This window comes from Arthrobacter tecti, from assembly GCF_054511355.1.
This window is the reverse complement of sequence record NZ_JBTNCT010000015.1, coordinates 1-56,779: the sequence shown is the minus strand read 5'-3', so window position 1 is coordinate 56,779 and position 56,779 is coordinate 1. Positions and strand designations below refer to the sequence as shown.

The following is a 56,779-nucleotide window of genomic DNA, read 5'->3' as shown; positions in this document are numbered from 1 at the left end:
AGCCGTTGCCGCTGTCCACCCGAGAACCCGCGGCCGCGTTCGGTGACCTCATGGTCGAGCCCACCCTCCAGCCCGTCGAGGATGTCCAGCGCGCTGGACGCCTCAAGCGCTGCAAGGATCTCGGCGTCGGAATGGCGCCCGTGCGGATCGAGCTGACTACGAAGACTGCCGGTGAACAACTGTGGACTTGCCTCGCTCACCACAATCCGGGTCCGGACCTCATCCAACGGCACCTCGTGCAGCGCCGCTTCGCCCCATCGGACAACTGCCTCGCGCAGCACCGCGTCATCGAACCGGCCCAACCGGGTAGCCAGATCCGACGAAGCGCTCGGGTCAGCCGAAACCAGCGCGGTCAACCGGCCGGGCTGGACGGCCACGGAACTGGCTGAGTCCACGAGCACGGCGGCACCCGACGGGGCGCCGGCGGTCCCATCGTCGGAGACATTGGCGTCCACGGACAGGACGTTGATGATCTTCCGCGCACCCACATGGGCGCGGATCGAGTGCGAGACGCCGTCCGCTGCCGTGCGGATCGGCGTCATGAGGAAGATCGAGTAACCGAACAGGGCAACGAGCTGGCCCGGCTCAATATCGCCGTTGAGCACCAGCGTGGCGCCCACCCAAGTGAAAATCACGCTGAAGGAACCGGCGATGAAAACCTGTGACGCCTCCAGTGTTGCCAGCGAATGCGCTACGCGGATGCCGGCATCGCGGGTGTCCGTGGACCGCTCGCGGTAACGGTTGACGAAGATGTGCTCTCCTCCGATGCCGCGCAGGACACGCAGCCCAGCCACGGTGTCCGCGCCGACGGCGGTCATCTTGCCGGACGCGTCGCGTTGTTCACGCTGACGTGCCTGCAGCGGACGCACCACGAACAACAGCAGTGCACAGCTCGCCGGAACGCCGAGAAGCACCACCAGGGCAAGGATGGGTGAGCTCAGCGCTATCAGACCGCACACGACCAGCCAGGAAGCGAGGGCGCCGGCAAGCCGGGCCGCTATATAGAAAATTTCGCCCAGGCGCGTGGCATCTGATGCCGCAGTGGAGACAACCTCACCCGTGGAGAGCTTCTGCGGCAGCGCGTCGCCGGTCCGCGTGATTTTGAAGCCTACGAGGCGAATCGACTTGAACGCCGCCTGCATCCAGTTGCTGATCGCCGCGCGGTGTCCCAGCATGCCGGCGAAGGCCTGCGCCAGCGTTAACGCGACCAGCACTGAAACCCACATCAGCAGCGTGTCGGTGTTGCCCGCGATGATGCCATCGTCGATTGCACGGCCGAGCACAAAGGGCACCACTGCCTGCGCCACCATAAGGAGCGTTTCCAGTACGACGGCGGCTGCCAGCGTGCCCTTCTGGTTCGACGCGAGCCACAACAGGTAGCGGGTAGGGGTACGAAGGTCAGGAGGGCCTGGGTCGGGGTAAGGGTACGAGCGCACGAGAATCAATCGTAGTCTCAATTCACTCGAAGTGATAGATGTTTCCCAATCACTTTTCATTGTGGCAGCTCCTAACGTGATTTCCGTCTCGGTCTGCTCTCTGGGCAAGGCCGCAATTCGTTGGCGCAAGCGCTCAGGAAGTACCGTTAAAGGGTGTTGAAAACCGCGCTCAAGCCGCGATGGATCCTCGCGCTGATCTTCGCGATGACCATCGCTGCGGTTTTCGTCCTGTTGAGCCAGTGGCAATTCAGCCGGTCCCAGGACTCCGCACCGCCGCCGCGAAGCACCACGGAACAGGTCAAACCCCTGCAGGAAGTGTTTGAACCCGGTGTTCCCATGATGGCAACAGCAGCGGACCAAATGGTCAGCATGGAGGGCCGCTTCCTTGCGGGCACGCGTGTCCTCGTCCAGACCCGCCTGCAGAGCGAGCGGGAGGGCCTATGGGTGGTCTCGGCTTTCCAGGTCAACCAAACCAACGACGACGGCGAAGGCGAGCCCTCCGCCGTCATCCCCGTGGTTCACGGCTGGGTCCTGGATGCCGAATCGGCTGAAGCAGTCGCTGAAACTACCGGTCCAGCGACAGTCGAAGGCCGTCTGCTTCCTACTGAGGCTCCCGTGGCCCAGCGCCCCGTCCCCGGACAGGTCCCAACGCTGTCCGTTGCCGAGCTCATCAATATCTGGGACGTTTCCGCCTCCTACTCCGGCTTCGTGGTGTCCTCCGAAACCGCCATCGATGGGCAAGCCGTTGCGCCCGAATCACCGCTGCTGGCCGTAACGGTTGCTCCGCAACCGCAGGATACACCGGTCAACTGGCTCAACATCTTCTACGCCGTCGAATGGTTCGTCTTCGCCGGCTTCGCATTCTTCCTGTGGTGGCGCCTGGTGGCCGATGACCACCGTCGTCGGCTTGAGGACGAGCAGGACGAGCAGCACGAACAAGATCCACTTTCAACCCCGCCTGACCCCAACGAGGTAAAAACGTGACCACACCTGCACACCGCCCTGCGGTCAAGAAGCGCCGCTTTGGAGGCACGCACGCACAGATCCGTTCAGCCCTGGGCTTCTACAAGGTGCTGGCCTATGCCACCGGCGTCATGCTGCTGCTCGTGGTGGTGGAGATGGTGGCGAAATACGGGTTCCAGTCGGAGATCATCGCCGGCGGTTCGGCCGGGGCGCTGGGACTGGTGAACGAGGCGGCAGCTGATGCAGCGGGAGGCTTCAACCTGTCCACCGCGGTATTGATCGTTCACGGCTGGCTTTACGTCGTCTACCTGATCGCTGATTTCCGGCTATGGCAGTTCATGCGCTGGCCATTCTCGCGGTTCGTACTGATCGCGCTTGGCGGAGTGGTCCCGCTGCTCTCCTTCATCGTGGAGAAGCGTATCCACCGCAGGGTCGAGGAAGAGCTGGCCGCGCATCCCGAAGCAAGCAAAAGGTACTGAGCAATCGATGTGCAGCCCGAGCCCCGTTACCACTATTGTTGACGCGTGACTACCCCCGCTTCCCCTCCAGAACACCAGCCGGTTCTTGTCGTCGATTACGGCGCCCAGTATGCACAACTGATCGCACGCCGCGTTCGGGAAGCGGACGTGTATTCCGAAATCGTTCCGCACACCCTCAGCACCGAGCAGATGCTCGCCCGGAATCCCGTAGCGATCATCCTTTCAGGCGGGCCCTCCAGCGTTTACGCCGAAGGTGCCCCGCGCGTTGATCCGGAATTGTTCGACGCCGGTGTTCCCGTTCTGGGCATCTGCTACGGCTTTCAGGCGATGGCCTCCGCTCTTGGCGGTACTGTTGCGAAAACCGGTCTGCGGGAATACGGATCCACCGACGTCGCGGTCTCCGAGGGGGCCCGGTCCATCCTCGAAGGCACTCCGGATCACCAGAACGCGTGGATGAGTCATGGTGATTCGGTTCAGGAAGCGCCGGCCGGCTTTGACGTCCTGGCAAGCACTGCCGGCGCTCCGGTAGCGGCGTTCGCCCACGAAGGCAAGCAGCTCTATGGGGTGCAGTGGCACCCGGAGGTCAAGCATTCGGCCCATGGGCAGCGGGTGCTGGAGAACTTCCTTTTCAAGGGAGCGCGCCTGGATCCGAACTGGACCACCGGGGACATCGTCGAGGAACTCATCGAGCGTATCCGGGCGCAGGTGGGCGATTCCCGCGTGATCTGCGGATTGTCCGGTGGGGTTGATTCCGCCGTCGCTGCCGCCCTCGTCCAGCGTGCGGTGGGCGATCAGCTCACCTGCGTGTTCGTTGACCACGGACTGTTGCGCGAGGGTGAGGCAGAGCAGGTCGAGCGCGATTTTGTCGCAGCGACCGGCGTCAACCTCTACGTCGCCAACGAACAGAAGCGGTTCCTGGAGGCACTCGTTGGCGTCGAGGATCCCGAAGCCAAACGGAAAATCATCGGACGCGAGTTCATTCGGGCTTTCGAGGAAGCCGAGCGCGCCATCATCGCCGAGGCGGAGGCCCACGGCGAGAAGATCCGCTTCCTCGTCCAGGGAACCCTCTATCCCGACGTCGTCGAGTCCGGCGGTGGCGAGGGCGCAGCGAACATCAAGAGCCACCACAACGTCGGCGGACTACCCGAGGACCTGCAGTTCGAACTCGTTGAACCGCTGCGCACGCTGTTCAAGGACGAAGTCCGCGCAGTGGGTGCCCAGCTTGGCCTTCCCGCCGAGATCGTGGGGCGCCAGCCGTTCCCCGGACCTGGATTGGGCATCCGCATTGTTGGTTCCGTCAACCAGGAACGGCTGGACCTGCTGCGCCGCGCGGATGCCATCGCCCGCGCGGAACTCACGGCCGCAGGCCTCGACAACGAGGTGTGGCAGATGCCCGTAGTGCTCCTCGCGGACGTGCGGAGCGTTGGGGTTCAGGGCGACGGCCGCACTTACGGCCACCCCATCGTCCTGCGGCCGGTATCGAGCGAGGACGCCATGACCGCGGACTGGTCGCGTCTTCCATACGAACTGCTGGCCCGGATCTCCAACCGGATCACCAACGAGGTCGACGGCGTCAACCGCGTGGTCCTCGACGTCACCAGCAAGCCGCCGGGAACCATCGAATGGGAGTAGCGTCTCCGTTGTAGCGGCGGGGCAGAAGCTTCGGAATTTGAGGCCCTGTCCGCGTTGCTTGCAGGCGGTCGGGCATGCCGTCGGTTAGCTTGTAAGACATGCCTATCTGGTCAAGATCAGGTCGTGAGGCCGTAGGGAAGAGGACAACCGTGCCAGTGCAGGACGCCGGGGACTCCGCTGAGGATTTCCTGATCCCATGGCTGCGCAGGCTTGGACCGCACGCGGGCACCGATACGCTGCTCCACTTCACGCCCTCGCGCGCCAACAGTATCGATCTCACCCACGCACACCCTTCGGGTCTCGCCCAACTGCTTGCCGGGCGGCGTACCCGCCTGTCCACCCTGTTGCGGGATGCGGACCAGTACGCTGCGGCCATGAAGGCCGCGCGGCTGCTGCGGGCGAAGGTCTACGAGCTTGCCTCCGAGCGAGGTATCGACGTCGGCTATCTCGCCGCCGGCACCGCTTCGTGGCGCACCATGGCCGACGACGGCCGCACTGACTCGCTAACCGCCCCAGTCCTCCTCACGGCAGTGACGCTGACGGTTCATGCGTCCCAGGATGACTACGAACTCCAGCTCACCGAGCATGCGCGGCTGAACCCCGCTCTGGTCCGGACCCTGGACAAGGATCACGGCATTGAATGCGACGCCGATGCTATTGCGCGCCTGGCGTACAGCACCGCCCGGTTCGATCCGCACCCGGTGCTGGACAAACTTCGGATGCTCACTGACAACGTCCGTGGAATGACCATCGAGCACCACATCCTGGTCTCAACCTTCGCTGACCTTGCCGACGTGGGAGCGGATTCGGCTATCAGCGGTGAGCACCCGCTGCTCTCGGCGCTCATGGACGCCGCACGGGAGGGCATTGAAGCGCGCTCGGATGCGGAAGCTCCCATCCGCGAGACGCCGCTCGATGACAGGCACCCTTCCTCTGAGTTCCTCATCCTCGATGCGGATCCGGGCCAGCAGCGTGTCCTGGACGCCGTCACCGCCGGTGGTTCCGTTGTGGTTTCCTCGCCTCCTGGGACAGGACAGACCCAAACTGCGCTCAACGCCGCAGCGGCGCTCGCCGAGCAGGGCAAGAGCGTTCTCGTGGTCGCCGAACGCCGCGGAACACTGAATCAGTTCGTACAGGAACTCGACGCGGTCAACCTTGGCTCGCTCGTGCTCCAACTGAACGCCAACAGCGCGCCGGCGCAGCTGACCGATCAGCTGGTCAGGGCAATCGTGCGGAACGAGAAAGCGGTGAAACCGCAACTCGATTCGCTGCATGAGACGCTCGTGTCCCACCGCCACAAACTGCTTGACCACGTCCGTTCCCTGCACAACGTTCGATCGCGTTGGGGCTGCTCGCCGTACCAGGCGATGCAGTCCCTCGCGGAGCTCACCTCGCTCAACCCTGCACCTGCAACCACCGTCCGGCTGAAGCGCAGCGTCATGGATAGCATCCCCAACAGGGCGGAACTCACAGCGCGGCTTCGCCGGGCGGCAGAGCTCGGTGGTTTCAGCAGGGAAGCAACCCAGAGCCCCTGGTACGGCGCAAGGCTTCGCAACCGTAAGGAAACCGAACACGCTCACGGCCTCGCTGTGGACCTTGCGCGTGACATACCGCTGCTGCGGGACAAGGTGCGTGCTGTCGCCGAGCACTCTCACATCGAACTCGGTGCCACCTTCGAAGAATGGGGTGGACAGCTCGATCTCCTGGTCGCTGTGCGGGCAAGCCTCGACAAGTTCACTCCCGACATCTTTGACCGGCCGGTCACGGACCTTATTTCAGCGACTGCTTCCTCGTCCTGGCGTCGCGAGCGGACAATCGAGATGAGCTCGATGACACGCTCCCGGCTGCGCCGTGTCGCAAAGGAGTATGTCCGGCCGGGCGTGCACATTGCGGACCTGCATGAGTCGCTGGTCGAGGTGCAGGAGCAGCGCACCCTGTGGACGAAATACGCCACCACCGAACGGCACCCTTCCGTGCCCACCGGCCTCGCCGAGATAAACAGTTTCTACCGGAAGGTGGACGGCCAGCTCCGCGAAATCACGGGGATACTGGCAGGTACAGCGGGTGCACCGAAACTCGCGGAGATGCCCCTGGAGAAGCTGATAGACCATCTTGCTGCACTGGCACGCGACAAACAAAGTCTCGCAACCCTGCCCGAGCGCACCCTCCTCATCGATGAAATGCGCGAGAATGGGCTCGGAGAGCTGCTGGATGACCTCGCGGTGCGCGAGGTGGGGTCCCGACAGGTCGGTGGCGAACTGGAACTGGCGTGGTGGCAGTCCGCACTCGAGGCGATGATCAGCGGTGATGATTACCTCGCTATGTCCGACGGCGAAAGCCTGCGCAGGCTGGAAGCGGAGTACCGGCTGGCTGATAATGCCCACGTCGCTTCCGGCGCGGGCAGGATCCGGTGGGCGCTAGCTGAACGCTGGCGGGCCGCTCTGGAAACCATGCCCGCTGAAGCCGAGCAGCTGCGGGCTCTTTTGCGCGAAGGTGCCCCGGACCTTGAGGCACTGAGCGTCCGCGCCGATGAACTGGTGACCGCGCTCATGCCGGTGTGGGCAGCGAGCCCGCTGGTTCTTCCGCTGGTGCTCCCGGCGGGAAAGACCTTCGACGCCGTTATCGTGCTCGATGCGGAGTCGATCTCCCTGCAGTCCGTTGTGCCCGCGCTTGCCCGGTCGCGGCAGGTCATAGCCTTCGGCGACGACCAGCTTGACGGTCCCCGCAGCTTCACGGTCTCGGTCGAGGACGGGCGCCGTGCCACACCCGAGCACCTGCCTAGCGCCTTCACCGCACTCAGTGCTGTCCTGCCGTCTCTTCCCCTGCGCGAGGTTTACCGCGGCGTGGACAAAGCGTTGACTTCCTTTTTGAGCGAGCGGTTCTACGGCGGTTCGCTTACCCGGTTGCCGTCAGGATCTGAAGTGACAGGGGCGTCCCGCGCATTGACCGTGGAGTACCTTCCGGACGGCACAGGCATGCCGAGCGCCGATCACGACGGCGTCGAAAGCGTCGCGGCCGAGGTCACGAGGGCAGTTGACCTGGTTTTCGAGCACATTCGGTCCCGTCCCAGCTACTCGCTTGCCGTAGTGACGGCGAGCGCGCGGCATGCTCAGCGCGTCGGGGAAGCAGTGCGCTTTGCCATGGCGGATGCTCCCTGGGCTGCCGATTTTTTCAAACCCGGTAGGGAATCCTTCCGGGTTGTGCCGATCGATCGCGCCGCAGGTCTGACGCGCGACGCCGTCATTTTCTCGCTCGGATTCGGGCGCACCCCGCATGGCAGGGCCCTGCACAACTTCGGTCCCCTGTCTGCGTCGGGCGGTCGTGAAACATTCGTCACCGCGATGACCCGCGCGCGTTACCGCCTGCACGTGCTGACCTGCTTCCGTCCGGAGGATCTCGACCCTGAACGGCTCGGACATGGCGCCCTCGACTTCTATGAGTTGCTGCGCCGGGAACTCTCCGGCGGAGCCCAGCAGCCAGCGTCAACGCCAGTCGACTCCACGAACGAGGATCCGCTCGTGGCCGATCTCATTGAACGCCTCCGCAACCGGGGCGGCAACGTCTCAGCACATCCTGAGGGTGTCCTGGACATTGTGGCAACCGGCTCCCGACTGGGGGACAGCGGCGATGACGCGGATCAATATACTCCGCCGATGGCCATCGAGTCTGACGGTACGGAACGCTACCGGGCGCTGACAGTGCGTGAACGCAGCAGGTTGCGCCCCCAGCTTCTGGAACGGATGGGCTGGCGCTATATGCCGCTCTGGACAATTGAAGTCTTTACCGATCCGGAGGGTTGCGCAGATCTGGTCGGCCGGTATCTCGGCCTCACTGGCGGAAACGATCCCGCTGCAGGAAACGGAAACAGCATGAACACAGGAATCCCAAACGGAACTCCAGCCGAAGACGACGCCCGCGCTGCGGGAGACTCCGCTGCAGGAGACACCCGCGCCGCAGGCGAGTCTCCCGCAGCCGGGGGCGCCGTTGAGGGGGGAGGTCAAACGCAGGAGGAGTCGCTTGAGGACGAGCGCCAGGATTCCCCGGCCGCCCAGCCGAGTTCAGCAGCCTTGACATCTTCGGGAGCACACGGGGACGTCATCCCGCAGCGCGCCGCTGAAGACGACCCCCGCGTCTGGAACGACGAGGACGGTAACCACGACGAGTGGCTGAAGGAACAGAAACCGCCGCACTGGAGCTAGGTGAAGTAACGCTCGACTCACCGGTTGCGGGTCCGCGGGCGCTTAGCCGCCTCCGGTGAGCACAAGGTGTACCTGACCGCTGCTTGAAGCGCCCGCGAGTGTTGCGGCTTCGTCCGGGTTGGCCGCCACGACAACCAGGCCGTCTTGTTGACCGCCGGCGGGAGAGAACGGCCCGCCGGCCGGTTCCTCCGACGTCCAGAGAATGGCGAGGCCCTTCGCAATCACAGTGTTCTTGCCTGAGACTTCAAAGCCGTTTCCTGTACTGAGGACAACGTCCACGCGCTGTCCGGGCGAGAGCAACTGCACGGTCGAGGCATCGGCCGGCCGAAGCGGCACGGCGACAGTGCCCTTGGCCGTGCCCGCCAGCAGCCCCTCACCAACGAGGAAATTCTCGGCAATCACATCTCCGGCGTAGACGGGGGTTGCCAGCTGCTGACCCGCCACGAGCTCAGTCGACGAGTACGCGTGCTTCGGAACCGCCCCCTTCGGCAGGTCTACCAGTGCGAGCTGGTCAGCCGTGATCACGCTGCCCACCGGCAGATCCGCGGCCGCCGCTACCACGGGCGTGGTCTCCGCTTCAGCGGGCAGGTGCGCTTCGACCGCAACGCCCGCGGCCACGCACAGCAGGCCGGCGGCCAGCAACCGCCGCTTGCGGAAGAGGAAGAACCGCACCCGGGTCGAAAGCGGATTGGCTGGCCTGGTTGATGCGCTCATGCACACCACACTATTGACTGCCCGGCCCCGGAACTGGAACAGCCCGCGCTATGTGGAGAAGTCGCTCCAATAGTGCGGGCTGTGCAGGAAAAGTGGTGCGGCAGGCCGGTCCGAGCAGGAACTACGGTTGTAGCCCTTCAGGGCTCAGGCAGATGCGGCTGCGGCAGCTTTCGACGGGCTGGAGTTAGACGCGGACTCGGAGGCAGGCTTCGCAGTTGACGAGGATGAGTCGGATGAACCGGATCCCGAAGCCGACGATGACTTCGAAGATGAGCTGCTTCCCGCCTCAACGGAGGACGAAGTGGAGCGGGAATCCGTGCGGTAGAAGCCTGAACCCTTGAAAACTACACCGACGCTATTGAACTTCTTGCGGAGCAGCCCTTCGCACTCGGGGCAGACCGAAAGTGAGTCATCAGAGAAGGACTGCTGTACGTCAAAGGCGTGGCCGCAGTCCCTGCAGGCGTAAGCGTATGTAGGCATGGAAATCCTCCTGGGAAAACGCTGGTGGCGGTCCGTCGTAGGGCCCTGACACAATCAATGTTGGCACTCCGCCGGTCCGAGTGCCAATTCTACACTGACGGACGTACTTCCATCGAATAGGCCGACCTGCGGGCTCACGGGGTCGGCCGGTAACCCGACGGTGTGAAGGCGCCCCGAAGCGGCATGTCCAGCACTGTGGCGCCAAAACTGCCACTGGGAAGAATCTCCTCGTCGTACAGGTAACCGATCGCAGGTGTACCAGCGTGTTCGGCCTGAAGCTGCGCCAGGAAGCGGTCGTAGTAGCCTCCGCCCTGACCGAGTCGATTCCCGGCGACATCGATCGCCAGGCCGGGAACAAGCACCAGTTGGATGCTTCCCAGCTCGGTGAAGCGGAACCGGCGTCCCACAGGCTCCCAGAGCGGTGCGCGAGGGCTTTTGGCCAGCTCAACACCCTGCTCCCAGCGCACCCAGCTCAGTTGGTACCGCGGTTCACACACCGGCACGACGACGTCGTAACCTGCGTTCCGGAGGGCCGGCAGCAGTTCCGCGGTGCCGGGCTCCGGCGGTCCGGAGAGGTATGCGGCAACGGTGCCCGAACCATCCCCAGCCGGGGTTGCGGCGAGCCAGGTGAGCACGTGCCTGGACAGGGAAGCTGCAGCTGCGCGCTGGGCGTCTTCAGGTACCTGCGTGCGTCGTTCCCGCAGCGCACGCCTGAGTTCTTCCTTGCCGGTGAGACGAACTTCAGAGTCCATGAAACCGACTCTACCGCCGGGCGCGGCAGGTAGTCCTTGCGCGGAACACACGCGCGATTCTGTAGTGTTGTGCCATGACTGAGCGACCAAGAGTGAACAAGGCCGTCATTCCCGCAGCAGGCCTGGGTACCCGGTTCCTTCCTGCAACCAAGGCGATGCCGAAGGAAATGCTGCCCGTCGTGGACAAGCCGGCCATCCAGTACGTGGTGGAAGAAGCTGTCAACGCAGGGATCAATGACGTCCTGATGATCACCGGCCGGAACAAGCGTTCGTTGGAGGACCACTTCGACCGCGTGCCCTTCATCGAGCAGATCCTTGAGGACAAAGGCGACCATGAGAAGCTCGCCGCTGTCCGTGTAGCGTCCGAGCTCGGGGACATCCATTACCTGCGCCAGGGCGACCCCAAGGGCCTGGGCCATGCCGTGCTGCGTGCAAGGCTCCATGTCGGCGACGAGCCGTTCGCCGTTCTGCTCGGCGATGATCTCATCGATGAGCGTGATGAACTGCTTGAGACCATGATCGAGGTCCAGGCGAAGACCGGTGGCTCAGTGATTGCACTCATTGAGGTCGATCCCGCCCAGATCAGTGCCTACGGTTGTGCTGATATTTCCCCGATAGACGGGGCGGACTACGTCCGGGTGAATGAACTGGTTGAGAAGCCTGCAGCTGATGAGGCGCCCTCGAACCTTGCCGTGATCGGGCGGTATGTACTCCATCCGCGCGTGTTCGACGTGCTTGAGCAGACGGGTCCGGGCCGCGGCGGCGAAATCCAGCTGACCGATGCACTGCAGACCCTTGCGGCTGCCGAGGGTGAAGGGTCCGGGGTCTACGGTGTGGTTTTCCGCGGCCGTCGCTACGACACCGGGGACAAGCTCAGCTACCTCAAGGCAGTGGTCACCCTGTCATCTGAGCGTGAAGACCTCGGCCCCGACCTGCGGGCGTGGCTGCGGGAGTTCACCGGTTCCCTCGACGGCTAGCCACAAACATGTGGGGGCGGTTCGCCTGGCCGGTGACCCTGGAATCCGGAGACCTTTTCCTTCGCCCCATTCGCCACCGCGACAAGCGGGAATGGATGGAGTTGCGGCAGCGTAACCTGGATTGGCTCTCGCCGTGGGAAGCTTCGAACCCCGCACCGGGCGGCTACCTCCCCAACTATCACGAGATGGTGCGTGCGCTGAATTCGCAGGCTCGTGCTGCCATCGCCCTGCCGTTCGTCATTACTGAGCGGCAGGATGGCAGGCGGCCGATCGTGGGGCAGCTGACGGTTTCCGGAATCGTATGGGGGTCGGCGCTGACCGCAACGCTAGGCTACTGGGTGTCCCGGGACCGCGCCGGACGCGGTATCGCACCCACCGCCGTCGCGCTTGCCACCGACTATTGCTTCTGGGAACTGGGATTGCATCGGATGGAGATCAATATCAGGCCCGAGAACGCCGCGAGCCTCAGTGTGGTGCGTAAACTCGGATTCCGCGATGAAGGTATTCGAAAGGATTACCTGCACATTGCAGGTTCGTGGGCGGACCACCGCTCCTTCGCGTTGACTGCGGATGAGGCGCCGGGCGGCCTACTCCGCCGTTGGCATGCGTTCCAGCGCTGAGATTTCGCACCGGCTGCTCAACTTCCAGGATTCCAGAGGGGACACACCGCGTTGAATGAGGGTCCACCGCCCACTCTGCTCCTAACGTTTTGTAAGTGGACTTCTCTCTGAACAGCTCGGTGGTACTGGCGGCGATCGTCGGGCTCTGGCTTATCTGGGTTGCCCCGTATCTTCTGCGTCGTCGGGTGTCCCAGCCGGCCGTCGGGTCCATTACTACAGCACTTTCCAGCACCGCAGCCGGGGACGCCGGTTTCCAAAGGAGCGTCATGAACATGTCCAGCACAGAGGAATCCGCTTCCGTATCCCGCCGCGTAGGGCATGTCCTTCCAGGCGCCGGTCGTGGCACGGGCCCGGCGTTGCCGGAGTTCCGGGTGCGCTGGGGGCGGTTAGGTATTGCCCTTGCGGGTTGCGTGAGTGTTGTAACTGCTTTGATCACCTCCGTGCTTGCCGTGATGGCGGTGCTCCCCTCCGTTGTGCCGGTGTTGGCGCTGCTGCTCTTCATAGCCAGCGTGGTGGCGTTGCGCACGCTTGCCCTTCGCGACCGTCGTCGTCGTGCCGGTGCTGCACGTCCGGCAGCCGAACAGCCGGCCGCTTCCGCGGTATACCAGGATCCGGCCGTGCAGCGGCCCACCAAACTGTTCGATGGCGAGAGCGCGCCCGCCGACCCCAAGACAGCCGACGACGACGCCTCCGAACCGATTGCCAACCCCTTCACTGCCGCTGAGCTCCGTGCTGCGGCACTGGCCGTGGCAGCAGAAGCGGGGGACCCGGCGATCGGGCAGGGAGCGCCGTGGCAGCCCGTTGAGGTTCCCAAGCCCACCTACGTTGAAGCGCCCAAGGCTGAACGTGAGGATCCGGCTCCCCTTGATCTGCCGGAGGCGCCGAAGCCGCAGACTAAGACGCCCATCAAGAACGGTGCGGTGGCCCCGAAAGTCGAGACTCCTGCCGCTCCGCGTATGAATCTGGACGACATCCTGCAGCGCCGCCGCGCGTAGGAGCTTCGAATCACCCTCGCCATGAGCGAGTCCGACGAACTCGCGCTCCTCGAAGGGCGCGGTATCGGTTCTTCGATTGAGTCTGCCGCGGGGGTGCTCGGCATCACCGTGCAGGGATGGCGCCTGCTTAGGATTCACCACCGCCCGGACGCAGGAGTTACGGGAATCTTCGCTGTCCAATCCAGGCATGACGGCGGGGTCCGGGACGGATTCCTCTGCGTGACCACCGCGAAGGTGCCTGGGAACCCGCCTCGCTCTGTGAGGGTTGCCGGACCCCGTGGTGAGGAGCTCCTCGTCTGGAGCCATCCGCACGACCCACTCCTGCCGGGTTTGCCGTGGGCAAGTGACGCGCGGTCGGTGGGTCCGGCGCTGTTCGGTATCGATGCCGCCGACATCACCACCGTGAGCTACCGGCCGTTGCGCCGCGCGGTTTTGCGGGCGGAGGGAGCGGGAAGCAGTATGTTCCTCAAAGTGCTGCGGCGCGGGCAGGCAGCTGCGCTTGGCCGCCGCCATGAGCTCCTCTACGGCGCTGGTGTGCCCGTGCCACAACCTTTCGCTTCGCCCGGGAAGGACGTCCTCGTTACCCGGGCTGCAAACGGTGTGCCGCTTGCAGAACGGCTGATGGCGGACGGAGCGCAGGACCTGGATCCGCTCGCACTGGTCGAGCTGTTGGAACGGTTCCCTCCCGCCGCGCTGGAGCTTCCTACGAGGCAGCCCTGGGCAGCGCGTGTCCGGGACTACGCGAAGGGCGCTGCGGCCGTACTTCCGGCGGAGGCGGAGCGGATCACGGCGCTTGCGTCGCGTGTGGAACAGGTTGTGCGATCGGCACCGACTGGTCCGCTGGTGCCCACCCACGGCGACTTCTACGAGGGGAACCTCCTGGTCGCGGACGGCCGCGTTACAGGCCTGCTGGATGTCGACGGCCTTGGGCCGGGACACCTCGTTGATGACCTCGCCTGCTTCCTGGCTCATTTTGCCGTCCTTCCCTGCCTGGACGATCGCTACGTGCACGTTCCCGCAGCTGTCGCGCGATTCGCCGAAGACTTCGAGACGCGGGTTGACCGGGCAGCGCTGAATGCGCGCGCGGCGGGGGTTGCACTCACCCTTGTCGCCGGGGCCAAGCATGCAGCACCTGCGCGAGCGGGCGGGCACTGGCGTCAGGACGCGGAGCGGCGCCTGTTTGTTGCGGAAACCTTTCTGAACGCGGCCCGCAACTGACACTCGTTTGTGAGAGCACTCTCATGCACGGCTCCTCCGCCTCTCACGTTGGGCAGCCATGCTTGGAAACACCACAGCCAGTTCACCCGACCACCCGTACGGCGCGCGACGACGGCGCTCGTCCGCGGCGATCGTGGCATACAGACCAGTGGCCAGCCTGGGGCAGGATAGTCCGGCGGCCACTTCCGAAGGACCCGGGTGCGTTCCCCCAACCGCACCCGGGTCTGTCCACGTGAAGACCGAATCGGGCACAATGAGGCGGAGTGCCTCAGGTATCTTCTGACACCAGCCGGTAACCCATGCCACGTACCGTGGCGAAACGCTCAGCCCCCAGTTTGTTGCGCAGATACCGGACATAGACGTCCACCACATTGGAGCCGGGATCGAAGTCATAACCCCACACGCGTGAGAGCAGCTGCTCCCTGCTCAGCACCTGGCCGGGGTTACGCAGGAACGCTTCGGCAAGCGCGAATTCGCGTGCCGAAAGATCGATTTCCTTTCCGTTGACCAGTGCCCGCCGGGACCGCAGGTCGAGTTGAAGGTTGCTGTGGGAGAGTACCGAGTTGTCGGCGGAAGGCGTTTCCTGGCGCAGGCGAAGCCGGACCCGGGCGAGCAGCTCCTCAAACCTGAATGGTTTGGACATGTAGTCGTCAGCGCCTCCTTCAAGTCCGGCTACCGTGTCGTCCACGGAGCTCCGGGCAGAGAGGATGATCACGGGCGTCGCGTTCCTAGATTCGCGGATCCGGCGCAGCACGGTAAAGCCGTCCTGATCGGGCAGTCCAAGGTCGAGCACGATAAGTTCGAAGTCACCGGTCTGCGCGAGGTGGTAGCCGTCCCGGCCGTTGTCTGCGACGGTCGGCACATAGCCCGCGGAACGCAGGCCCTTGGCTACGAAGGAGCTGATCCGTTCCTCGTCCTCAATGATCAGAATCTGGCTCACTGCCGTCCTCTCGTCTCGTGCGTTCCCGGGGCAGTTGAGCGCAGGGGCGGAATGACCATCGTGAAGGTGGACCCCTGTTGAGGGGCGGACATCAGCTCAACCTGTCCGCCGTGCGCCTCGGTGATTGCACTTACGATCGTAAGTCCGAGGCCCGCACCTTCGGTTCGCTTGCTGCTTGCGCCGCGCTCGAAACGTTCGAAGATCCGCTTCTGGTCCTCACGCGCAATGCCCGTGCCCTCATCCCGCACCCACAGCCGGACGCCGTCGTCGTCCCTCCGCGAGCCAAGGGCGATAGTGGAGCCCTCCTCCGTGAACTTGACCGAGTTCGCAGCGAGCTGCAGCCAGGCCTGGGTGATCCGGCGCGGGTCGAGCATCGCGATGGCCTCGGCACGCCCGTCAACGATCCAGCGGCGCGATCCGAGCGAGCGGGCCTTGTCCATGACATCGTCCGTCAGGCGTCCCACGTTGATGGATTCAAGGCGCACGAAGTCGGGCCCCGATATTCCGGCGAGTGTTACGAGGTCGTCCACGAGCATGCGCATGCGGTCGAGCTCGTCCAGCGCGATGTCCCGGACCGCGCGCACGTCGCGGGGGTCTTCGGAGTCCTGGAGTTCAAGATGCCCCTGGACGATGGTGATGGGCGTGCGCAGTTCGTGGCCGACGTCGTCGAGCAACCGCCGCTGCGAGGTGAATGAGCCTTCGAGCCGGTCCAGCATGGCGTTGACAGTCCGGGTGAGGTCGGAAAGGTCGTCATTGCCGGTGACCTGGATGCGCTGTGAAAGGTCCGTGTCCGTGATGCGCTGGGCGGTGGTGCGAAGGCGGCGGATGGGATCAAGCAGCTTGCCGACAAGCAGGAAACCGACGACGCCGATCAGCACCAGTGTGCCGAAACTGATGAGCGCGTAGGTGCCGAACGTGCGGTTGAGCTGACCGTACTCGGCCTCGGCATCGAAACCCAGCACGAAAAAGGTCGGTTGGGTGTCCTCGGCAAGCTGCACGGGCGCCACCATCACACGGTAGGTGGTGGCGTCAGTATTCACTGAGTCGATGGTGACCTCGTTCCGCGGCGCGAGGTTGCTCACGTAGTTCAGGAGGTCCTCGTCATCCTCGAGCCGGACGTCGACCTCCTCATTGGCGAAGAAGATCACCTGACCGTCCCGGACGGCCATCATTCCTTCGTTGGGTTCGGTGAGAGTCCGCTGCATGACGAGGAATACCAGCTGGTCCGCTTCGACGAACGGCTCACGAGTATTTGGGTCGATGCCCGTGGCCAGCAGTGTCTCGAACTCCTGGAAGCTCCGGGTCAGGGAGTCGTCCATCTCGTTGTTGAGGTCATTGCGCTGGAGCGCGTAGGCGGTGACGCCGGCCAGCAGCAACCCCAACGCACTGAGGGCAAGCATCGCGGCAAGCACCCTGGTGCGCACGGTCGAATAGCCGCGCCAGGCCTTGGGGAACCTGCTCCGGAAACGGCTACGCCCGCGGGCTTCCGCCCCCGGCTCAGTGTCGACAGCGCGCGGAACCTTGACGAGGATCGTCGGTTGTGCGGCTGGAGGCGGCGGAGAGTTCGTCAGTCGCTCCGTCGGGGGTCCTGCCGGTGGGGCTTGTTCCGCCTCGGTCGGCGCTGAACCGGTCGCCGGATCGGAGGAAGGCGGCGGTGAGGATGGTGGTGTTGAGGGCGCCCCGGAGATTGCCGCGTCTGCTCCGGCGTTGGACCTATTCATCGTCGAAACCGCCGTCGTCGTCGTCATCGCCGCCACCGTCGTCGTCCCCGCCGTCATCATCGCCGTCGTCGCCGTCCTCTGTGGCGGGCGGAGGCACCGGAACCACGGCGGGCGGGTCGGTTGTTTCGGACGGAGTGGGCGTTGGGGTCGGCTCGGGCGTAGGGGAGGGCGGTTCGCTGGAAGGTGTAGGCGAAGGAGACGGGGAAGGAGTTTCGGAAGGTGTTGGCGTGGGTGTGCCCGGAGGCTCCGGGGTCTCTGTAGTGACGCCCACTGCCGGGCCCAACGGGATCAGCCCGGGGCTCCTCAGCGCTCCGAACAGTCCCAGACACACCGCGATGACGGCCCCGGCGCTGGCCGCTGCGATGAGCCAGGTATGCGCTTTCGACCGTTTCATGACTCAAGTATCCCCACTCATCATGAGATGGAGATGAGAAATCCGCGTGCTTCCTGCGGTTCTAATCCTCTTCTCATCACCTCGGCCTAGGGTGGAACAACAATCCATCCGAAGGGAGAGCGCGATGCCGCTCAATGATCTGAAGAAGCTTGCAGCAGTTCTTGCAGTCAGTGCAGTGTTCCTCGTGGGCTGCGATGACACGGCTCCAGGGGACGTTCCCCAGGACCAGGAACAGCAGCAGGAAGAGGGAAATAACGACGACGGCGCGGACGACGGCGCAGACGACAATGCTGATGACGGCGCGGATGACAACGCCGATGATGGCGCTGACGACAACGGCGGTGAAGGCGGGGGCGGCGACGAGGACGACGGCTAGTCGGCCGCGCCAACCTACGGGCGCGTGTCTGGCTTCTGTTGCGCCTTGTCAGCCAGCAGCCGGTCCAGGAGCGGTTCGGTCCGGTAGGGGATGTGCTCGTGCAGTGCCAGCACAGTCTCCGTGCGAATCACGCCCTTGATGCGCAGCACCGAGCGAAGGGCAGACTGCAGGTGATGGGTGTCCTTGGCCGCGACCCGGCACCACACATCGCCCCTGCCTGATATCTCGTGGACCTCAAGTACCTGGTCCAGCCTCCGCAGCGCGGTGATCACGCCGTCGAGCTCGCGGTGGGTCACTTCGATAGTGACGAAGGCGACGACGTCATAGCCAATTACCGCGAGGTCCAGTTCCCTCCCGCTGCGGCGCAGGATCCCTGTGCGGAACAACCTCTGGATACGGGCCTGCGCAGTGTTGCGGGCCATCCCGAGCGTCTCACTGAGCTGGCTGACCTGCGATCGCGGGTCACGCACCAGTTCCAGCAGGAGCCGTACGTCCGTGCGGTCGAGCATGGCCACCTCCTCGTTCAGCTCATCTCAGGGCAGTTCTGCCCATGATAATTGAGCACAATGTTCAGGGTATGCGTTCAGGACGCAACGGTCTAACCGTCTTCGATCACCATTGATAAGTGAAATGGTGGAAACGTTGGAACACGTAGAGGACCGGCATGAGCGTCATCAGTGAACTCCGCATGCGCCCGGCGCCGGTGCAAAGCCGACGCTGGAATGCGTCCGTCAGCGCCCGGCTGGTGCTCGCCGTCGTCGTCATCGCCACTCTCCTTGTCGGGGCGAACCTCGCCACGCCGCTTTATCCGCTGATCCGGTCCAATCTCGGGCTGAGTGCCTTTGACACCACTGCGGCGTTCGCGGCCTACGTCTTCGTGCTCGTGGCCGGACTGCTGCTGGTTGGCCACTGGTCCGATCACATCGGGCGAAGGGCGGCGCTCGTGCTTGCGGTTGGGACGGGCGTGGTCGGCGCCGTCGTGTTCGGTGCTGCGACCTCCCTGCCGATGCTGATTCTTGGCCGTTGCCTGCAGGGTGCGGCCGTGGCCTGCGCGACGGGGGCCAGTGCCGCAGCGTTGCGCGATCTGCTTCCGCATCGGCCCGAGTGGGCTTCCCGGTTCACCCTGGTGGCCTCGGCCGGCGGTGTTGCGGCGGGTCCGATGATCGGCGGGCTGCTCTCGCTGCTTCCTGAGCCCACGCGACTGCCGTTCGGCATTTATGCCATCTTCCTGCTGCTCCTGCTGATTCCCCTTGTGCTGCTTGATGCACGCCCCGCAATCAATGCGCCTGCGGGGCGTCCACTCTCGGCGCTGAAGCCGCGCCGGCCCACGGTGTCGCGGGAGGCGGCCCGGGCCTTCTGGATCGCCGCAGCCATCGGTTTCCTGAGTTTCTCCCTGTTCGGCTTTGCGCTGAGTCTTGCCCCCACCTACTTCGCGCAGATCGCGGACGACGCCGGTCGTCCCGTTATCGGGCTGCTTGCGGGACTGGTGCTCGCGGTTTCGGCAGTCAGCCAATTGTTTCCGCTGCGGGTGCGCCATTCTGCGCCGATCGGCCTGGCCGCCATGACCCTTGGGGCGGCTCTCATTCCTGTTGCCGGTGCGACGGGCAGCGTTCTTCTCCTCGTGGCGGCGTGCATAGTGGCGGGAGCCGGGCAGGGAACGGCGTTCCGGACCGTGTTCAATGAGGTTGCCCTGAAAGTGGAGGCCGCACAGCATGCACAGATCATCAGCACGGTGTATGTGATTACTTATCTCGGAAGCGCGGTGCCAGTGCTGGGCCTCGGGCTGGCGGTAGATGTTGTGGGCCTATCCGCTGCGGTGTCACTTTTCGCGGGCGTGATCGCCCTTGCGAGCGCCGGGATGGCCGTGCTGGTTTGGCGCGCGGGCCGAGCCTGAGGGCGCGCTTTTAGAAGCGGTCGTAGATGCAAAGAAGTCATTGCAAAGAAAGTGTTGCAAAGTAATCTTTGCAACTGTAATCTATGGGTTATGGACTCAAGTCAGCCCGCCGACCGTACTGTAGATGTCAGCGCTTTGAAGGCACTCACCCATCCGCTTCGGATTCAGCTCCTCAATGCGCTCTCGCAGTTCGGTCCACAGACGGCCAGCGTGCTGGCCGCCCGGCTGGGGGAGTCCAGCGGGTCCACCAGTTACCACCTGAGGCAGCTCGCCAAACATGAGCTTGTGCGCGAGGTGGAGGGTAAGGGATCCGCGCGCGAACGCTGGTGGGAGCGCCCGCCGGGGGCCCTCAGCCTGTATTCCAGCGAGATCGCCCATGACCCCGGTACCCGGGACGTCGCCGCGATCGTGAACCGGGAGTTCAGCCACAACAGGGCAGCCCTGTTGGAGGACTACATGGAACGTGGTCCGCACGTGCTGCCTGATGAGTGGCTTGAGGCCTCGGTGATCTCCACCCTTAACGCCCGCCTGACGGTCGAACAACTGGCCGAGCTCTCCGATGAACTGATACGCGTATCCCGCGAACTGTTCGAAAAGTACCGGCCCGGGGCAAACGACAATCCGGATGCCAAGGCCGTTCAGATTCACCTCAACACTTTCCCCATTATCCAGGGCCAGTTTCCTGAGCCCCCCGCACGAAAAGAGAAGACACCATGACTGCGCTTACCGGATACTCCAGCCCGGCCCGTCCTGCGGGCTTCGATGCCCTGCTCATCGTTGTAGGCCGTTGGCTGGTCAGCGCCGGCGAACAGCTTGCAGCAGGACATTCAACCGCCGCACGCCACGCAACTTACGAAGAGCATTCCCGCGATGTGGCCGCAACACGCCACTCGGGCCTCTGGCTCTGAGCGGCTGGTCAGGGCAGCAGTCCCGGATTTCCCTTTATGTGGTTGAAAACCAGGGTTGTCTCCGTGTGGCCCACCACGGGGTCGGTGGTCAGGTAGTCCAGTACCCAGTCCCGAAGTGCGTCCGTGTCAGCCACCGCCAGATGAAGCAGATAATCTACTGCGCCCGAGACGTGAAAGGTTGAAACCACCTCGGGAAGCGTTGTGATCCGCGAGGTGAACCGATCGATCTCCTCGCGGTTATGGCCCTTCAACTGAACGGAAATCAGAGCCTGCACCGCCCTGCCGACACCGGGCAGGTTCAGTTCGGCATGGAAGCCGCTCACGACACCCCGCTCGGAGAGTTGACGGGTTCGCAGCAGTGCAGTTGAGGGGGCAACGCCCACCCGTTCAGCAAGCTGCGCATTGGTGATCCTCGCGTCGGCCAGCAGTTCCTGCACGATCCGGCGATCGACTGCATCCAGCCCGTCCTGCTTACCTGGATCTGCCAACGCCGCTGCCTTCCTCCGTGTCTGTGCTGACTTCGCGTTCCTTCAGCCTACTCGTGCCCCGGAAGCTTCCGACGGCGTGGAGTCAGCCGGACTGCGGGAAGCGCGGGTGCCGGAATGCGCTCAGCGCCGTGGCCGTCCACAGTCCCGAATCTCGGGTGTCCGTCTTCCCATTCCTGACGGGCCTGTGCGATTTCATCGTGACTGCGGCCCACGAAATTCCACCACATCAGCAGGTCCTCTGCGAACGGCTCCCCGCCGAGCAGGATCCAGCGTGTGTCCGGGAGCGCATTGAGCCGCAAGGTGGATCGCCCGGTGCCGAGGTAGGCGAGAGGGCCGGGCCCGATGCTTCGGCCCTCAACCTCAAGGGTCCCTTCGAGGACAAGTACACCGTGCTCGAAGGTCTCCTCGACGTCCAGTTGGACCATCCCGCCGTCGTCGGAAAGAAAGTCAGCGCCAACAAGCGGCGAATGCACCGACGCGGGACTGGCCGCTCCTCCCAGCTGCCCAACCATCACTGTGCCTTCGAAGCCGGGTCCCGCGATTCGGGGCAGGTCGACATGCCGCTCGAACGACGGCGGTGCAGATGCCGCCTGCCCGGGCAGTGCTACCCAGAGTTGAAGCCCCGACAGGATTTCGTCCGGCGGACTGAACTCGGAGTGCGAGATGCCGCTGCCTGCGGTCATGATGTTCAGTTCGCCGGGTCGCACAACGACGTCGGAACCCAGACTGTCGCGGTGCCGTACCTGACCGGTCAACGGCCAGGTCACCGTCTGCAGACCGATGTGCGGGTGGGGGAGCACACGCATCGCGGTGCGGTCCGGCCCGAACGAGTCAAGAAAGCACCATGCGCCAATCGTGGGAAGTGAGCGTTGCGGGAGGGTCCTGCGGACGTTCATAGCGCGGACGCCACCGAGCGGAACCTCACGCTCCGGCAGCAGTTCAAGGACAGGCATCTGGCGTGCCGCGGTTTCGCACGCAGACGGAACTGGGCGTGTCTCAAGATTGCTCATGGGCCTCCTGCCTGATGGGTGAGTTCAGGATACGCCCGCTCATTAGACTGCTGGAATGGCATATGAGTGGGATACCCGGGTTGGTGCGTACGCCGTCGTCATTGAAGAAGGCCGCCTTCTGCTCGCGCATTGGAACGAGCACGGCAGGACCGGCTGGACGCTGCCCGGGGGAGGACTCGAATTAGGCGAGGACGCTCCAACCGCGGCGGTACGTGAGGTGCTGGAGGAGACCGGATACACGGTCCAACTGGATGAACTTCTTGGCGTCGACAGCCTGCACATCCCGGCCGAGGACCGTGCATCAGGAGATGACCGCCCGCTCCATGCACTGCGCATCATCTACCGGGCTCACGCAGTATCGGGCGCGCTTGTGCACGAGGTTGCCGGATCCACCGACGAAGCCGCGTGGGTTGAGCTGGACGGGGTGCCGAATCTCCACCGCGTGAGCCTGGTCGACGCGGCCCTGGCGCTCACTTACCAAAGTCCCGACCGCGCGCTACCATAGGGAATCCGCCCGATTCCAATGGGCGCAAACCGAAGCACAGGAGGTGAAGTCATGAACAAGGTCATTGTCGCTGCCGTTTCTCCAGCCACACACCCCATGAACTTCGCCTTCCACCGGATGCGCTAGGCAACACGTCCGCCGTCCGCGCGGAAGGCCCCATCAGAGGATCTTTCGTTGCATACCCTTATCGATTACGGTTTCACCGATCGCATTCGCGGTCTCTTTTCCTTTCATTTTCCAGCCACTGAAGCATCCGCGCCCGTACCTGCCCGGGTGATCCGGGCCGATCGGGGGCGGGTCCTGCTCGCTACCGACTCCGGGCCGGTGCACGCCTTGAGTGACGGCGCTGAAGTCACCGGCGACTGGGTGGCCCTTACCAATGACGACGACGGCGCCGCGCCGCCCGCCATCGTCGGCCTCCTTCCACGCAGCTCCACGCTGCAGCGAAAGAAAGCGCACGAACCGCTGGCCGATGTGCAGGTGCTTGGCGCCAATATCGACCTTGTGGGCGTGGTGGTTCCCATCGATCGCCCGCTCTCCACTAACCGGCTCGAGCGGACGCTGGTTGCTGCGTGGGACTCCGGGGCGGTGCCGATCGTCATCCTGACCAAGGCCGACCTGAGCAACCGCTTCGACGAAGTGGTTGCCCAGACCGTGGAACGTGCCCGCGGCGTCGAGGTCTTCACAACCTCGGCTGAGTCCGGCGACGGTCTTGACGCCCTGCAGGCTCGGGTCGGTACCGGCAACACGCTGGCGCTGCTTGGGCCCTCGGGTGCCGGCAAGTCAACGCTGATCAACGCGCTGGTCGGATCGACGGTGCAGGACACCGGCGATGTACGGTCAGGCGACGGGAAGGGCCGGCACACCACCACGTCGCGGGAGCTCATACCGTTCGGGAACGGTTCGGTTCTGATGGACACACCCGGCGTTCGCGGCTTCGCGCTCTGGGACGCCGAGGCGGGCCTCGAGGCGGTCTTCGGGGATATCGAAGAGCTGTTTCCGCTGTGCAGGTTCAGGGACTGTGCGCACGACCGTGAGCCGGGATGCGCCGTTCAGGAGGCAATCGTTTCCGGGAACCTGGAGGAGCGGCGTTGGTTGAGCTACCAGAAGATGGAGCGGGAGCTGGCCAGTCTTCACCGTCGGCAGAGCGTCGCTGAACAGCGCCGCCATGCCAAAACTCTTCACCGCACTGTGAAGGAAGTGGCGATGGCGAAGGACTATCGGAACCGCTTCAGGGAGAGCTGAATCTTGCCTGTGGTGCCCGATCCCTGGGCACCACAGGGGGGAACCGGTTCCCTCTTAACGATTCGTGACTAATGTGCCGTGATAAGCCATACATCCGCTTGTTTGCCGCGATTCTCGGGGGTCAGACAGTTAGACTCAACAACACCAAGCCCTGAGCGCGAGCGCTTCGGTATCGTTCCGGCGCACAATAATCGCGAGGGACCGGCCGCGATCCGGCTCCTATCGACGAAAGGCCACGTCCATGACCGATGAAGCACAAGGCACTGCGGCGAACCGCGGCCGGTCCGGCGCGATGATCCGCTTCCAGAGCGTGACCAAGCAGTACGCCGGGGGCGCCGCCGCCGTCGAGAACCTCAGCATGGACATCGACCGCGGTGCCATCACGGTGTTCGTGGGCCCATCGGGCTGCGGAAAGACTACGTCGTTGCGCATGATCAATCGGATGGTGGAGCCAACGTCGGGATCCATCGTGGTGGACGGGCAGGACGTCGGGCGGCAGAAGGCAGCCGAACTTCGCCGCTCCATGGGCTACGTGATGCAGTCCTCAGGCCTGTTGCCGCACCGCTCGGTGATCGACAACATCGCCACCGTTCCCCGCCTGAACGGAGTGCCTAAGGCGGATGCGCGCAGGCGCGCGGCGGAACTGCTCGACGTCGTCGGCCTCGCCTCCGCACTGGGCAAGCGGTACCCCAGCCAGCTCTCGGGCGGCCAGCAGCAGCGGGTGGGCGTCGCGAGGGCGCTCGCAGCCGATCCGCCGATCCTGCTCATGGATGAGCCGTTCAGTGCCGTCGACCCAGTGGTGCGGCACGAGCTTCAGGAGGAGCTGCTGCGCCTCCAGAGGGACCTCGCGAAGACCATTGTGTTTGTTACCCATGACATTGACGAGGCCACCGTGCTCGGCGACAAGGTGGCCGTCTTCGCCACCGGCGGCCGGCTGGCCCAGTACGCGGCACCCGAGGAGATCCTGCGCGCTCCTGTGGATGACTTCGTGGCAGGTTTCGTTGGGCGGGACCGCGGCTTCCGCCGCCTCTCCTTCCAGGAGGGGGACAACGTACCCGTCCACACGGTCGAGACCGTGCAGGTGAGCCGGCTCGCTGATCCCAATGTGGACGTCGGATCCTCGTGGACCCTGGCGGTCGACGACGACGGCCGCCCGCAGGGCTGGGTACCCCGCGCGACCCGGCAGAACATCCGCTCGCTGGCTGATGTGGTGCCAGGCGGTTCGCTCTATCGCAAGGGCGACTCCCTGCGCCGCGCTCTGGATGCGGCGCTGTCGGCGCCGTCGGGCCTTGGCGTCACGGTCAACGACGACGGCCGGGTACTCGGCGTCGTCCGTTCGGCGGAGGTCCTCGAGCTCATCGAGGAGGCGCGCCTGGACCGGGGCCGCGCCGACCACGACACGGCGGTGTGACATGGAGTGGTTCCTGGATAACTTCCCCTACATCGCGGAACTGACCGGACTTCACCTGGTGCAGGCAATCCTGCCGCTGGCGTTCGGGGTGGCCGTTGCTATACCGGTGGCGCAACTTGCGCGCCTCAGCAAGCCCCTCGCCGGAGCCATCCTCACGACATCGGCCCTGCTCTACACGATTCCGTCGCTGGCCATGTTCGTACTGCTGCCGCTCATCCTCGGTACACAGGTGCTGGACCCGGTCAACGTGATTGTCGCGCTCACCATCTACGCAGTCGCGCTGCTGGTCCGCTCAACGCTGGATGCCCTGAATTCCATCGACGACGGCGTGCGGCAGGCGGCGGTGGCCATGGGGTTCACGCCCGTGCGCCGCTTCCTGACCGTTGACCTGCCGCTCTCGATCCCCGTCCTGTTCGCCGGACTGCGCGTCATCTCGGTAACCAACATTTCGCTTGTGAGCGTGGGTGCGCTCATCGGTATCCCCAGCCTCGGCACACTGTTCACCGACGGGCTGAACCGCAATTTCCCAACCGAGATAGTCATCGGCATCATCGTGACGCTGCTGCTCGCGCTGGTCATGGACCTTATGCTCGTGGTCCTTGAACGCGTGCTCACGCCCTGGACGCGCCGTGCGAAGGTCTCCGGCGATCCAATGCAGGTGACAGCAGATGCAAATCTGGGGTCCGACGCTTCACGAGCGGGCGGGGTGTACTGATGGACTACTCGAGTTCCAACCTCCTCGTGCAGATGTACGAGTGGCTCACCTTCCCCGCGAACTGGAACGGTGCCGGAGGAATCCCGATTCGCATCGTGGAGCACCTTGGCTACACGGCACTGACCATCCTGATCGCGGCAGCGATCGCGGTGCCGATCGGGCTCGTGGTGGGACACACCGGGAAGGGACGCGTCGTCATCGTCTCGGGTGTTGGAATTCTGCGCGCCCTGCCCACGCTCGGCGTCCTGATCCTGTTCGTGCTGCTCGCTGGCCTCGGCCTGATGCCACCGATCTGGGCACTGGTGCTGCTCGCGATTCCGCCGATTCTTGCGGGCGTCTATTCGGGGATCGCTTCGGTGAATCCCGCGACGGTCGACGCGGCGCGCAGCATGGGCATGACCGAACTGCAGATCCTGTCCCGCGTGGAACTGCCCAATGGACTGCAGGTCATTCTCGGCGGCTTCCGGGCGGCGGTGCTGCAGGTGGTGGCGACCGCCGCCGTCGTCGCCTTCATCAACCTCGGCGGGCTGGGTGTCTTCCTGATCGAAGGTACCCAATTGCGTGACAACGGACGCCTTTTCGGCGGCGCCGTGGTTATCGCCGTCGTTGCGGTGGCTGTGGACGGCCTGATGGCCCTGCTCCAACGATTCGCCGTATCTCCCGGCCTGCGCACACCGCGCAGCCCGGCAGGACCAACAAAGACAGGTGGGCAGGACGCCCACGTCAGTGCACAAGGAGGAAAAACATGAGTAATCCAACATTCGGGCGCCCCGTTCGGCGTCGCCTGCTGGGTCTGGCCGCCGGGCTGACTGCGGCGCTGGCCATGACAGCCTGCGGAGCGAACTCGGACCCTCAGGGAGGCGGCGGGAACGACGGCGGCGGCGAAGGCAGCGGTGAGCCGCTGGTCATCGGGTCGGCTGACTTCCCCGAGAGCCAGATCATCGCCGAGATCTATGCGGGCGCCCTCAACGGTGCCGGGATCGAAGCCAGCACCCAGCTGAACATCGGTTCGCGCGAGATCTACTACCAGGCACTTGTGGACGGGTCGGTCGACATCATTCCCGACTACAGCGGCAACCTGCTGCTGTTCCTGGACGCCGAGGCAACCGCGGAATCCGCGGAAGACATCATGGCGGCACTGCCCGACGCCCTCGCGGCCGAGACCCCGGACGTTAATCTGGGCGTACTGGAAGCCGCGGAGGCCGAGAACAAGGACGCCATGGTGGTCACTGCGGCCACCGCGGAAGAGTACGGGCTGACTTCCATCGAGGACATGGCCGAGGTGTGTGACCAACTGGTGATCGGTGCCCCTAGCACCTTCTCCGAGCGGGCCTACGGCCTGCCTGGACTTGAGGAAAACTACGGCTGCGTGCCCCAATCCTTCGAGGCAATCAACGACGGCGGCGGTCCGGTGACACTGGAAGCACTGCTGAACGACACCATCCAGGTGGCCGACATCTACACCACCACGCCATCGATCGCGGATAACGACCTGGTGGTGCTGGAAGATCCGGCGAACAACTTCATTGCCCAGCAGGTGGTTCCACTGGTCAACCTGGATACCGTGGGCGAAGAAGCGCGCGCTGCGCTGAACGAGGTATCCAGCGTTCTCACTACCGAGGACCTGATCGACCTCAACCGCGAGGTGAGCGGCGACGAAAAGCGCAACCCCGCAGATGCCGCCGCCGACTGGCTCGAGGAAAAGGGCCTGGCAGGGGAGTAGCAAACACCAGCCCGGGTCTGCCTATCCGCTCGTGATCACCATGCTCTTGATCACAATGCGGCTGGGCGGGCCCGGGCTGTGGCATCCTTTATTGATGGCCGAATTCAAGCAATCCGATAAGCTCCAGAACGTCCTCTATGACATCAGGGGGCCGCTGCTTGAGCACGCGAAGTACATGGAAGCGGAAGGCCACCGCATCCTCAAGCTGAATATCGGGAATCCCGCTCCGTTCGGATTCGAAGCACCCGACGCCATCCTCGTCGACATGATCCGGCACCTGCCCAACGCCCAGGGATACAGCGATTCCCGCGGCATCTTTTCTGCCCGCACCGCAGTGGTTCAGTACTACCAGGGCCGCGGAATCCAGAATATTGACGTTGACGATGTCTACCTTGGCAACGGCGTCAGCGAACTCATTACCCTCTCACTGCAGGCGCTGCTGAACAACGGGGAGGAAATCCTCGTCCCCACTCCGGATTATCCGCTGTGGACGGCTTCGGTGAGCCTCGCAGGCGGAACCGCCGTCCACTACCTCTGCGATGAGAGCAACTCCTGGTGGCCGGATGTAGAGGACCTGGAATCCAAGATCACCCCGCAGACCCGCGGCATTGTCCTCATCAACCCGAACAACCCGACCGGGGCCGTCTACCCCCGCGCGGTCATCGAGCAGATCGTCGAGCTTGCGCGTCGCCACGACCTGATTATCTTTTCTGACGAGATCTACGAGAAGATCCTGTACGACGACGCCGTCCACGTGAATGCCGCGTCCGTCACCGGCGATGATGTCCTGTGCCTGACTTACAGCGGACTGTCCAAGGCCTACCGGATTGCGGGGTTCCGGAGTGGCTGGATGGCTATCTCGGGTCCGAAGCATCGGGCCGCCGACTACATTGAGGGCATCAATCTACTGGCCAACATGCGTCTATGCGCCAACGTTCCGGCACAGCATGCCATCCAGACGGCGCTGGGCGGTTACCAGAGCATCAACGACCTCATCCTGCCGGGTGGCCGGCTGCGCCAGCAGCGTGACAAGGCGTATGAATTGCTGAACGCGATCCCGGGGGTCTCATGCGAGTTGGCCCAAGGTGCGCTATACCTCTTCCCGCGGCTCGATCCGGAGGTTTATCCGATCAAGGACGATGAGAAGTTCGCCCTGGATTTGCTGAAGCAGCAGAAGATCCTGATTTCGCACGGAACCGCGTTCAACTGGATCAATCCGGATCACTTCCGAATGGTTACGTTGCCGAGCGTTGAGGACATTGAGGATGCGATCGGACGTCTCGCGGAGTTCCTGAGTACGTACAAACCCTGATCAAGTAGTTTCCATACGCGCGCCGCGCCAGGAGGTTCCTATGCAGGTTGTTCCAGATTTCAGTATCTCCCCGAGCCAGGCGCTGCTTGCCGGGCCGGACGTCCGCCTGGATCAGCTGGACCCGGCATCGAAACCGGGGTTCGACGGCGGCAAGCAGGCTGGACGGGCGCGGCTCGCGGCGGGCCGCGAGGTTCTGTCAGAGCTTCAGGAGAAGCTGTTCGCAGAGAGCCGGTTTGGGAGTGAGATTTCGGTCCTGCTGATTCTGCAGGCAATGGACACGGCAGGTAAGGGCGGCATTGTCCGTCACGTGGTCGGTGCCGTTGATCCTCAGGGCGTTCACCATCATGCCTTCAAGGCACCGACCGCGGCGGAGAAGCGTCATCACTTTCTGTGGCGGATCAGGAAAGAACTTCCTGGTCCCGGCATGATCGGAGTTTTCGACCGCTCGCACTATGAGGACGTGTTGATTTCCCGGGTGCGTAAACTGGCGGCGGCCCCGGTCATCGAGGAGCGATACGGGGAGATCCGGGAGTTCGAGGCCGGCTTGGTGAGCTCGGGAACGCACGTTATCAAGGTGATGCTGCACCTGAGTAAGGAAGAGCAGAAGAAGCGGCTCGCCAAGCGGCTGGAACGTAAGGACAAGCACTGGAAGTACAGCCCTGGCGACCTGGAGGAGCGCGCGCTCTGGGATGAGTACCAGCGTGCCTACCAGACGGCGATCGAGCGCACCAGTAGCCCCGACGCTCCCTGGTTCGTAGTGCCTGCCGACCGGAAGTGGTACGCGCGGATCGCGGTTCAACAACTGCTGATCGACGTGCTGACCGGCATGCAACTCAGCTGGCCAAAGGCAAGCTTCGATGTGGCTGCCGAGAAGGCAAAGCTTGCGGCGAGCTGAAGGCTAGGTGTGTATCAAACCTGGATGAAGGCCTGCACCTATAAGCCTTCGTCTGGTGCAGCTCGTACCGAACTGCAGGCCGACACCTGGTTGTATCCCCCTACGCGTGGGCTTGGGAGCCGCCTTGCCCTTCCGGCTGACTCCTGGCTGCGGCGAGGCGCTTTCGGGCTCCCTCCAGCCATTGTTCGCAATGGTCCGCAAGTTCCTCGCCGCGCTCCCATAGCGCGAGCGACTGCTCGAGGCTGACGCCTCCGGCTTCGAGCTGGCTGACAACCTTGACCAACTGTTCGCGAGCATCCTCGTAGCTCAGCTCGGAGACGGGCGGCAGGCCGGCGCCTGCAGGAGGTGAAGGATCGATCGTCATTCTGGTTCCTTACTCTCTGTTTGCGGCACCGAGCCTCGTTTCTTGGTCGGGCGTTTCTTGCTGTTGACCTCAGGAGCCGGCATGCCGGCCTGCCCAGAAGCAGCGTCGTCGCCCACGGTGCGGGCAGCCAATCTGCCGCTGGCAACCCTGATAGCCAACATGGAGTTTGGAAACACGGTTTCCGCCTCCCGGACTACGCTGCCGTCTTCTGTCTGAACCACGGCATAGCCGCGGTCGAGCGTGTTTTGGGGCGATAGAGAACGTACCTGTGCCCGGAGGTGAAGCACGCGGTCTGCTTCCCTCGCGACCGCGCTGTCCATCGACGTTGTGATCCGCTTGCGGATCCGCAGCAGGTCATCGTGACGCACGCTGACCATGCCGGCGGGCTGTGCGAGCACCGGACGGGAACGCAGATGAGTGAGGCGTTCTGACTCGCGGGATACAAGCTGCGTGACGCAACGAGACAACTGGGCGCGGGCTTGCCTGATGCGTTCGAGTTCCTCGGTAACCTCCGGCACCACGCGCTTCGCGGCGTCGGTGGGCGTTGAGGCTCGAAGGTCCGCTACGTCGTCCAAAAGCGGATGATCTGCTTCGTGGCCGATCGCGCTGACAATGGGAGTGGTGGCCGAACTGACGGCGCGCACGAGGTCCTCATTGCTGAAGGGCAGCAGGTCCTCCAGAGACCCTCCGCCGCGCGCAATGATGATGACATCCACTCCAGGCATCCGATCCAGTTCAGACAGGGCAGAGCGCATTTGGGAAACAGCGCTCACGCCCTGGACAGCAACTTCCCGGATCTCGAATTCGACCGCGGGCCAGCGAAGGCGTGCATTGCGCAGCACGTCCTTCTTGGCATCGGAATCACGGCCTGTGATGAGCCCGATGCGGTGCGGCAGCAGCGGGAGCGGCTTCTTGCGGCGGGAAGCGAACAGGCCTTCGGCAGCGAGCGATTGCCGCAGCCGCTCGATCCTGGCGAGCAAGTCCCCCAACCCAACCGGACGGATGTCCCAGGCCTGCATGGACAGCCGCCCTGACTTCACCCAGAAGTCTGCCTTCAGACGTGCGACCACCCGTGAACCGCGCTCAAGCGGTATTGAGAGCCGGTCCATCACAGTCCCCCACACGGTAAGGGAAAGGGAAATCTCGGCGTCGATGTCGCGCAGGGTGACAAAGCACATGGTCCCGCGTTTGTTGAGCTCAATGACCTGACCCTCCACCCAAGCGGCTGGAGCACGTTCGATGTGCGCCTTCAGCTTTTCGGAGAGCACATGCAGGGGCCAGGGGCGGTCCGCCGATGTCTCAGCGGCGGTTTCGGGAAGGGATGATGGATCCGCCGCCCCGGCCGGAGCGGCCGCGATCGCGGTGCCCAGCGACGCGCCGTCGTCGTTCATTGTCTGTCTGTCCTCCCGTACCACCTGCACTCCTTGCGGGCGGTGTCTGTAGTTAATGTTTATCAGGTGCTCCAGACAACAGTGGCACCTGAACTGTTGTTGTGCAGGAGTAGAGCGGATCGCATGTCATGAAGCGGGCATAATCTGAAGAATGCGCTACGGGTGGAATGGGAGCTGATGAGAACAGTAGGATCGGCATTTTTTGTGCTCTTTACGGTGGTATTCGGTGTTCTCGCCCTGCCGAGCGCCTGGATTGCCACGCATGTGGTGTCGGAGGAGGGATTCGTACAGTTGGCGTCTGAACTCAGTGAAGACCCTGAATTCACGCAAGCACTGGCTGATGCGCTCTCCGTGGAAGCGACTGCCGGCGTGGACCTGCCATCCGGTATTGCGGAAACCGTCCAGCCGATTGTCGCTGGGATAGCTGAGCGGATCACGGAACTGCCCGGCTTCGAGCAGGCGTGGGATGAGACTCTCACGCGTTCACACTTGTTGACCTTCGCCGACCCAAGGGAACTCCCGCCGGAGGCGGACGCGAGCTCCTCGTTCACTCTGGACGTTGCACCGTTGGTTGCCCTGGTCACAACCGAGATCGGGAATCAGTTCGGAGTGGATGTGCCGGCGCCTGAACAGACACTGGTGAACATCGGTCAAGCAAACCATCGAGCCCTCCTGGAGCGCGTCGAAACTGCCGCTTCACTATGGCCCGCTCTTACGGCGGCGGCAGCGATCGGAGCGGTGTTGAGTCTTCTGATCGCCCGACGGCGAAGCACCACCCTTGCAGTACTCGGGCTGGGAGCCGTGCTGGGTGGAGCGCTCCTGTGGTTTGCCGCGGGTTTTGCTCCACAGATCGTTGATCAAACCGCTGACGCGAACGCGGTCGCGGACGTTTTCAAGGATGCGCTGACCGTTCGTGCGGCTGACAGTTTCCAGGCTTGGTGTCTTGCCGCGATTGCGGTCGGATTGCTGGTGTCGGTGGCTGGGCTTGCCGCACGCCTTCTGAGCGGGTCGCAACGGGGACGGGTGCCCTCGGACCGGGTCGCTGCTCGGCGCTGAGCGGGTCACTTGGCTCTGAGCGGACAGAGTGCAGCTCACGGGCGGGAGCGCAGCGTGGGCCGTTAGCATGGAGATATGTCCACCACAGCAGTGCCGGTTCCCATGCCCATGGTGCCCAGAAAGCGCCGAACACCGGAAGAAGTGCACGCCGCAGCCCCGGTTGCCGGCTCGCGAAAGGTGCTGCTGGCCGCTCCTCGAGGCTATTGTGCCGGAGTGGACCGAGCTGTCATTGCTGTTGAGAAGGCACTCGACCACTACGGTCCACCCGTGTATGTGCGGAAGCAGATAGTGCACAATCTCCACGTGGTCTCCACTCTCGAAGAGAAGGGTGCCATCTTTATCGAGGAGACGGACGAGGTCCCGGAGGGGGCGCTGGTCGTGTTCTCCGCGCACGGGGTATCACCGGCTGTGGTGGAGGCTGCGGAAGACCGCAACCTCCGCACCATTGACGCGACGTGTCCACTTGTCACTAAGGTGCACCGTGAAGCGGTCCGGTTCGCGCGTGACGACTTCGACATCCTTTTGATTGGTCATGAAGGACACGAGGAAGTAGAGGGAACCTCGGGCGAGGCACCCGAGCACATCCAGATAGTCAACGGCCCGGAGGACGTCGACAAGGTGACGGTCCGCGATCCGGACAGGGTGATCTGGCTTTCCCAGACCACCCTCAGCGTTGACGAGACCATGGAAACCGTGGCGTTGCTGAAGGAACGGTTCCCAACGCTTCAGGATCCGCCCAGCGATGACATCTGTTACGCGACTTCGAACCGCCAGGCAGCGATCAAGAAGATTGCCCCGGATGCGGATTTGGTGATTGTCGTGGGGTCGTCGAACTCCTCCAACTCCGTTCGGCTGGTAGAGGTCGCGCTCGAGTACGGGGCAAAGGCTTCATACCGCGTCGACTTCGCCAATGAAGTGGACGAGTCCTGGTTCGAGGGAGTATCCACAGTCGGAGTTACTTCCGGAGCTTCTGTTCCGGAGAACCTCGTCCAGGACGTCCTGCGATTGCTGGCAGATTACGGCTACGCCGATGTCGAGGAAGTGGTCACTGCCGAGGAAGACATCATTTTCTCCCTGCCCAAAGAGATCAGGGCTGCGTTGAAGGCGATGGGCGACCCATCCAGCGGGCTTGGCGGACGAGGGCAGCGACCGACCTCCTGAAGTTGACTCTCGGGGACACTCCCGACCGTGGGTCGGGAAATCGCTCCAGCTAAGCGGAACGTTGCTCCGCTTCCGAGCCGGTCTCGGAATCGATCAGCTCGGGCGCGCTCAGTAACCTTGGCGTCGTCTCCACGGCCTGGGCCGATAGCGGGGCGTCGACATCAGCGGGTTCGAAAGCGTTGATACGGCGGGCTGTCGGCAGCACCCGTGACTCGAGAGTGCCGACGAATGAGTTGTACTTCTCCACGGAACTCTTCAAAGAGCTGCCCAGCCGGGTGATGTGCGAACCCATTGTGCCGAGCCGCTCATAGAGTTCGCGCGACAGGTCGTACAACTCCTTGGCGTTCTCGGTCAGTACATCCTGACGCCAGCTGAACGCGACGCCCTTCAGGATAGCCAGCAACGAAACGGGGGAGGCTAGCACCACGTTGCGCGAAAAGGCGTAGTCCAGGAGCGCCGGGTCAGTGTTGAGCGCCGCTGATAACACTGATTCCACAGGGATGAAGCACACCACCAAATCGGGAGAGTTGGCGGCACCCTCCCAGTACTTCTTGCGACTCAGTGCGTCAACGTGTGCCCGCACGGCCTTCACATGTTGCAGGAGAAGATCCTGCCGGCGGCGTTCCTCTGCAGCGACCTGTTGCTCGTCGCCGTCCTCGATGGAACTCTGCGCTTCCAGGTACGCCGCTAGTGGCACTTTGGAGTCAACGACGATCTGTTTGTTCCCCGGGAGCTGGATGACCATGTCCGGCCGTGCGGTGGAGGCTGATTCCTTCGAAGTGATCGTGAACGTTGTCTGTTCGTGGAAGTCCACGCGCGGAAGCATTCCCGCTGCCTCGACCACGCGGCGCAGTTGCACTTCACCCCATTGACCACGCGCCGTGCTGCTGCGTAGCGCAGACGCAAGCGAATGGGTGGTGGACAAAAGCTTGGAATCCGAGAATTGCGCTTCCTGCAGCTGCCGTGCCAAGTGACCGAACTGCTGTGCGCGTTCCCGCTCCAGTTGCCCTACCTGCGCCTGGACCTGCCCCAGCTTGTCAGCGAGCGGTGCAAGCGCACGAAGGACGGACTGCTCCTCATCCGACTGCGCAGTAAGCCGGCGGTTGTGCTCGTGAAGGATGCGGTTCTCGGCCTCAGCCGCAGCGGAGGATGACACAGCCCGCCCAAGCCTTTCCCCGGCGTCGTCCAATTCATTGCGTAGATCGGTGATAGAGCGACGCGAGAGAACGAGTGCAACGCCTGCGCCAATACCGACGCCAAGTAGTGCCGCGAGAATGATCGAGAGAAGCGTGATTCCGTCCATGGCTCAACCATTGCAGGTGCCGGTGACATTCTTGATTGATGTAGCGGCGCGGCGGCCACGGGCACCGACGGTAGACTATTTTCCCGTGGCTCTAACTATTGGCATCGTCGGACTGCCCAACGTCGGCAAATCAACCCTCTTCAACGCGCTCACCAGGAATACCGTTCTCGCGGCGAACTATCCGTTCGCAACGATCGAACCAAATGTTGGCGTGGTGAGTCTGCCGGACCCGCGGCTCGGCGAGCTCGCAGAGCTTTTTAGTTCGCAGCGCATCCTGCCTGCCACCGTCTCCTTCGTGGACATCGCCGGGATTGTGAAGGGCGCATCCGAGGGTGAGGGGCTTGGCAACCAGTTCCTCGCGAACATCCGCGAAGCTGAAGCGATAGCTCAGGTTGTCCGGGTGTTCGACGACCCCGACGTCATCCATGTTGATGGCGCAGTGAATCCGGTCTCGGATATGGAAACCATCAACACTGAACTCATCCTCGCGGACCTTCAGACGCTTGAGAAAGCCATCCCGCGTGTGGAGAAGGAAGTCAAGATCAAGAAGCGGGAGGCCGCGCAGCTGTCCGCCATGCAAGCGGCACAGGCGGTTCTGGAGCGGGGTGACACCATTTTCTCCTCGATCGCACGGGACAAGCTGGAGATGGAACACCTTCGGGAACTGAGCCTGCTCACGGCGAAGCCCTTCATCTACGTATTTAACGCGGATGACTCAGTTCTCGGGAGCGATGAGCGGCAGAAGGAACTCCGTGCATTGGTTGAACCCGCTGACTGCATCTTCCTCGACGCCAAGCTCGAAGCCGACCTCGTCGAACTGGACTCTGAAGAGGCGCGGGAAATGCTGGAGATGAATGGGCAGGAAGAGTCCGGCCTTGATCAGCTCGCACGAGTCGGATTCCACACCCTCGGGCTTCAGACCTACCTCACGGCGGGGCCGAAGGAAGCTCGCGCCTGGACCATCAAGAAGGGCGCTACCGCTCCCGAGGCAGCCGGAGTGATTCACTCGGATTTCCAGCGCGGCTTCATCAAGGCTGAAGTTGTCTCCTTCGCCGACCTGGTTGATGCAGGTTCGATGGCGGAAGCGAAGTCCCGTGGCAAAGTCCGCATCGAGGGCAAAGAGTACGTGATGTCCGACGGCGATGTGGTGGAGTTCAGATTCAATGTGTAGTTGAGTTCCAGCCAGACATCTGTCAGGGGTGACTTCGGCCGGCTTAGGCAATGTCGAAGAATCCGGCTTCCAGCCTCATCGGACGAAGGCCTCAGGTAAGGGTCCCTACTACGTGCTGGCACGGCAGCCGTAGAGATCGGAGCACGTGTGAAGCACCTCCTGACGTCGGGCGGGATCAGCAATCCGAGCATCGAGCAAGCGCTTGTCGACCTGCTCGGTAAGCCCATCGCCGAGGCCAGCGCGCTAATCGTCGCGACAGGCATGTATCCCTTTCCCGGCGGTAGCCGCATGGCCCGCGATGCGATCACCGGCGCGGCGTCGAGCCCATTGGCAGGGCTCGGGTGGAAGTCCTTGGGCGTCCTCGAGCTCACAGCGCTTCCTACCCTCCGCGACGAGGCGTGGGTGCCGGAGGTGCAGGAGACTGACGCCCTTCTCGTGTACGGCGGGGACGTGCTCTATCTGGTTCATTGGATGCGTGAATCAGGTCTCGCGCACCTCCTGTTGACCCTCAAGGACTCCGTATACGTCGGGGTGAGTGCAGGGAGCATCGCCGTCACCCCGTATAACTGCGACGCCGAGTTCGATCGGGAGTTTGTCCCCGAGGACAGCGATATGGGACGGGATGCTGAACGAGCGCTCGGGCACGTCGACATCGCGCTCTACCCGCACCTCGGGAACCCTGATATGGCCGATACGACCCTCGAGAACATCGGACGCTGGGCGGATCGGATCCCGGTCCCCGTCTACGCGATCGATGACGAGACTGCGCTTCGTGTCGAGAATGGCAAGATCGACGTTATCTCCGAAGGGACCTGGAAGCTTTTTCCTGCGTGATCCTTGCGCAGTCGGACCAGTTCAGGGCCCGCCGCTCTTGGCGGGGCAGCACTTCGCTCAGCCGACGCAATGACTAGTCGGGCAGGTGGGCACCTCAGCCCGTAGTCCTCGTCTTGGGCTGCGCATGTCGAGCCGCTCAACCGTAGAGTGCTTGACCGCCACGTTCCATTATTCGGGCAGTTTATTCGGGGGCAGGGCGACTTCGGGTGCGCTTGATCTCGGAGCGCAACCGTTTTCCTTCCAGGCGACGACGTCGCGAGCCGCTCGTTGGCCGGGTCGGTCGCCGAATGACAGCGGGAGCCACTGCGTCTCGCAGGATCGCGGCAAGGCGTTGCCGCGCCGCAATTCTGTTGCGCCGTTGGGAGCGGTGCTCGGAGGCGCTGATGGTAAGCACCGTGCCCGAGAGTCTCTCGGAGAGCCGGTAAATGGCTAGTTTCCGTTGGACCTCATTGAGCGCTGATGTAGTGCGTAGATCGAGACTGAGTTGCACACGTGAGTCGGCCGTATTGACGCTCTGGCCGCCGGGGCCGGATGCTCGGGAGAACTGCTCAACCAGTTCGCCCGCCGGTACCCTGAGGCCGCGCGGCGCGCCGGGCCCCGAGGGTACACGCAAGTTGTCCACACAATTATTGTGCCCCAACTCCGAAACGGTTGTTCCGATCAACGTCGGTTAGAAGCAGCAGACGCTAGGTGCGTAAGCCATCGTCGGGACGTCTGCTCAGATGGAACGACGTGCCCCGCGCAGTCGAATTGCAATCACCGCGTCAATGACGAACAGTGCAAACATCGTGACGGTATTGCGCCTGCGACCTTGTTGCATGTACTCGTGCCCGAATAGAAGGTGAAGCAGGGAGCGTGCCGCAACGGCACGCCACCGCCAAGGTGACGACCGTCCGGCCAAGATCGTGATGCCGAGGACAAGGTCTGCCGTTCCAAGTACGCGTCGATATCCAACGTCAGTGCGCGCTAAGTCGAGCCATCGCCCGCCCGTCAGTGGGGCCACGGTCAATAAGCCACCGAGAGCTGCGGAGACCGCACCCACACCATCGGCCGCGATGGTGAGGATGGCGTTCCTGGTAGCTGGCATGTGGGGACTCTACAGCAGCCGGGGTAATGGAGTAGTCGGCGCTTCACCGAGACCGAGCCCAGGAGAGATCGCCGACGGCTCGTCATTCATCCGCGACGATGGCCTCGCACTCGGCAAGATTGACTCCTTCGGGGCCTCCAACCGTGGCAACGTAGGCGAAATTCACTTCAGAGATCAGGCGCAGAAGCATCACCGACCGGTATCCGGCCGATAACCGACGGGTGTCGGTAGGGGCATCTTTGGTTGCATCTCGGTAACAACACACGGCCCTCCTAGCTTTCGATACCTAGTAGTAACAATTACCCCTTAGGCTTTTCATCATGTGAGGCACGCCACTTTGACCATCAGAGTGCGTGTCAGTCCTTTGTAAAACCATGAAGGACATCTTCCACAACATGAAACTAGGAGGCGGAATGCGTTTCGGACGTACTTCCAAAGCCGTAGGTGTAGCGGCAATTGCTGCACTTGCACTGAGCGCCTGCGCTGAAAGCGGCGGCGGCGACGATACTGGCAACGACGGTGGCGGCAACGAGGCGGCCGGCGGCGCTGTAACAGTCGCCGAGGTCAACCCGTTCACCTCATTCAACTCCGACAGTGCCACCGGCAACGTCGACATCAACGGCAAGGTCAGTTACCTGACCCACGGGCAGTTCAACTACATCAGCAATGAATACGAACTTGTGCCTCAGGAGGAGTTCGGCACCTACGAGTTGGTGTCCGAGGATCCGCTCACGGTCACCTACACGGTCAACGAAGGCGTGACCTGGTCCGATGGCGAACCAGTCGACGCTGATGACCTGATGCTCTCTTGGGCAGTAATTTCCGGTCATTACAATGACTTGGCCGATCCGGATCCGGACGTCGAGGGCGACGAAACCGGAGTCGACTACTTCACCTATGCCGGTTCAACCGAAGGCCTGAGCCTCACGGATGTGCCCGAGATCGGTGAAGATGGCCGCTCGATCACTCTCGTGTATTCGGAGCCTTATGCCGACTGGGAGTCGGCCTACGACGTCCTAGACACACCAGCGCACGTCCTGGCGACCGGTGGCGGTCTGGCCGATGGGGACGCATTGATCGAACTGTTCCAGTCCGCACCGGAGGGTGACCCGGAGAACCCGCAGGAGCGTCCCGAGCTCCAGGCAGTTGCGGATTACTGGAATACGGCGTTCGACACCACCACGCTCCCCACCGATCCGAACCTGTTTTTGTCCAGCGGACCGTACATTGTTCAGGACATGGTTCCGGACCAGTCGATGACACTGGTGCGCAACGAGGACTACAACTGGGGACCGATCCCGGCCCTAGATGAAATCACCATCCGGTATATCCCCGACGCCAACGCACAGGTTCTTGCACTTCAGAACGGCGAAGTGGACATCATTCAGCCCCAAGCATCCGCTGACACACTGACGGCTCTTGAGGCTATAGACGGTGTCGAGATTCTGCGTGGTCCTGAGTTGTCCTTCGACCACCTCGACATTTTCCAGGGTGGTGTCTTCGAGGATCCTGAGGTACGCGAGGCGTTCATGCTCACCATTCCTCGGGAACAGATCGTCGATGCGACGATCCGTCCTATCGATCCCGAGGCCTCACCGCGTAACTCGCACATCTTCGACTTCGGGACGGATGGCTACAATGCGGCCATCGAAACCAACGGGTCTGACGCTTACGCCGAGGTTGATATCGATCGCGCCACCGAGCTGCTCGGCGGGGCAACGCCCGAAGTGCGGATCATGTACAACGCCGACAACCCAAACCGTGTTGACGCTTACACACTCATTGCTGAAAGTGCAGAGCAGGCCGGCTTTGTAGTGGTCGACGGCGGCCTTCCCGGTGCAGAATGGGGTGCCGCTCTGGCCAACGGTGGATCGAGTTGGGACGCAACCATCTTCGGTTGGATCAGCAGTGGTGTCGGCGTAACCGGTGTGCCTCAGCTGTACGGTTGCGGATCCGCGTCGAACTACGCCCAGTGGTGCGACGAGGAAGCCCAGACTGCAATGGAGGAGCTCATTGTCACCACAGATGAAGCCCAGCAGCAGGAACTGCAGATTCAGGTTGATACAGCCCTCTTCGAGACCGGCTTCGGCCTGCCCCTGTTCCAGTCCGTTGGTTTGAACGCAGAAAGCGATCAGATCGAAGGAACCGAGTACATGGGCAACCAGACCGGTATCTGGTGGAACTTCTGGGAGTGGACGATCGCTGAGTAGGCGGCCGGTTCCAGCTCATTAGGACCCAAAGGTAATGGAAGCGTTGGGACGCAGAAGCGTCCCAACGCTTCCTGCCGCCGTCGGTGAATCGTCCACTGATTGGCGGTTCCCAAATTCTGCTGGAACGTAACGTGCATTACACTTCTTGCCACAACCCGGCATCATCCGGGGCACCTCCGGGCATGTGCCCAACGCTCAACACTGAGGCTCACAAACTATGCTGACGTATATTGTCCGGCGGCTGATCGCCGCCGTGCTCATTCTCTTTGGCGCTTCCTTCCTCGTGTATGTCCTGACTGCGCTGTCAGGAGACCCACTTGAGGATTTGCGTCAAAGCAATGCCCCTAACAGAGAGGCATTGATTCAACAACGTATTGACCTCCTGGACCTCGACATACCGCCTGTTCTTCGCTATTTCGCCTGGTTATCAGGCGCAGTGAAATGCCTGGTCCCCTTCGCACTAACCTGCGACCTGGGAAACAGCGTGACTGGAATCGAGGTCACCCAGCTGCTCGGCCGGGCAATGGGACAGACCATCCTGCTCGTTTCTGCTGCTACCGTCCTCGCCATCATCATTGGCATCACTCTGGGCATTGTGACCGCGCTCCGTCAGTACAGCGGCCTTGACTACGGCGTCACCCTGATGGCCTTCCTGTTTTTCTCGCTGCCCGTGTTCTGGGTAGCCGTGCTGCTCAAGGAATTCGGCGCGATCGGGTTCAATAACTTCCTTGCCGAACCAGACATCAGCTTCGCTGCGACTATCATCTGTGGCCTGCTAGCCGGGTTCCTCTTCTTTCTAACGTCGGGCGGAACCATGAAGCGGAAGCTTCTATGGGCCGCCATCGGTTTTGCCTTCGCCTTCGCTCTCGTCTGGTTCCTCGATTTCACCGGGTGGTTCCTCACACCCGGCTTCGGCCCGATCGTGATTGCCTTGCTCTCGGTAGGCATTGCGTACGGTGTAACTCTGCTGACCGCAGGGCTGAAGAATCGCAAGGCCCTCTACAGCTCACTGATCGTGGTCGGGATCGGCGTCATCGCGTACTTCGCAGTGCAACCGCTATTGGACCGCGCAACCCTGTTGATGATTGTCCTTCTCGCTATCGCAACGGTGCTGATCGGCTTGGTTGTCGGCTACTTCATGGGCGGCTACGACAAGCGCCAGAACATGAACGCGGCAGGCTTGACCGCATTCCTGATGGGATTCCTCATCCTGTTGGACCGGTTCATGCAATCCTGGCCGGACTACTTCGACAACAACCGGATCAACGGACGCCCCATTGCCACGATTGGTTCGGCAACCCCGAATCTCGAAGGCGACTTCTGGGTCAGCGGAATCGACACCTACACGCATCTATTGTTGCCAACAATCGCCCTGATGCTGATCTCGCTTGCGGGCTACAGCCGATACTCGCGGGCATCGATGCTCGAAATCATGAACCAGGATTACGTTCGGACCGCCCGCGCAAAGGGTTTGGGAGAACGAACCGTAGTCATGCGGCACGCCTTCCGTAACGCGCTGATCCCTCTGGCGACCCTTGTTGCGTTCGACATCGGTGGATTGATCGGTGGAGCAATCATCACGGAGAACGTCTTTGCATTCAGTGGTATGGGTCAACTATTCGTCGATGGTCTGCAATCGCGGGATCTCAATCCCGTGATGGGCGTCTTTCTGATCACTGGCATCGTGGCGCTCGTCTTCAACCTGGTGGCCGACCTCGTCTACTCCGTCCTTGACCCGCGCGTAAGGGTGAAAGCATGAGCACTACAGCACAAGAAACCAAGCAGCAGCAACCTGAAGAGGCCAAGGGCCTCAGCCAGGGACAGATCGTACGCAAACGCTTCTTCGGACACACGGCTGCGGTCGTGAGTTTGATCGTCTTTGCCTGCGTGGTGATCCTCGCGTTTACCTCAGTTGGCTATGCGGGTATTCCCGGCTGGTGGCAGTGGAACTACATTGAAACTCCCCGGCTCGCGACTCCAACCGGGGAACCAACGTGGAGCCCGGAACTGGGGAACCCTGGTACTTGGTTCGTTTTTGGGGACCATCCCTTCGGCCAGGACCGCGTAGGGCGCGACCTCTTCGCGATGACAATGCGAGGGGCGCAGCTGTCTCTGATCATCATGTTCATTATCGGACTGGTTGGCGGATTCATTGGTGTAGTCATCGGTGGTGTTGCCGGCTACTTCCGCGGCTGGGTTGAGACGGTCCTGATGCGCTTGACTGACGTCATCATCATTATTCCGCTAGTGATCATCGCTGCGGTGCTGGGAACGTTCGGTCGCACCCTTTCCGGACCAGGAACCATCTTTGATACTCTCTTCGGCGGCAGTGCAGGGGTGATCCTGCTCGGCATCTTCGTAGGCTTCATCATCTGGACCGGCCTTGCCCGCCTTGTTCGCGGCGAATTCCTCAGCCTTCGTGAGCGCGAGTTCGTTGACGCGGCACGGATTGCCGGGGCCTCGAACACCCGGATCATCTTCAAGCACATCGTTCCCAATGCGGTCGGCGTCATCATCGTGAACACCACTCTCGTGATGGCTTCGGCGATCCTGCTTGAAACTGCGTTGTCCTACCTCGGACTTGGCGTCCAAGCACCGGATATCTCGCTGGGCAGCCTCATCAGCGACAACCAGGCCGCCTTCAGTACGCGGCCCTGGCTGTTCTGGTGGCCTGGGCTGTTCATCGTGATCATCTGCCTGTCGATCAACTTCATCGGTGACGGGCTTCGCGACGCGTTCGACCCACGTCAGAAGAAGTTCAACTCGAAGAAGGCTGCAGAGCCGAAGAAGCCGGCCTGATGATCGCAACCTTCGACGGGCTGGCCGTTCGCCCGGCCAACCCGGACGCCGAACTGCTGCTATTGGGCGCTCAGAGTGATTGCGCTCAGCAGCAGCAGTCCGGCGACGATTCCGAGAGGCAGCCAGTTGATCCTGGGGATCACCTTGGTCTGCTCCGTGGTGTCAACGTCGATCAGGCCGCTTTCGACCTGCCGTTCCCACTCGGTGCGAACGAGCAGCGCGGCCATGCCGGAGTCTGTGTTGCGCAAGTCACCCGGACGGACGCTACCTCCCGCGCCGTAACTGCTGCCTGGAAGGTGCTGCATGTGCTCCGGTTTGCCGGTGTGCGTTCCTCGGATGCCGGGCGCGGGTGCAGCCCAAGCGGTGTAGCTGCCTCCGGGCGTTACAAGCTTCAGCGCGTACTTGGTGTCAACGTGGATCAGCGCGGCCCAGGGGACCTCGAAGGTTCGCAGCGGGTTGCGAAGTTCCACGGCAACTGGCCCCACCGCGACGTACGGGTACCAGAACAGCCACCACGCGGCGGCTCCAACAGCGAGCAGCGGCGCGGAGGTGACCAGTGCAGGCAGGCCGGACGTCACGACGGAACCCGCAAGCCCAATACCGATCACGGTTCCAGCGATTGCGATGATCCATTTGCTGCTGCGGGGACGGAAAACAGTTCTCTGGGCCGGTCCGGTAGGCGAAGTCATACCCCCATATTTTCAACATTCAGGTCAAGTGCAGTAATCGGGAGCCAAACAGGCCCTGCAACTGCGCTGCGCCAACGGTCACACGGTGGAAGGACAGCACTATGACCAACGACATTATTGACGGTAACGGGAGCGAAAACGGGAAGAAGTCATCCCGCGGCCCAGTCCTAGAGGTCAAGAACCTCAGCGTCGACTTCGGCGTGGAGAAGGAATGGGTTCCGGCGGCCATTGACCTGAACTACTACGTCAACGCCGGCGAGGTTCTCGCTATCGTTGGCGAGTCCGGTTCGGGCAAAAGCGCAAGCTCGATGGCGCTGCTAGGCCTCCTTCCCAGCAACAGCCGCGTGACCGGCGAGGTAAACCTCAACGGGAAATCGATCCTCAACCTTTCGGGCAACAAGCTCCGCGAAGTGCGCGGCAATGACGTCGCAGTGATCTTCCAGGAACCCATGACGGCGCTGAACCCTGTTTACACGGTGGGGTTCCAGATTGTTGAGACCCTCCGGTTGCACAATGCGATCTCGCCTGACGAAGCGCGCGAACGCGCGATCAAGCTCCTGGACATGGTTGAGCTGCCTGATCCTGAGAAGGCGTTCCGCTCCTACCCGCACCAGTTGTCAGGAGGACAGCGTCAGCGCGCCATGATCGCGCAGTCGCTTTCCTGCGATCCGAAGCTCCTCCTCGCAGACGAACCGACAACCGCACTGGATGTCACCGTTCAGGCCGAAATCCTCGACCTGATGCGTAATCTCCGTAACAAGCTGGACAGCGCGATTGTGCTCATCACGCACGACATGGGCGTTGTTGCTGACCTAGCGGACCGCATTGCGGTGATGCGTAAGGGCGTCATCGTTGAGACAGGTACCGCCGAGAAGATCTTCAGTAATCCGGAGCACCCCTACACGCAGGCTCTGCTGGCGGCTGTCCCCCATCTCGGCCAGGGAACTGAAGGCGGCGGAGACGACGTCGACATTACGGCCGCGCTTGCAGCCGCCACCCACTCGGATCTCTCCGGTGTAGATAAAGAAGAGCTCGAGCGCCGTGAGCGCGCAGTGCTTCAGGGCTTGGACGAGAATGCCGAGTCGCGGAGCGATAAGCGCGGAGAAGCTGTGCTGGAGCTGCGCGATGTTGCAATCGAGTACCCGAAGCAGGGTCGCGTCCCGGCTTTTCGTGCGGTCGAGAATGCAACGCTGAGCATTCACCCGGGTGAAGTCATGGGACTGGTGGGGGAGTCGGGCTCGGGCAAGACGACGATCGGCCGCGCCGCCGTCGGACTACTTCCGGTGGCGGAAGGTTCCCTGAGCGTTGTTGGTACTGATATCTCCGGCCTTAAGCCCACCTCGCGCGAGTTGGGCGCGGTCCGTCGGAATGTCGGCATGGTCTTCCAGGACCCGTCGTCGTCTTTGAACCCACGCCTGCCGATCGGTGAGAGCATCGGCGAGCCGATGTTCCTTGCCGGCGAGGCGAAGGGTGCGGATCTTCAGAAGCGCATCGAGACGCTGCTGGATCAGGTTGAACTTCCGCGCTCTTACCGGAACCGGTACCCGCACGAGCTTTCCGGTGGACAGAAGCAGCGCGTGGGTATCGCCCGTGCGCTCTCGCTCAAGCCGAAGCTCATGGTCGCTGATGAGCCAACCTCCGCCCTCGACGTTTCGGTGCAGGCAAAGGTGCTTGAGCTCTTCCAGAACCTGCAGCAAGAGATGGGCTTCGCTTGCCTCTTCGTCACACACGACCTCGCAGTGGTCGACGTTCTTGCCGACTACATCTGCGTAATGCGCCGCGGCAAGATCGTTGAGCAGGGCACGCGCGACCAGATCCTGCGCAACCCTCAGGACCCGTACACGCAGCGCCTGCTGGCGGCGGTTCCATTGCCGAACCCCGAGAAGCAGCGTGAGCGCCGCGAGCTGCGTGCGCGGCTCCTGGCGGCCGCTGAGTAACCACTCAACCGAAACAACGACGACGGCGACGCCCACCGAAAGGGGGCGTCGCCGTCGTCGTGAGTATCAGGGCGAAGCTCAAGCGAGTGTTGTTCCCGCGACATTGACCTCGTTTGCATGGGCAACGAAAACTTGTAGGCTTGGCGCTTGTGACTGGACTTGGCCACGACGCGTCAAGTTCTTTCTTTCTCAACATTGGGTCCAGATCGGACCCTGCTCAAATACCAAGTAGGAGGCGAAATGCGTTTTAGGCGTATTTCCAAAGCTCTCAGCATCGCGGCGATCGCTGCGCTTACCCTGAGTGCATGTGGGGGTGGCAGCGGCGATGAAGACGCTCCGGCGGATGCCAGCGCGGTCATCATCGTGGATGGCTCAGAGCCCCAGAACCCGTTGATTCCCACCAGCACAAACGAAGTCGGCGGCGGAGCGGTCATCGACCTGCTCTTCGCGGGGTTGGTCAGCTATGACCCCGAAGGCGCACCACAGAACGAGATGGCAGAGTCGATTGAGACCGAGGATGCACAGAATTACACCATCACGCTGAAGGAGGGCAAGACATTCACGAATGGTGACCCCGTAACGGCGTCTTCGTTCGTTGACGCCTGGAACTACGGCGCGGCAGCGAAAAACGCCCAGCTGAGCAGCTACTTCTTCGAGAGCATTGAGGGCTACGACGAGGCAAGCGCTGAGGGTTCTGAGGTGGAAACGCTATCGGGATTGAAGGTCGTCGATGACCTGACCTTCACTGTCAAACTCAAGCAGCCCGAGTCGGACTGGCCTCTGCGGTTGGGCTACAGTGCATTCTCGCCGCTTCCGGCTGGAGCGCTCGAAGATCCTGAGACCTTCGGCGAGAACCCCGTAGGCAACGGCCCGTACAAGTTCGCGGCTGAGGGCTCATGGCAGCACAACCGGCAGATCGAACTTGTGCCCAATGAGGACTACGACGGGCCGCGCAAGGCGCAGAACGGTGGAATCACGTTCAAGATCTACCAGAACGACAGCACTGCGTATCAGGACCTGATTTCGGACAACCTCGATGTACTGAAGACCATCCCGACTTCCGATATCAAGAACTTCAAGAACGACCTCGGTGAGCGTTGGATCGAATCGCCGTATGCAGGCAACCAGACCATTGCCATCCCGTACTACCTGGAGAACTGGGACGGCGAAGCAGGAAAGCTACGCCGCCAGGCATTCTCAATGGCAATCAACCGCGAAGAGATCACCGAAGTGATTTTCAACAACGGCCGCACCCCTGCCAAGGAATTCACGGCGCCGGTCCTGGATGGGTACTCCGATGACCTGCCCGGAAGCGAGAACCTGGAGTTCAATGCGGAGAAAGCCAAGGAACTCTGGGCAGAGGCAGAGGAACTCGAGCCTTATGATACGAGTGAGCCGCTGACCATTGCCTACAACGCTGATAAGGGCGACCACAAGACCTGGGTTGAGGCTGTTGTAAACAGCCTCAAGAACACACTCGGTATCGAGGTCTCCGGCAAGCCTTATGCCACCTTCGCCGAGGTGCGCACCGAAGCGACCGAGAAGACTCTCACCGGCGCCATTCGTGCAGGCTGGCAGGCCGATTACCCGTCACTGTTCAACTTCCTCGGCCCCATCTACGCCACGGGCGCTGGATCGAACGATGCGGTATACGAAAACCCTGAGTTCGATCAGGCCCTGAGCGACGGCCTCTCCCTCGACACCGTTGAGGCAGGAAACGAAGCCATGAACAAGGCGCAGGAAATGCTCCTTGAGGACCTTCCGGCTGTTCCGTTGTGGTACCAGGTGGCGCAGGGCGGCTGGAGCAACAACGTTGACAACGTCCAGTTCGGCTGGAACGGCGTGCCTCTGTACTACGCAATCACCGGCAAGTAGTTCACCAGCGGTAATGGGGTCTGTCCGAGCGGATAGACCCCATTGCCTTGCTCCAACCAAAGGTTCAATCATGATCATTTCCACCTTGCGTTCTCGCCGAACGTTCGTGTGCAGAGTAGGCGGTAGCTGATGGGCTGGTACATCTTCCGGCGTTTCCTGCAGCTGATTCCCGTCTTCCTGGGAGCAACCCTCCTTGTCTACTTTCTGGTCTTCAGTCTTCCCGGTGACCCCACGGCCGCAATCTGCGGGGAGCGGGGGTGCACGCCGGCGGTGGAAGCAGCCCTGCGCGAGCAGTACAATCTGGACGAGCCGTTCTGGGTTCAGTACTTCCTTTATCTGAAGGGAGTACTCACCTTCGACCTGGGAACCACATTTGCCGGGCGTCCGATCGCGGTCATCATTGCGGAGGTCTTCCCGACCACCGCACGGCTGGCAGTCATGGCGCTCATTTTCGAGGCCTTCTTCGGCATTCTTTTCGGACTCCTCGCGGGCCTGCGCAAGGGGAAGCTCTTCGACTCGACGGTGCTCGTCGTATCGCTGATCGTCATCGCTGTGCCGATCTTCGTGCTTGGCTTTCTCATGCAGTTCCTGATCGGTGTGAAGCTCGAATGGGCAAATCCGACGGTCAGCGGAGATGCAACAATCCCTGAGCTCATCCTGCCCGCCGTCGTTCTTGGCCTCGTGTCCTTCGCTTACGTCCTCAGGCTTACGCGAACCAGCGTGATCGAGAACGCCAATGCTGATTACGTACGCACTGCGACCGCAAAGGGTCTCAGCCGGCGTCGCGTGATGGTTGTACACGTACTAAGGAACTCGATGATCCCGGTCGTCACATTTCTTGGTGCCGATCTTGGTGCCTTGATGGGTGGAGCCATTGTGACTGAAGGCATCTTCAACGTGAACGGCGTGGGGCTCACGCTCTACAGGGCCGTGCTCAGCGGCGAGGCCCCGGTCGTTGTTTCGATCGTGACAGTACTCATCCTGATCTTCTGCCTGGCAAACCTCCTGGTGGATCTTCTGTACGCCTGGCTGGACCCGAGGATTCGATATGCCTGATATGGATAAACACTTCGCGGAGGTCAGCTCCGCACCACGCGGCAAACTATCCAAGTACGCCGTGGAGCACTTCGTCGCCGACGTTGAGGAAACGCCGGTGGCAGAAACCGACAGTGCGACGTCCAGTGCGGCGCCTCAGAGTCTGTGGGGTGAGGCCTGGCACAGCTTGCGTCGGCAACCCCTGTTCATTCTCAGCGCAGTACTGATTCTTGCCGTCACCATCGTCGCGCTGTTTCCGGGTATGTTCACCAATGAACCGCCGAACGAGAACTGCCTGCTGGAAAATTCAGACGGTGGTCCAGCCCCGGGACACCCGCTCGGCTACACCCAGCAAGGTTGCGACATCCTGTCGAGGGTCGTATATGGAACACAGGCGTCTCTGACGGTTGGAATACTCGCCACCATCGGTGTCCTGATTATCGGCGGCCTCATTGGTGCCCTTGCTGGATACTTTGGCGGCTGGATCGACGCGACTCTGGCTCGGCTTGGCGACATCTTCTTCGCGCTGCCCCTGATTCTCGGCGCGATTGTCGTGGTGCAGCTCCCATTCTTCCGCGAGAATCGGAACGTTTGGACACTCGTCCTCATACTTGTCGCTTTTGGTTGGCCACAAATGGCGCGTATCACGCGTGCAGCGGTCATCGGGGTAAGAGGTGCGGATTTTGTTACCGCCGCGCGGTCGCTGGGAGTTTCGCGCGCCGGTGCCCTGGTGCGCCACGTGCTTCCCAACGCACTGGCACCGGTGATTGTCATCGCGACCATCTCGCTTGGCACATTCATCGTGGCCGAGTCGACTCTTTCCTTCCTCGGAATCGGCCTGCCCCCGGACGTCATGTCATGGGGCAACGACATCTTTTCTGCGAAGGGATCGCTTAGAACCAATCCAATGGCGATGTTCTGGCCCGGACTTGCCCTCTCGCTGACCGTGCTCAGTTTCATCATGCTCGGCGACGCACTACGTGATGCTCTCGACCCAAAGGCGCGTAAACGATGAACAATACGTCGATCTCTGAAAAAAATGGTGTCAATGACGGCAGCCCCCTGCTCGAATTGCGGGATGTCGCCATCACCTTCACAACAAGCAATGGCGACGTAGAGGCGGTACGGAACGCACATCTGACCGTTATGCCCGGCGAGACGGTGGCAATTGTGGGCGAGTCGGGCTCCGGCAAATCGACAACGGCGCTAGCCGCTATCGGTCTTCTGCCGGGTAATGGAAGGGTTTCCTCCGGCAGGATCATTTTCGACGGCGAGGACATCACCACCGCTAGCGAGAAGCGGATCGTCGAGCTTCGGGGATCCTCGATAGGGATGGTCCCCCAGGACCCGATGTCGAACCTGAACCCGGTCTGGAAGATCGGTTTCCAGGTGCGCGAAACCCTGCGCGCGAATGGTCTTCCCCATGAGCGGAAGGATGTCGCCAAGGTCCTTGCTGAGGCCGGCTTGCCTGATGCGGACAGCAGGGCGAACCAGTACCCGCATGAGTTCTCGGGCGGCATGCGGCAGCGTGCGCTGATCGCCATCGGGTTGTCCTGCCAGCCGAGACTGCTTATCGCCGATGAACCAACCTCGGCCCTCGATGTTACGGTCCAACGGCAGATCCTCGACCACCTGGACACGATGACCGAGAGTCTGGGCACCGCTGTGCTGCTCATCACCCACGACCTCGGCCTCGCTGCAGAGCGCGCGCACAAGGTAGTGGTGATGTACAAGGGAAGGGTCGTCGAAGCTGGCCCGGCCATGGACCTGCTGACCAATCCCCGCCACCCCTATACCCAGAAGCTCGTAGCTTCTGCACCGTCACTCGCTTCGCGGCGCATTGAAACAGCGAAGCATCAAGGTTTGCAGACGGATGAACTTCTCGCGCCGAGCGAAGAGGCGGCGCAGAGCTACGACAACGTCATTGAGGTCAAGGACCTGACCAAGGTGTTCAAGTTGCGCGGAAGTTGGGGTAAGTCGACGGACTTCAAGGCGGTCGACGGCGTTTCCTTCTCCATCGCACGGGGTACCACCACAGCAGTGGTTGGCGAGTCAGGCTCGGGCAAGTCCACGGTCGCCCGAATGGTCCTCGGTCTTGAAGCAGCGACCGATGGGCACATCCTCTTCGACGGCGTCGACATCACCTCGCTTGGGAGGAAGGAGATGTTCGACTTCCGCAGGAGGGTGCAGCCGATCTTCCAGGATCCTTACGGTTCCCTAGACCCGATGTACAACATCTTCCGGACCATCGAAGAGCCGCTTCGCGTCCACGGCGTGGGCGACCGGAAGAGCCGCGAGAAGAAGGTTCGCGAGCTTTTGGACCAGGTCTCGCTCCCGGCAGCCATGATGCGCCGGTTCCCGAACGAGCTTTCGGGCGGGCAGCGTCAGCGCGTTGCGATCGCCCGGGCGCTCGCACTGGACCCGGAGGTGGTGATCTGTGATGAGGCCGTTTCGGCCCTGGACGTGCTGGTGCAGGCCCAGATTCTGAACCTGCTCGCGGAGTTGCAGTCGGAACTGGGGCTGAGTTACCTCTTCATAACGCATGACCTGGCGGTGGTCCGGCAAATCGCAGACCACGTGTGCGTTATGCAAAAGGGACAGCTGGTCGAAAAGGGCACCACGGATGACGTCTTCGACAATCCGCAGACCGACTACACGCAGGCGCTCCTGGCCGCAATTCCCGGGGCGGGGCTCATGCTGCCCCCAGAGGTTGCTTGACTTTCAACCCAAGCACGACGACGGCGACGCCCACCGGAAGGGGGCGTCGCCGTCGTCGTTGGCCGGGCCCGTTTAGGCCATCTTTTGCTCAGAGTTTAGACTGTTAACTGAAGTGCGCTGTGCTGCCCACTTTCACATCTTTCTCCACACCATGAATTGAGTCATCACGCATGCCTGTATCCACGAGCAACACTGCAGTTCGCAGCGACCTCCGCAACGTTGCCATCGTGGCCCACGTGGACCATGGCAAGACAACCCTTGTGGACGCCATGCTGAAGCAGACCAACTCCTTCGCGGCCCATGGCGAGGTTGCCGATCGCGTCATGGACTCGGGCGATCTCGAGCGCGAGAAGGGCATCACCATCCTCGCCAAGAACACCACCGTGTTCTACGACGGTCCCTCAGCCAAGGGCGAGCCCATCACCATCAACGTGATCGACACCCCGGGCCACGCGGACTTCGGTGGCGAGGTTGAACGCGGGCTGTCCATGGTCGACGGCGTGGTCCTCCTGGTGGACGCCTCGGAAGGGCCGCTGCCCCAGACCCGCTTCGTCCTGCGCAAGGCCCTCGCGGCAAAGCTGCCGGTTGTACTGCTGGTCAACAAGACGGACCGCCCGGACTCCCGCATTGACGAGGTTGTCAGCGAGTCCATGGACCTGCTCCTTGGCCTGGCCTCTGACCTCTCCGATGAGGTCCCCGACCTGGACCTGGATTCCGTGCTGAACGTTCCCGTTGTCTACGCTGCCGCCCGCGCCGGCGCCGCCTCGCTGGAGCAGCCTGCCGATGGTTCGATTCCGGACAATGACAACCTTGAGCCGTTGTTCAAGACCATCATCGAGCACATCCCCGCGCCGCGTTACAACCCCGACGGCGTCCTGCAGGCCCACGTAACCAACCTCGACGCATCGCCGTTCCTCGGTCGTCTTGCACTCCTTCGCATCTTCAATGGAACCCTTCGCAAGGGCCAGCAGGTGGCCTGGGCGCGCCAGAACGGCGAGCTCAAGACCGTGAAGATCACCGAACTGCTCGCGACGAAGGCCCTTGAGCGGGTACCGGCTGAATCTGCGGGACCGGGCGAAATTGTTGCGGTGGCAGGGATTGAGGGCATCACCATCGGCGAGACGCTCACCGATGTGGAGAACCCCCAGCCGCTTCCGCTGATTACCGTCGACGATCCCGCGATCTCGGTGACGATTGGTATCAACACCTCCCCGCTGGCCGGCAAGGTCAAGGGCGCAAAAGTCACCGCCCGCCAGGTGAAGGACCGTCTGGACAAGGAGCTTATCGGCAACGTGTCCCTGCGCGTCCTGCCCACGGCCCGCCCGGATGCCTGGGAAGTCCAGGGCCGCGGCGAGCTTGCGTTGGCGATCCTCGTGGAGCAGATGCGCCGCGAGGGCTTCGAACTGACTGTCGGCAAGCCGCAGGTTGTTACCCGGACCGTCGACGGCAAAATCCATGAGCCCATGGAGCACATGACTATCGACGTCCCGGAGGAATACCTCGGCGGCGTCACCCAGCTCATGGCGGCACGCAAGGGCCGCATGACCAACATGGCCAACCACGGCACAGGCTGGGTGCGCATGGAGTTCATCGTTCCTGCGCGCGGACTGATCGGTTTCCGAACGCGTTTCCTCACGGATACCCGTGGCGCCGGCATCGCCTCGTCCTACTCCGAGGGCTACGAGCCGTGGACCGGCGACATCGAGTACCGCACCAACGGTTCCATGATCGCGGATCGCTCCGGCGTGGTCACCCCGTTCGCAATGATCAACCTGCAGGAGCGTGGCTCCTTCTTCGTGGAGCCTACGTCCGAGGTGTATGAGGGCATGATCGTCGGCGAGAACTCCCGTGCAGACGACATGGACGTCAACATCACCAAGGAGAAGAAGCTCACCAACATGCGTGCGGCATCCTCCGACAGCTTCGAGAACCTCACCCCGCCGAGGAAGCTGACCCTTGAGGAATCCCTTGAGTTCGCCCGCGAGGATGAGTGTGTCGAGGTCACGCCCGAGTCCATCCGCATCCGCAAGGTCATCCTCGACGCCAATGAGCGTCTCCGCGCAGCCCGTTCCCGAGCCCGCGCCTAGAACCGCGTGACGGTACCGACGGCGGGCGACCCGCACGGAACGTACGACGACGGCGCCGCCCCGGCCGCCGTCGTCGTACGTTCCAACGGAACCAGCATCAGGCGCGGTGTGGCTTCGGCCGTCATCGCCGGGATAGCTGCTGCAACCCTCGGTACCGCTCTGCACGCGCACGTGTGGCATGTGGGTGGGGCCGATATCCCGGTGGGTGCGATCGGCTCAGTACTTCTGAGCGCGAGTCTCGCGGTCTTCGTCGGCCTATGGGCCCGGAATGTGATGATGGCCGCCCTGACCGGGGTAGTTGCGTATGCACTGGTGGGCCTGATGTCCGCGACGGGTGCCGGAAGCCTCATTGCTGCGGGGATCCTCGTGGCCGGGGATACGCCGCCCGTGGCCGTGGCCGGTTATGTCTGGGTGATTGGGCTGGCGGTCGGGACCGTTGGCGCCGTCGCTGTGTCCTGGCGGGTGCTCCGGCTGTCCGACCGGCGGTTGACGCGCCGGTAGCGCGGTATTGCGCTGCTAGTTGGCTGTGCGATCCAGATGGTGGGCCAGCATGATCGATGTCGCGGTACCGTCTTCGTCGGACTGGCGTTGCGCGTACTCCTCGAAGACCGTGCGGATCTTCTCCATCATCTCAGCGCGATTGGCGTCATTGAGCCTGACACCCAGCCGCCAGACATCAATCTCCGACGGGTTGAGGCCCTCTATCTCCTGCAGGAAGGTCTCGACAAGCACTGGAGCGGCGTTGGGCATCCGGCTTCCCCAGGAAAGCCCCGTGGCGCGATACGGAATTTCCTTGGCTCCGCGATTGCCGGTCCGTGGTTCTTCGGCCTGGAGGAATCCCGTGGATAACAGGGTGCGTACGTGGTGCAGGGCGGTGGCCGGATTGAGCTCCAGCACCTCAGCGATCTCCTTGTTGGTGCGCGCCTTGTGCAGACAAAGACGGAGGATTCTGAGCCGAACGGGGGAGCTCAGCGCCCTGCCGCGTGCCTGGACATCCTCATCTGTTTCCATACTCAAAAGCATACGTCAGCATGGCGTACTGATTGACAATAGTCAATCGCACAGCGTCATATCCCCCGGCCCGGAACTGCACTGCGACGTGGTGGCGGGGGTGGAACAGGCTTCGCTGCAATTACTGCATCCAACGGCACGACGACGGCCCCTCGGCGTCCGTGCACGGTGCAGGAGACACCGTCCCTTGCCACCAGGTCACCGAGTGCATCGGTAAGCCCATCCTCGATGCGATATCGCACCACCACACGGGTGCCCAGCGGCAGCGTTGCCAGAACGGTCTTCGGATGTGGGGCCATGCTTCAAGCCTGTCATATTACGAACAGCGCCCGGCGATGCCGGTCACTTCGATCGTTGCGTTAAGCTGGAAAGGCAACAATGGCTGGCAGTCGCGGCGGGAACGAGCTGTGGCTGGAAGGCAACACCTTGGCCGCCGGCCGCTAAACAACCTGAGGGAAGGCGTGGGAAGTGACCTACGTAATCGCACAGCCGTGCGTGGATGTGAAAGACAAGGCCTGCATCGAGGAGTGCCCGGTTGACTGCATCTATGAAGGCGAACGGTCCTTGTACATCCACCCGGATGAATGCGTGGACTGTGGTGCATGCGAACCCGTCTGCCCGGTTGAGGCCATCTACTACGAGGATGACACCCCGGACGAGTGGGCCGAGTATTACAAGGCCAACGTCGAGTTCTTCGACGACATCGGTTCCCCCGGCGGAGCAGCCAAGCTGGGGAACACGGGCAAGGACCACCCGATAATCGCCGCGCTGCCGCCGCAAAACCAGGAAGCGTAAGAGCAGCGTGAGCCTGCAGGGAGCCTTCGGGCTCAGCCTTCCGGACTATCCATGGGACGCCATGGCGCCCTATGTCCAGGAAGCGCAACGGCACCCCGACGGCGAAGTGAACTTGTCGATCGGTACGCCCGTTGACCCGACGCCGGACCTGATACAGCAGGCGCTTCGCGGCGCTTCCAATGCCCCCGGTTACCCCACAACGCATGGAACCACCCAGCTGCGGGAAGCGATCAGCGGCTGGTTCCGCCGTCGTCGTAATGTCCCGAACCTGGATCCCGCGGCCATCATGCCGACTGTCGGCTCCAAGGAGCTCGTAGCATGGCTGCCAACGCTGTTGGGGCTGGGGAAGGGCGACGTCGTCGTCCGGCCGACCGTCGCCTATCCCACCTATGACATGGGCGCCCACTTCGCCGGAGCAACCCCGGTTGCAGCAGACTCCCTAGCTGACCTGGATCCCGAAACGCGCAGAAGGGTGCGACTGGTCTGGCTGAACTCGCCGTCCAACCCGACCGGCAAGGTGCTCGGCGCGAGTGAGCTGAAGTCAATCGTCGACGACGCCCGTGGCCTGGGAGCGATGGTCGCCTCGGACGAGTGTTATGCGGAGCTCGGGTGGGGAAGTTGGGACCCCTCCTCGGGTGGAGAGCCGGTCCCGAGCGTGCTGGACGAGCGCGTGAGCGGAGGCTCGACTGACCTTTTGCTCGCCGTGTACTCGCTCAGCAAGCAGTCCAACCTTGCAGGGTACCGGGCGGCCTTCGTTGCAGGGGACGCCACAGCGATGCCGAACCTGATCAATTCCCGCAAGCACGCGGGGATGATCGTGCCGTATCCGGTCCAGGAAGCGATGCGCGTTACGCTCGGTGATGACTCCCATGTCGCTGCGCAGAAAGATCTATACCGTGCCCGGCGTGATCAGCTGCTTCCGGCACTTGAGGCATTCGGGCTGAAGATCTCCCATTCCGAAGCAGGTCTGTACCTGTGGGGGACAGCGGGGGAAGATACGTGGCTGACCGTGAAACGCTTTGCGGAGCTGGGAATCATTGTCGGACCGGGCACCTTCTACGGCGAGGCCGGTAACGGTTTCATCCGCGTGGCGCTGACCGGATCGGACCAACGTATAGACGCTGCAGTGCGAAGGCTGCAACCCTAGATGAGTGAGTCCTATTAGGCGGTTGCCGCGTGGACGCTGTTAATCGAAGGCGGAGGGTGTTAAACCCAGTTTGTGAAGACAGACCTTAACACCCTCCTGACCACACT

Annotated in this window: 53 protein-coding genes and 1 pseudogene (1 of these 54 cut by a window edge); 36 read left to right on the top strand and 18 right to left on the bottom strand. The window is 62.6% G+C overall.

Features of this window, described 5'->3' with window-relative positions; translation table 11 throughout:
• On the bottom strand, positions 1–1,436 hold the 5' portion of the coding sequence (locus tag ACX80C_RS15090; protein WP_459327270.1) for an ABC transporter ATP-binding protein. Its footprint begins 283 nt before the window's first position; only the first 1,436 of its 1,719 coding nucleotides appear in the window; the start codon lies at positions 1,434–1,436; the stop codon falls past the left edge of the window.
• 153 nt (positions 1,437–1,589) lie between these two features.
• Here ACX80C_RS15090 and ACX80C_RS15085 point away from each other — a divergent pair, with 153 nt between their 5' ends.
• From ACX80C_RS15085 to ACX80C_RS15070, 4 genes and pseudogenes are all read left to right on the top strand, one after another.
• On the top strand, positions 1,590–2,420 hold the full coding sequence (locus tag ACX80C_RS15085; RefSeq protein WP_459327269.1) for an SURF1 family protein: 831 nt from the start codon (positions 1,590–1,592) through the stop codon (positions 2,418–2,420).
• Positions 2,417–2,878: a DUF3817 domain-containing protein gene (locus ACX80C_RS15080; protein ID WP_459327268.1), complete on the top strand. Its 462-nt coding sequence runs from the start codon at positions 2,417–2,419 to the stop codon at positions 2,876–2,878. The genes ACX80C_RS15085 and ACX80C_RS15080 overlap by 4 nt, the downstream gene beginning before the upstream one ends.
• A 45-nt stretch (positions 2,879–2,923) precedes the next feature.
• The gene (guaA, locus tag ACX80C_RS15075; protein WP_459327267.1) at positions 2,924–4,510 is read left to right on the top strand and encodes a glutamine-hydrolyzing GMP synthase; all 1,587 of its coding nucleotides are present in this window, start codon (positions 2,924–2,926) and stop codon (positions 4,508–4,510) included.
• A 98-nt stretch (positions 4,511–4,608) separates the two neighbouring features.
• Positions 4,609–5,118 (top strand): annotated as a pseudogene (locus ACX80C_RS15070) (DUF4011 domain-containing protein); the annotation flags it as partial.
• 3,633 nt (positions 5,119–8,751) lie between these two features.
• Here the strand turns inward: ACX80C_RS15070 and cpaB are convergent.
• The 3 genes from cpaB to ACX80C_RS15055 all read right to left on the bottom strand — a co-directional run bounded on the left by cpaB (position 8,752) and on the right by ACX80C_RS15055 (position 10,655).
• Positions 8,752–9,423 (bottom strand): Flp pilus assembly protein CpaB, encoded by a 672-nt coding sequence (cpaB, locus tag ACX80C_RS15065; protein WP_459327266.1) that lies wholly within the window; start codon positions 9,421–9,423, stop codon positions 8,752–8,754.
• Between the two features lie 144 nt (positions 9,424–9,567).
• On the bottom strand, positions 9,568–9,903 hold the full coding sequence (locus tag ACX80C_RS15060) for an FmdB family zinc ribbon protein (RefSeq protein ID WP_459327265.1): 336 nt from the start codon (positions 9,901–9,903) through the stop codon (positions 9,568–9,570).
• Positions 9,904–10,037: 134 nt separating this feature from the next.
• Positions 10,038–10,655, bottom strand: a complete 618-nt coding sequence (locus tag ACX80C_RS15055) for a 5-formyltetrahydrofolate cyclo-ligase (protein ID WP_459327264.1) — start codon at positions 10,653–10,655, stop codon at positions 10,038–10,040.
• Between the two features lie 74 nt (positions 10,656–10,729).
• Between ACX80C_RS15055 and galU the strand changes: the two genes are divergently transcribed.
• The 4 genes from galU to ACX80C_RS15035 all read left to right on the top strand — a co-directional run bounded on the left by galU (position 10,730) and on the right by ACX80C_RS15035 (position 14,465).
• Positions 10,730–11,632, top strand: coding sequence for a UTP--glucose-1-phosphate uridylyltransferase GalU (gene galU, locus ACX80C_RS15050; protein WP_459327263.1), 903 nt, complete (start codon positions 10,730–10,732; stop codon positions 11,630–11,632).
• A gap of 8 nt (positions 11,633–11,640) precedes the next feature.
• A complete protein-coding gene (locus ACX80C_RS15045) occupies positions 11,641–12,252 on the top strand; it encodes a GNAT family N-acetyltransferase (protein ID WP_459327262.1) in 612 nt (203 codons plus the stop codon).
• A gap of 95 nt (positions 12,253–12,347) precedes the next feature.
• Positions 12,348–13,247: a hypothetical protein gene (locus tag ACX80C_RS15040; RefSeq protein ID WP_459327261.1), complete on the top strand. Its 900-nt coding sequence runs from the start codon at positions 12,348–12,350 to the stop codon at positions 13,245–13,247.
• A 21-nt stretch (positions 13,248–13,268) separates the two neighbouring features.
• Complete coding sequence (locus ACX80C_RS15035) at positions 13,269–14,465, top strand: phosphotransferase family protein (protein ID WP_459327260.1); 1,197 nt, start codon at positions 13,269–13,271, stop codon at positions 14,463–14,465.
• A 268-nt stretch (positions 14,466–14,733) separates the two neighbouring features.
• On the opposite strand, the gene ACX80C_RS15030 is transcribed toward ACX80C_RS15035, so the two are convergent.
• Genes ACX80C_RS15030 through ACX80C_RS15020 form a run of 3 tightly spaced genes read right to left on the bottom strand, consistent with a single transcriptional unit; the run spans position 14,734 to position 17,520 of the window.
• Positions 14,734–15,405, bottom strand: a complete 672-nt coding sequence (locus tag ACX80C_RS15030; protein WP_459327259.1) for a response regulator transcription factor — start codon at positions 15,403–15,405, stop codon at positions 14,734–14,736.
• Positions 15,402–17,186, bottom strand: coding sequence for a sensor histidine kinase (locus ACX80C_RS15025; protein WP_459327258.1), 1,785 nt, complete (start codon positions 17,184–17,186; stop codon positions 15,402–15,404). Before ACX80C_RS15025 ends, ACX80C_RS15030 begins: the two co-directional genes overlap by 4 nt.
• Entirely contained in the window at positions 17,119–17,520 is a 402-nt protein-coding gene (locus tag ACX80C_RS15020; RefSeq protein WP_459327257.1) for a hypothetical protein, read from the bottom strand. Before ACX80C_RS15020 ends, ACX80C_RS15025 begins: the two co-directional genes overlap by 68 nt.
• A 124-nt stretch (positions 17,521–17,644) precedes the next feature.
• Between ACX80C_RS15020 and ACX80C_RS15015 the strand changes: the two genes are divergently transcribed.
• Entirely contained in the window at positions 17,645–17,896 is a 252-nt protein-coding gene (locus tag ACX80C_RS15015; protein ID WP_459327256.1) for a hypothetical protein, read from the top strand.
• A 14-nt stretch (positions 17,897–17,910) separates the two neighbouring features.
• On the opposite strand, the gene ACX80C_RS15010 is transcribed toward ACX80C_RS15015, so the two are convergent.
• Complete coding sequence (locus tag ACX80C_RS15010; protein ID WP_459327255.1) at positions 17,911–18,411, bottom strand: Lrp/AsnC family transcriptional regulator; 501 nt, start codon at positions 18,409–18,411, stop codon at positions 17,911–17,913.
• Positions 18,412–18,560: 149 nt separating this feature from the next.
• Between ACX80C_RS15010 and ACX80C_RS15005 the strand changes: the two genes are divergently transcribed.
• From ACX80C_RS15005 to ACX80C_RS14995, 3 genes are all read left to right on the top strand, one after another.
• Complete coding sequence (locus ACX80C_RS15005; RefSeq protein ID WP_459327254.1) at positions 18,561–19,790, top strand: MFS transporter; 1,230 nt, start codon at positions 18,561–18,563, stop codon at positions 19,788–19,790.
• Between the two features lie 90 nt (positions 19,791–19,880).
• Entirely contained in the window at positions 19,881–20,507 is a 627-nt protein-coding gene (locus ACX80C_RS15000) for a helix-turn-helix domain-containing protein (protein ID WP_459327253.1), read from the top strand.
• Positions 20,504–20,698, top strand: a complete 195-nt coding sequence (locus ACX80C_RS14995; RefSeq protein WP_459327252.1) for a hypothetical protein — start codon at positions 20,504–20,506, stop codon at positions 20,696–20,698. Before ACX80C_RS15000 ends, ACX80C_RS14995 begins: the two co-directional genes overlap by 4 nt.
• An 8-nt stretch (positions 20,699–20,706) precedes the next feature.
• Here ACX80C_RS14995 and ACX80C_RS14990 read toward each other — a convergent pair whose 3' ends face one another.
• On the bottom strand, positions 20,707–21,186 hold the full coding sequence (locus tag ACX80C_RS14990) for an Lrp/AsnC family transcriptional regulator (protein ID WP_167994008.1): 480 nt from the start codon (positions 21,184–21,186) through the stop codon (positions 20,707–20,709).
• 47 nt (positions 21,187–21,233) lie between these two features.
• Positions 21,234–22,196: a pirin family protein gene (locus tag ACX80C_RS14985; protein ID WP_459327251.1), complete on the bottom strand. Its 963-nt coding sequence runs from the start codon at positions 22,194–22,196 to the stop codon at positions 21,234–21,236.
• A 55-nt stretch (positions 22,197–22,251) separates the two neighbouring features.
• On the opposite strand from ACX80C_RS14985, the gene ACX80C_RS14980 reads away from it, so the two are divergent.
• From ACX80C_RS14980 to ACX80C_RS14945, 8 genes are all read left to right on the top strand, one after another.
• On the top strand, positions 22,252–22,701 hold the full coding sequence (locus tag ACX80C_RS14980) for an NUDIX hydrolase (RefSeq protein WP_459327250.1): 450 nt from the start codon (positions 22,252–22,254) through the stop codon (positions 22,699–22,701).
• A gap of 174 nt (positions 22,702–22,875) precedes the next feature.
• Positions 22,876–23,946, top strand: a complete 1,071-nt coding sequence (gene rsgA, locus ACX80C_RS14975; protein ID WP_459327249.1) for a ribosome small subunit-dependent GTPase A — start codon at positions 22,876–22,878, stop codon at positions 23,944–23,946.
• Positions 23,947–24,238: 292 nt separating this feature from the next.
• A complete protein-coding gene (locus ACX80C_RS14970) occupies positions 24,239–25,357 on the top strand; it encodes an ABC transporter ATP-binding protein (RefSeq protein ID WP_459327301.1) in 1,119 nt (372 codons plus the stop codon).
• A 1-nt stretch (position 25,358) separates the two neighbouring features.
• On the top strand, positions 25,359–26,072 hold the full coding sequence (locus ACX80C_RS14965) for an ABC transporter permease (protein WP_459327248.1): 714 nt from the start codon (positions 25,359–25,361) through the stop codon (positions 26,070–26,072).
• Positions 26,072–26,821 carry an ABC transporter permease gene (locus tag ACX80C_RS14960; protein WP_459327247.1) on the top strand — a complete coding sequence of 250 codons (750 nt, stop codon included), beginning with the start codon at positions 26,072–26,074 and terminating at the stop codon, positions 26,819–26,821. Before ACX80C_RS14965 ends, ACX80C_RS14960 begins: the two co-directional genes overlap by 1 nt.
• Complete coding sequence (locus ACX80C_RS14955; RefSeq protein ID WP_459327246.1) at positions 26,818–27,795, top strand: ABC transporter substrate-binding protein; 978 nt, start codon at positions 26,818–26,820, stop codon at positions 27,793–27,795. The genes ACX80C_RS14960 and ACX80C_RS14955 overlap by 4 nt, the downstream gene beginning before the upstream one ends.
• Before the next feature lie 94 nt (positions 27,796–27,889).
• Positions 27,890–29,107 (top strand): pyridoxal phosphate-dependent aminotransferase, encoded by a 1,218-nt coding sequence (locus tag ACX80C_RS14950; RefSeq protein WP_459327245.1) that lies wholly within the window; start codon positions 27,890–27,892, stop codon positions 29,105–29,107.
• A gap of 40 nt (positions 29,108–29,147) precedes the next feature.
• Entirely contained in the window at positions 29,148–30,002 is an 855-nt protein-coding gene (locus ACX80C_RS14945) for a polyphosphate kinase 2 family protein (protein ID WP_459327244.1), read from the top strand.
• 100 nt (positions 30,003–30,102) lie between these two features.
• On the opposite strand, the gene ACX80C_RS14940 is transcribed toward ACX80C_RS14945, so the two are convergent.
• Both ACX80C_RS14940 and xseA read right to left on the bottom strand, forming a co-directional pair.
• Positions 30,103–30,366: an exodeoxyribonuclease VII small subunit gene (locus tag ACX80C_RS14940; RefSeq protein ID WP_459327243.1), complete on the bottom strand. Its 264-nt coding sequence runs from the start codon at positions 30,364–30,366 to the stop codon at positions 30,103–30,105.
• Entirely contained in the window at positions 30,363–31,757 is a 1,395-nt protein-coding gene (xseA, locus tag ACX80C_RS14935; RefSeq protein WP_459327300.1) for an exodeoxyribonuclease VII large subunit, read from the bottom strand. Before xseA ends, ACX80C_RS14940 begins: the two co-directional genes overlap by 4 nt.
• A 177-nt stretch (positions 31,758–31,934) precedes the next feature.
• On the opposite strand from xseA, the gene ACX80C_RS14930 reads away from it, so the two are divergent.
• Both ACX80C_RS14930 and ACX80C_RS14925 read left to right on the top strand, forming a co-directional pair.
• The gene (locus ACX80C_RS14930) at positions 31,935–32,813 is read left to right on the top strand and encodes a hypothetical protein (RefSeq protein WP_459327242.1); all 879 of its coding nucleotides are present in this window, start codon (positions 31,935–31,937) and stop codon (positions 32,811–32,813) included.
• A gap of 75 nt (positions 32,814–32,888) precedes the next feature.
• Positions 32,889–33,974, top strand: coding sequence for a 4-hydroxy-3-methylbut-2-enyl diphosphate reductase (locus ACX80C_RS14925; RefSeq protein ID WP_459327241.1), 1,086 nt, complete (start codon positions 32,889–32,891; stop codon positions 33,972–33,974).
• 49 nt (positions 33,975–34,023) lie between these two features.
• Here ACX80C_RS14925 and ACX80C_RS14920 read toward each other — a convergent pair whose 3' ends face one another.
• A complete protein-coding gene (locus tag ACX80C_RS14920; RefSeq protein ID WP_459327240.1) occupies positions 34,024–35,277 on the bottom strand; it encodes a DNA recombination protein RmuC in 1,254 nt (417 codons plus the stop codon).
• Between the two features lie 85 nt (positions 35,278–35,362).
• On the opposite strand from ACX80C_RS14920, the gene ychF reads away from it, so the two are divergent.
• The gene (ychF, locus tag ACX80C_RS14915) at positions 35,363–36,448 is read left to right on the top strand and encodes a redox-regulated ATPase YchF (RefSeq protein WP_459327239.1); all 1,086 of its coding nucleotides are present in this window, start codon (positions 35,363–35,365) and stop codon (positions 36,446–36,448) included.
• Positions 36,449–36,595: 147 nt separating this feature from the next.
• A complete protein-coding gene (locus ACX80C_RS14910) occupies positions 36,596–37,282 on the top strand; it encodes a Type 1 glutamine amidotransferase-like domain-containing protein (protein WP_459327238.1) in 687 nt (228 codons plus the stop codon).
• A gap of 181 nt (positions 37,283–37,463) precedes the next feature.
• Here ACX80C_RS14910 and arfB read toward each other — a convergent pair whose 3' ends face one another.
• Together arfB and ACX80C_RS14900 are read right to left on the bottom strand one after the other, a co-directional pair.
• Positions 37,464–37,904, bottom strand: a complete 441-nt coding sequence (gene arfB / locus ACX80C_RS14905; RefSeq protein WP_459327237.1) for an alternative ribosome rescue aminoacyl-tRNA hydrolase ArfB — start codon at positions 37,902–37,904, stop codon at positions 37,464–37,466.
• A gap of 96 nt (positions 37,905–38,000) precedes the next feature.
• Positions 38,001–38,369 carry a hypothetical protein gene (locus ACX80C_RS14900; RefSeq protein WP_459327236.1) on the bottom strand — a complete coding sequence of 123 codons (369 nt, stop codon included), beginning with the start codon at positions 38,367–38,369 and terminating at the stop codon, positions 38,001–38,003.
• Between the two features lie 413 nt (positions 38,370–38,782).
• Between ACX80C_RS14900 and ACX80C_RS14895 the strand changes: the two genes are divergently transcribed.
• The 3 genes from ACX80C_RS14895 (at position 38,783) to ACX80C_RS14885 (ending at position 43,378) form a co-directional block, all read left to right on the top strand.
• On the top strand, positions 38,783–40,579 hold the full coding sequence (locus ACX80C_RS14895; RefSeq protein WP_459327235.1) for an ABC transporter family substrate-binding protein: 1,797 nt from the start codon (positions 38,783–38,785) through the stop codon (positions 40,577–40,579).
• Between the two features lie 217 nt (positions 40,580–40,796).
• The gene (locus tag ACX80C_RS14890) at positions 40,797–42,338 is read left to right on the top strand and encodes an ABC transporter permease subunit (RefSeq protein ID WP_459327234.1); all 1,542 of its coding nucleotides are present in this window, start codon (positions 40,797–40,799) and stop codon (positions 42,336–42,338) included.
• The gene (locus ACX80C_RS14885; RefSeq protein WP_459327233.1) at positions 42,335–43,378 is read left to right on the top strand and encodes an ABC transporter permease; all 1,044 of its coding nucleotides are present in this window, start codon (positions 42,335–42,337) and stop codon (positions 43,376–43,378) included. Before ACX80C_RS14890 ends, ACX80C_RS14885 begins: the two co-directional genes overlap by 4 nt.
• Before the next feature lie 59 nt (positions 43,379–43,437).
• Here ACX80C_RS14885 and ACX80C_RS14880 read toward each other — a convergent pair whose 3' ends face one another.
• A complete protein-coding gene (locus ACX80C_RS14880) occupies positions 43,438–44,067 on the bottom strand; it encodes a PH domain-containing protein (RefSeq protein WP_459327232.1) in 630 nt (209 codons plus the stop codon).
• A 101-nt stretch (positions 44,068–44,168) separates the two neighbouring features.
• On the opposite strand from ACX80C_RS14880, the gene ACX80C_RS14875 reads away from it, so the two are divergent.
• The 7 genes from ACX80C_RS14875 to ACX80C_RS14845 all read left to right on the top strand — a co-directional run bounded on the left by ACX80C_RS14875 (position 44,169) and on the right by ACX80C_RS14845 (position 54,220).
• Positions 44,169–46,004 carry an ABC transporter ATP-binding protein gene (locus tag ACX80C_RS14875; protein ID WP_459327231.1) on the top strand — a complete coding sequence of 612 codons (1,836 nt, stop codon included), beginning with the start codon at positions 44,169–44,171 and terminating at the stop codon, positions 46,002–46,004.
• A 240-nt stretch (positions 46,005–46,244) separates the two neighbouring features.
• Positions 46,245–47,879, top strand: a complete 1,635-nt coding sequence (locus ACX80C_RS14870; protein WP_459327230.1) for a peptide ABC transporter substrate-binding protein — start codon at positions 46,245–46,247, stop codon at positions 47,877–47,879.
• Positions 47,880–48,008: 129 nt separating this feature from the next.
• On the top strand, positions 48,009–48,935 hold the full coding sequence (locus tag ACX80C_RS14865) for an ABC transporter permease (RefSeq protein ID WP_459327229.1): 927 nt from the start codon (positions 48,009–48,011) through the stop codon (positions 48,933–48,935).
• 1 nt (position 48,936) lies between these two features.
• Entirely contained in the window at positions 48,937–49,929 is a 993-nt protein-coding gene (locus ACX80C_RS14860) for an ABC transporter permease (RefSeq protein ID WP_459327299.1), read from the top strand.
• On the top strand, positions 49,926–51,632 hold the full coding sequence (locus tag ACX80C_RS14855) for an ABC transporter ATP-binding protein (RefSeq protein ID WP_459327228.1): 1,707 nt from the start codon (positions 49,926–49,928) through the stop codon (positions 51,630–51,632). Before ACX80C_RS14860 ends, ACX80C_RS14855 begins: the two co-directional genes overlap by 4 nt.
• Before the next feature lie 170 nt (positions 51,633–51,802).
• A complete protein-coding gene (gene typA / locus ACX80C_RS14850) occupies positions 51,803–53,719 on the top strand; it encodes a translational GTPase TypA (RefSeq protein ID WP_459327227.1) in 1,917 nt (638 codons plus the stop codon).
• Between the two features lie 6 nt (positions 53,720–53,725).
• Positions 53,726–54,220, top strand: coding sequence for a hypothetical protein (locus ACX80C_RS14845; protein ID WP_459327226.1), 495 nt, complete (start codon positions 53,726–53,728; stop codon positions 54,218–54,220).
• A 15-nt stretch (positions 54,221–54,235) separates the two neighbouring features.
• On the opposite strand, the gene ACX80C_RS14840 is transcribed toward ACX80C_RS14845, so the two are convergent.
• Entirely contained in the window at positions 54,236–54,730 is a 495-nt protein-coding gene (locus tag ACX80C_RS14840) for an ArsR/SmtB family transcription factor (protein WP_167993963.1), read from the bottom strand.
• 56 nt (positions 54,731–54,786) lie between these two features.
• Entirely contained in the window at positions 54,787–55,029 is a 243-nt protein-coding gene (locus tag ACX80C_RS14835) for a putative acetyltransferase (RefSeq protein WP_459327225.1), read from the bottom strand.
• A gap of 169 nt (positions 55,030–55,198) precedes the next feature.
• Here ACX80C_RS14835 and fdxA point away from each other — a divergent pair, with 169 nt between their 5' ends.
• Together fdxA and dapC are read left to right on the top strand one after the other, a co-directional pair.
• Complete coding sequence (fdxA, locus tag ACX80C_RS14830) at positions 55,199–55,525, top strand: ferredoxin (RefSeq protein ID WP_167993958.1); 327 nt, start codon at positions 55,199–55,201, stop codon at positions 55,523–55,525.
• 7 nt (positions 55,526–55,532) lie between these two features.
• Entirely contained in the window at positions 55,533–56,672 is a 1,140-nt protein-coding gene (gene dapC, locus ACX80C_RS14825) for a succinyldiaminopimelate transaminase (RefSeq protein WP_459327224.1), read from the top strand.
• Positions 56,673–56,779: the final 107 nt, after the last annotated feature.

What these genes read in the sequence shown, in the direction of transcription:
- ACX80C_RS15020 (WP_459327257.1), bottom strand. Translation starts at nt 17,520, where the DNA reads ATGAAACGGTCGAAAGCGCATACCTGGCTCATCGCAGCGGCCAGCGCC.
- ACX80C_RS14875 (WP_459327231.1), top strand. Translation starts at nt 44,169, where the DNA reads ATGACCAACGACATTATTGACGGTAACGGGAGCGAAAACGGGAAGAAG.
- ACX80C_RS14835 (WP_459327225.1), bottom strand. Translation starts at nt 55,029, where the DNA reads ATGGCCCCACATCCGAAGACCGTTCTGGCAACGCTGCCGCTGGGCACC.
- ACX80C_RS15005 (WP_459327254.1), top strand. Translation starts at nt 18,561, where the DNA reads ATGAGCGTCATCAGTGAACTCCGCATGCGCCCGGCGCCGGTGCAAAGC.
- ACX80C_RS14995 (WP_459327252.1), top strand. Translation starts at nt 20,504, where the DNA reads ATGACTGCGCTTACCGGATACTCCAGCCCGGCCCGTCCTGCGGGCTTC.
- ACX80C_RS14965 (WP_459327248.1), top strand. Translation starts at nt 25,359, where the DNA reads ATGGAGTGGTTCCTGGATAACTTCCCCTACATCGCGGAACTGACCGGA.
- ACX80C_RS14860 (WP_459327299.1), top strand. Translation starts at nt 48,937, where the DNA reads ATGGATAAACACTTCGCGGAGGTCAGCTCCGCACCACGCGGCAAACTA.
- ACX80C_RS14880 (WP_459327232.1), bottom strand. Translation starts at nt 44,067, where the DNA reads ATGACTTCGCCTACCGGACCGGCCCAGAGAACTGTTTTCCGTCCCCGC.
- ACX80C_RS14925 (WP_459327241.1), top strand. Translation starts at nt 32,889, where the DNA reads ATGTCCACCACAGCAGTGCCGGTTCCCATGCCCATGGTGCCCAGAAAG.
- galU (WP_459327263.1), top strand. Translation starts at nt 10,730, where the DNA reads ATGACTGAGCGACCAAGAGTGAACAAGGCCGTCATTCCCGCAGCAGGC.
- ACX80C_RS14890 (WP_459327234.1), top strand. Translation starts at nt 40,797, where the DNA reads ATGCTGACGTATATTGTCCGGCGGCTGATCGCCGCCGTGCTCATTCTC.
- ACX80C_RS15060 (WP_459327265.1), bottom strand. Translation starts at nt 9,903, where the DNA reads ATGCCTACATACGCTTACGCCTGCAGGGACTGCGGCCACGCCTTTGAC.
- xseA (WP_459327300.1), bottom strand. Translation starts at nt 31,757, where the DNA reads ATGAACGACGACGGCGCGTCGCTGGGCACCGCGATCGCGGCCGCTCCG.
- ACX80C_RS14945 (WP_459327244.1), top strand. Translation starts at nt 29,148, where the DNA reads ATGCAGGTTGTTCCAGATTTCAGTATCTCCCCGAGCCAGGCGCTGCTT.
- ACX80C_RS15045 (WP_459327262.1), top strand. Translation starts at nt 11,641, where the DNA reads ATGTGGGGGCGGTTCGCCTGGCCGGTGACCCTGGAATCCGGAGACCTT.
- ACX80C_RS14955 (WP_459327246.1), top strand. Translation starts at nt 26,818, where the DNA reads ATGAGTAATCCAACATTCGGGCGCCCCGTTCGGCGTCGCCTGCTGGGT.
- ACX80C_RS14865 (WP_459327229.1), top strand. Translation starts at nt 48,009, where the DNA reads ATGGGCTGGTACATCTTCCGGCGTTTCCTGCAGCTGATTCCCGTCTTC.
- ACX80C_RS14970 (WP_459327301.1), top strand. Translation starts at nt 24,239, where the DNA reads ATGATCCGCTTCCAGAGCGTGACCAAGCAGTACGCCGGGGGCGCCGCC.
- ACX80C_RS14885 (WP_459327233.1), top strand. Translation starts at nt 42,335, where the DNA reads ATGAGCACTACAGCACAAGAAACCAAGCAGCAGCAACCTGAAGAGGCC.
- ACX80C_RS14950 (WP_459327245.1), top strand. Translation starts at nt 27,890, where the DNA reads ATGGCCGAATTCAAGCAATCCGATAAGCTCCAGAACGTCCTCTATGAC.
- typA (WP_459327227.1), top strand. Translation starts at nt 51,803, where the DNA reads ATGCCTGTATCCACGAGCAACACTGCAGTTCGCAGCGACCTCCGCAAC.
- ACX80C_RS14900 (WP_459327236.1), bottom strand. Translation starts at nt 38,369, where the DNA reads ATGCCAGCTACCAGGAACGCCATCCTCACCATCGCGGCCGATGGTGTG.
- ACX80C_RS15055 (WP_459327264.1), bottom strand. Translation starts at nt 10,655, where the DNA reads ATGGACTCTGAAGTTCGTCTCACCGGCAAGGAAGAACTCAGGCGTGCG.
- ACX80C_RS14870 (WP_459327230.1), top strand. Translation starts at nt 46,245, where the DNA reads ATGCGTTTTAGGCGTATTTCCAAAGCTCTCAGCATCGCGGCGATCGCT.
- ACX80C_RS15025 (WP_459327258.1), bottom strand. Translation starts at nt 17,186, where the DNA reads ATGATGACGGCGGGGACGACGACGGTGGCGGCGATGACGACGACGACG.
- ACX80C_RS15015 (WP_459327256.1), top strand. Translation starts at nt 17,645, where the DNA reads ATGCCGCTCAATGATCTGAAGAAGCTTGCAGCAGTTCTTGCAGTCAGT.
- ACX80C_RS14930 (WP_459327242.1), top strand. Translation starts at nt 31,935, where the DNA reads ATGAGAACAGTAGGATCGGCATTTTTTGTGCTCTTTACGGTGGTATTC.
- ACX80C_RS14980 (WP_459327250.1), top strand. Translation starts at nt 22,252, where the DNA reads ATGGCATATGAGTGGGATACCCGGGTTGGTGCGTACGCCGTCGTCATT.
- ACX80C_RS14920 (WP_459327240.1), bottom strand. Translation starts at nt 35,277, where the DNA reads ATGGACGGAATCACGCTTCTCTCGATCATTCTCGCGGCACTACTTGGC.
- ACX80C_RS14855 (WP_459327228.1), top strand. Translation starts at nt 49,926, where the DNA reads ATGAACAATACGTCGATCTCTGAAAAAAATGGTGTCAATGACGGCAGC.
- ACX80C_RS14960 (WP_459327247.1), top strand. Translation starts at nt 26,072, where the DNA reads ATGGACTACTCGAGTTCCAACCTCCTCGTGCAGATGTACGAGTGGCTC.
- ACX80C_RS15000 (WP_459327253.1), top strand. Translation starts at nt 19,881, where the DNA reads ATGGACTCAAGTCAGCCCGCCGACCGTACTGTAGATGTCAGCGCTTTG.
- ACX80C_RS14940 (WP_459327243.1), bottom strand. Translation starts at nt 30,366, where the DNA reads ATGACGATCGATCCTTCACCTCCTGCAGGCGCCGGCCTGCCGCCCGTC.
- ACX80C_RS14840 (WP_167993963.1), bottom strand. Translation starts at nt 54,730, where the DNA reads ATGGAAACAGATGAGGATGTCCAGGCACGCGGCAGGGCGCTGAGCTCC.
- cpaB (WP_459327266.1), bottom strand. Translation starts at nt 9,423, where the DNA reads ATGAGCGCATCAACCAGGCCAGCCAATCCGCTTTCGACCCGGGTGCGG.
- ACX80C_RS14985 (WP_459327251.1), bottom strand. Translation starts at nt 22,196, where the DNA reads ATGAGCAATCTTGAGACACGCCCAGTTCCGTCTGCGTGCGAAACCGCG.
- ACX80C_RS14895 (WP_459327235.1), top strand. Translation starts at nt 38,783, where the DNA reads ATGCGTTTCGGACGTACTTCCAAAGCCGTAGGTGTAGCGGCAATTGCT.
- ACX80C_RS15035 (WP_459327260.1), top strand. Translation starts at nt 13,269, where the DNA reads ATGAGCGAGTCCGACGAACTCGCGCTCCTCGAAGGGCGCGGTATCGGT.